The sequence below is a fragment of the Pseudoalteromonas sp. S327 genome (genome assembly GCF_005886415.1).
GTDB lineage: Bacteria > Pseudomonadota > Gammaproteobacteria > Enterobacterales > Alteromonadaceae > Pseudoalteromonas > Pseudoalteromonas atlantica.
Map to the genome: position 1 here is coordinate 1 of NZ_PNDP01000007.1, position 50,459 is coordinate 50,459.

Genomic DNA, 50,459 nt, shown 5'->3' on the forward strand with positions numbered 1-50,459 from the left:
CGGTGCCCTGCGGGCTCTGCCTAGGGGCGATAAACTCTTTGTAGCTCGGTTTTTACTTATTCTTACATGGATATAAGCCAGTAGAGTAACGCAGGAGCAGTTACCTAGCCCACTAGGTTACAAATCTCGCGCCGCGATTAAATCGCCCCTAGATTGAACAAACTTTAATCCTGAAAGGTCAACAGGCCCTTAATGTTATGAGCGATTTTATAAACCCTTTAACGGGTGTAGTGAGTAGCCACTTTATTAGTCACAGCCAAGATATTGGGCAACTAGTTTACTGGCATAAATATGCAGGCGATCACATACAGGTTCGCCAATTCGGGCAGCTTCGCTGGCTGCTGATTAACGATACGTTGCAATCGGTGATAGAGCTTAACAATCCACAGCGCTTACTATTTCCACATTTAACCTATTTAGCTAAGCAGTGGCAAACCTTAGCACCACCAAATCATGTGTTAGAACTTGGCCTTGGCGGTGGCGCTATACGTAATTACTTACAATACTCTTACCCGCAGGCACACGTAACATCAGTTGAAAAAAATGCTGATATAATTGCCTGCTATACAGATTTTTTCGCTGTTAAAAACCAAAGTGACGTGCAGTGTGATGACGCGCAAAATGTACTTAGCAAGGCACATAACCATGACTGGATTATTCTTGATTTATTTAGCCAGATAGATGCACCACGATTTTTGTTTGAACGCACTTTTTATCAAAAAATATACGATGCGCTAAACGCAGGTGGCACGTTATTTATTAACTTTTTATCGCAACATGAGTCGCAGTTAATTCAGTTACAGCAATTACTATTTAATGTGTTTGGCGTAAAAGTAAGCCCGCATAAAATTGCGGGCTTTGTGAATCATATTATTATTGTTACTAAAGCTGGTAATTAAACCGATAAGTTAAACGTAACAGGCCCATCGTTACACAAGCTCACTTGCATATCGGCGCCAAACTCTCCCGTGGCAACACTAATACCCTGCGCTTTAGCTTGAGTTACAAAGTACTCGTAAAGCGCGTTAGCTTGGCTAGGTGTGGCTGCTGATGAAAAGCTTGGGCGCATGCCTTTTTTAGTATCAGCCGCTAATGTAAATTGCGACACCACGAGTAACTCACCGCCTATATCTTTTAGGCTTAAGTTCATTTTGTCGTTTTCATCGGTAAATATTCGGTAATTACTTACCTTATGCAATAGTTTGTCGGCGGTTTGCTCATCATCTGGTTTTTCAACACCGAGTAACAATAATATACCTTGGCCAATTTCACCTATAACTTGGTTATCAACTTCTACTTTGGCACTTTTTACACGTTGTATTAAGCCCTGCATTTAACTGCGTTCCTCTGTTTTTAGTTCTTCATCAATGTCTATTTCTGGTGTTTGTGGTACATGATTAGGGCTTATACAGGCGGTAAATTCGGCCCCTAATAACACCACCACCCACGACAAATACACCCACACAAATAAAATAGGAATAGTCGCAACAGCGCCATAAATTACTTCGTACGAAGGAAAGTGGCTAATATAAAGCGCAAAGCCTTTTTTAGTCAGCTCAAATAATACTGCCGCAAAAAGAGCCCCAGGTAGCGCAGCCCTAATAGATACAGGTGTGTTAGGCACTAAAGTGTATAACATTAAAAAGCCAATCATCGAAAAGCCATAAGGCACCAGCTTTAACAAAAAACCACTAAACCCAGGAATGCCCTGATCGGCAAACGACACTAACGAAACAATATACGATGTAACACCAATACTTGCGCCCAGAAGTACGGGGCCTAAGCTCAATACCATCCAATAAACCGCAAAAGAGATCATCATGGGGCGTTTTTTCTTAATACGCCAAATACGATTAAGCGTGGCATCAACATTACGTATAAGCAGCAGTGCAATCGCCGCTAAAAAGCCAATACCCACGGCGGTCATTTGGTTCGCATTGCCAGCAAAGGAGCTTATATGCTCTTTAATCACATCAGATGAGGTAGGTACAAAGTTAGTAAACAAAAAGCTTTCTATGGCTATACGGGTCGATTCAAACCCCGGGAAGGCCGAAAATATTGCCACGCCTACCGCTATCAAAGGCACTAAAGAAAGCAAAGTAACATAGGCAAGGTAGCCTGCATTCACTGTAATTTGATCGTCTATACAGCGGTTAACGTACTGCATCCACCAGCTTGGCTGTTGCCTTAAAAAGGAGATAGCTTGCTGTTTATAAAGGGAGAGCTTATCATTCATACAATTGACTTGTGCTAATCGAATTTTGATTATGATAGCAATCAGCACCATAATTTACAGCACTTACTGGTAAATAGGGATCCAAATGAAAAAACAAACATTACTTAGCGCCTCGGTACTGGCCATTACGCTTACTTTATCGGGCTGTCAGTCGGCCTATTATTCTGCAATGGAAAAAGTAGGTGTACATAAGCGCGACATTCTTATTGACCGCGTAGAAGAAACCAAAGATTCACAAGAAGAGTCTCAAGAAGAATTTCAATCAGCACTTGAGCGCCTAACAACTTTAATTAATTTTGATGGCGGCGAGTTACAAGATGCCTACAATCAACTTAACGATGATTATGAGTCGAGCTTAGCAGCCGCTAATGAAGTGTCGAGCAATATTAATAAAGTTGAAGATGTAGCAGAAGCTTTATTTGACGAGTGGAGCGATGAGCTTGAGCAATACAAAAGCGCGTCGCTTAAACGCGAAAGCAGTAAAAAACTAGCGGCTACACAACGCCAATTTAGCCAGTTACTTCGCTCTATGCGCAGTGCAGAAAGCAAAATGGAACCAGTGCTATCGTCTTTACAAGATAACGTACTGTACCTAAAGCATAACTTAAACGCACAAGCGGTTGCCGCTATTAAAGGCGAATTCACTAATTTAAAGCGTGATATTCAAGTGCTGATGAACGACATGAATAAATCAATTGCCGATTCAAACAAGTTTATAGAGCAAATGAATAGCGCTGGCTAATCAATTAAAATCTGCCTAACAAAGCCTGCATATTGCAGGCTTTTTTGTTGTTACGTTTTGTTACCTTTGAACTATTTGTTAATCTTTTGATGTTGTTATACTTTTATAAAAATAATAATAGATAGCAACAATGAAACTAAAAACCACCAGCCTTGTATTTATTTGTGGATTGCTTAGCGCTTGCGAAACCGCTAATCGCATTGAGGTGATTGCAGGGGAAAGCACGCTTACCCCGCAGCATCAAACAGGCGAGCGAAAAGGACGCTTTTATAACCTCTACCCTGGCAAAAAAACCTACCCCACCACCTGCGAAACCGGCTGCTACACGCCAAGCCCTAAATTACAATGCAAACAAGACGCTGAAGATTGCCAATTTATTGCTGAGCAAAAGCCAATTAATTTAAATACGGGCTTTACCGTGCGCTGGCTAGGACACGCTGGGTTTATGATCCGCACACCTAACGGACAGCACGTGCTATTTGATCCTGTAAAAGAGCAGTTCGACTCACCTGTTGATTTAGCCTTTAGGTTAGCCTCAGGGTTTTACAGGCAACCCGGCGATTGGCTTACACAAACCGAGCTTAAAAACTTAAGTGCGGTGATGTACTCGCATATTCATTACGATCACTTTAATAAAGCCGATATAGAAGAGCTTGGTAATCAACCTCGCTACTTAACGCCATTAGGTATGGCCGACAACTTCCCTACTGGTGGCTATAACATTAGCGAAATGGCCTGGTATGCAAAAACACAGCTTGATGATTTAACGATTCATGCCCTACCAGCGCACCACTTTAGTAGCCGTGTATTGGTACCCTTTATTTACGAAGATAACGATAAAGACCTATGGAATGGCTGGTTGCTTGAGCAAAACGGCATTACCGTGTTTTTTGCAGGCGATACCGGCTACTCAAAACACTTTAAAGACATTCAGCAAAAGTATGGCGATATAGACATATGCCTACTGCCCATAGCCTCGTATTACAGTGAAGACAGCCCTACTTGGTATCGTTATGTACACACCACACCAGAGGATGCTGTAAATGCAGCTAGCGATCTTAACTGTAAAGTAATGATACCGTGGGGCTATGGTAACTCAAGCTGGAAAATGGGCGACCGGACAAGCCATTCAGCACTGTTAAGGTTGCTTTATATGCACAATAAAATGGCTTCAACCACACCTTTATATATTTTAAACGAAGGCGAAAGTATTTCACTGTAACTCATTGCTGAACTGTTTTAGGATGATTGTAATATCTAAATACATATTAACATTGAGAAATTAATGAAAAAACACGCATTAGCTTTAAGCTGTTTATTAAGCGCCCCAGTAATGGCCATTGATGTAGCGCACACATCTACCCCTATTACTATTGATGGCGTATCTGAAAGCGCATGGGATAAAGCAACGTGACATAATATGCCGCATTTAATGGATGGCACCTTGCCCTCATCAGATGCCGACTTTAAAGGCCGCTACCGCCTGCTGTGGGATAAAAACTACCTGTATTTACAAGCTGATATAACTGACGATGTACTTATTGATACGCACCCAGACCCGACCGTAAAATATTGGGATGACGATGCGCTGGAAATTTTTATCGATAGCGACGCCTCAGGTGGTATTCACCAGTTTAACCATACCGCGTTGGCATACCATATTGGCCTTGATAACCAAGCCGCCGATTACGGCCCCGATAAAAAAGCCCATTTATACACCGACCACTTAACAAGTAACTGGAAGCGTAATACCCAAGCCCCTTATAACATCACCTGGGAAGTTGCTATAAAGCTCTACCCTAACGATTACCAAGAAGGCGCTGTAAACACGCCCATTACGCTTAATGAAAAACAAGTCATTGGTTTTATGCTCGCGTATTGCGATAACGATGGCAGCAAAGTACGCGAACACTTTATGGGTTCGCACGAAGTACAGCCAGTCAATGGCGACAGAAACCGTGGTTTTATAGACGCAAATGTCTTTGGCAAAATCACCCTGCTACCAAAAAGTAAGTAACTACCAATAAAATAATTGAAAACGTTGGGTTGAGCGTAGCGAAACCCAACGAAAAAATACCCTACCAACAATGACAGATGCTTTGCATTATCGATTGATTAAGCTTTGACTCTTTTACTTCTCATTCCCTTCTCCTTGTGCAAATATTTTTTTAGTGAATTATTCACAAAGAGAATAAGAGGCGCTGCGCTTTTAGAGATAAACACATTGTGGCAATTTCACTATAGAACGAACTATAAACACTGACGTATTTGGAAAAATCACACTACTTCCAAAGAGTAACTACTAATAAATAGTTGAGAAGTAGGTTGGGTTGAGCGTAGCGAAACCCAACGAAAAAGCACCCTACCAACACGCACTACCACTATGCATTGTTGCAGATTTATATAGCCTACTGACTTTCAGCTTAAACCAGCCTATTTAGCTGCGCCGTTCTAAACTGACCGCTGATAACTTATAGCTGACAACTCTTGTTTTAACCCACAAAAAAGCCGCTGTATTTTGCAATACAGCGGCTTTTAAACCATTACTCTAAATTAATAGATTATGATTTTGGAGCACGACCCGCACGCTTACGCTCACTTTCAGTTAAGTGACGCTTACGAATACGAATGTTCTCAGGTGTTACTTCTACTAACTCGTCATCATCGATGAACTCAAGCGCTTGCTCTAGTGTGTAGTTCAATGGTGGCGTCAATGTTTGTGCTTCATCTGTACCAGATGCACGAACGTTAGTAAGTTGCTTACCTTTAAGTGCGTTAACTGTAAGGTCGTTATCGCGGCTATGAATACCGATAACCATACCTTCGTAAACTTCAACACCGTGACCGATGAATAATTTACCACGCTCTTGTAAGTTGAATAATGCGTTAGTAAGTGCTTTACCTGTAGCATTTGCAATCATTACGCCGTTCTTACGAACACCTAGCTCGCCACCTTTGTGCGGACCGTAGTGATCGAATGTATGGTAAAGTAAACCAGAACCTGAAGTTAACGTCATGAACTCAGTTTGGAAACCGATTAAGCCACGGCTTGGGATCATAAAGTCTAAACGCATACGGCCCTTACCATCTGGTGCCATATCAGTAAGTTCACCTTTACGAAGACCAATTTGCTCCATGATAGAACCTTGATGCTCTTCTTCACAGTCAATTGTTAGTGTTTCATACGGTTCTTCTAATACGCCATCAACAGTACGCAAGATTACTTCTGGACGAGATACAGCTAGCTCATAACCTTCACGACGCATGTTTTCAATTAAGATACCAAGGTGTAATTCACCACGGCCCGATACGCGGAAGCTATCTGGGTTGTCAGTATCTGCAACACGAAGTGCAACGTTATGTACTAATTCTTTGTCTAAACGCTCACGAATATTACGTGATGTTACAAACTTACCTTCTTTACCACAGAAAGGAGAGTTATTTACAGAGAACGTCATTGTTACTGTTGGCTCATCAACACTTAGTGGTGGTAATGCTTCAACGTTGTTAGGACAACAAACAGTATCTGAAATCTTAAGCTCGCCAAGACCTGTTACCGTTACAATGTTACCAGCGTAAGCTTTATCTGTTTCGATACGCTCAAGACCTAGGTAGCTTTGTACTGAACCAATTTTGCCGTTACGCGTAGAGCCATCAGCACTAACAATCGTTACTTGCTGGTTAGGCACAACAGAACCACGTTTGATACGGCCGATACCGATTACACCTTTATAAGAGTTGTAATCAAGCTGAGAAATCTGCATTTGGAAGTCACCTTCAGGATCTGCATCCGGTGGTGATACTTCGTCAACGATCATTTGGAACATAGGTTCCATGTTGTCAGACGGCTCGTCTAAATCTAGTGTAGCCCAACCGTTGATTGCTGAAGCGTAGATTACTTTAAAGTCTAGCTGTTCGTCAGTTGCACCAAGGTTGTCGAATAAATCAAAGATTTGATCCATAACCCAATCAGGACGTGCACCTGGCTTGTCGATTTTGTTGATAACAACAATTGGCTTTAAGCCTTGCGCGAATGCTTTTTGCGTTACGAAACGCGTTTGCGGCATTGGACCTTCTTGAGCATCAACAAGTAATAATACTGAGTCAGCCATCGAAAGTACGCGTTCAACTTCACCACCAAAATCGGCGTGTCCCGGGGTATCTACGATATTGATATGGTAGTCTTTCCAAGAAATGGCTGTGTTTTTAGCCAAAATGGTAATACCACGTTCTTTCTCAATGTCGTTTGAGTCCATCACACGCTCTTCGTTACCGCCGCGTGTTTCTAATGTACCTGATTGCTCAAGTAGTTTGTCAACCAATGTCGTTTTACCGTGGTCAACGTGCGCGATAATCGCTATATTTCTTAACTGTTCGATGCTCATATTTTTACTCAGAGAAGTTTATTCTCATTGATCCTGCAAGATCTACGCACTCATCTGCGTTTTCACCAGATGTCCCAGCATAGGATTTAAAAGGGCGCATATTATCCCTCATTAATGACATGGATGAAAGTTTATCCAATACAATTTTAAAAACTTTCTTAATACTTTTACTAAGTATCTGTTTTTTATATGACAATTATATGAAATAAATTTCGACAAATTACATAAATTGTCATTTTTTAGCTAATTTGTTGATTGCTTTGGCACTATTTACTATTTAAGTTAAGCTGATTTAGGTGATTAAAATACGTGCAGAATCGAGCGTGAAATTTTTGCACCAATGTGGATATTTTACGCACCACAAAAGTGCAAAGCCCGTGACCACTTTTGTGCAACCATAATTTTTAACTTAATAAACAGCAAGTTAAAATAATGGCATAAAATCGGCTTACTAAAAAGCCAAAGCATTTAATGCAGCAATAATAAAACCCAACAGTTGGAGGACACATGTCACAATCGGTTTTAGATTTTATTAAAGAAAATGACGTTAAGTTCATTGATTTACGCTTTACTGATACTAGAGGTAAAGAACAACATGTTTCTATTCCTCATCACCAAGTAGATGAAGATTTTTTTGAAGACGGCAAAATGTTCGACGGCTCTTCAATTGCAGGTTGGAAAGGCATTAACGAATCAGACATGGTACTTATGCCAGTAGCTGATTCAGTAAAATTAGACCCATTCACAGAAGAAGCTACGCTAATCGTACGTTGTGATGTTGTAGAGCCATCTACACTACAAGGCTACGAGCGTGACCCTCGTTCAGTTGCTAAACGCGCTGAAGAGTACATGAAATCTACCGGTATCGCAGATACAGTTTTATTTGGCCCTGAGCCAGAATTCTTCCTATTTGATGATGTTAAATACAAGTCAGATATGTCAGGTTCTATGTACAAAATTGATGCTGTTGAAGCAGCATGGAACTCTGATAAAGACTACGAAGGTGGTAACACAGGTCATCGCCCAGGTGTTAAAGGTGGTTACTTCCCATGTTCACCAGTTGACTCTTCACAAGATTGGCGTTCAGCTACTTGTTTAGTACTTGAAGAACTAGGCCAAGTAGTAGAAGCGCATCACCACGAAGTTGCAACAGCGGGTCAAAACGAAATCGCAACTCGCTTTAATACAATGGTATTAAAGGCGGATGAAATCCAAGAGATGAAATATGTTATTCATAACATGGCTCACCTTTACGGAAAAACGGCCACATTTATGCCTAAGCCTGTTGTAGGCGATAACGGCTCTGGTATGCACTGTCACCAATCTTTAGCAAAAGACGGTGTTAACCTTTTTGCTGGTGATAAGTACGGTGGTCTTTCTGAAGATGCACTTTACTACATTGGCGGTATTATTAAGCACGCTAAAGCAATCAATGCGTTTGCAAATGCCTCAACTAACTCGTACAAACGTTTAGTACCAGGTTTTGAAGCACCGGTAATGCTTGCATACTCTGCACGTAACCGTTCTGCATCAATCCGTATCCCAGTTGTACCATCTGAAAAAGGTCGTCGTATCGAAGTACGCTTCCCAGATCCAACTGCTAACCCATACCTTGCTTTCTCTGCAATGCTTATGGCTGGCCTTGACGGTATCAAAAACAAGATCCACCCTGGCGATGCTATGGATAAGGATTTATACGACCTACCAGCAGAAGAAGCAGCAGAAATTCCACAAGTTGCATCTTCACTAGATGAAGCGCTAGAAGCACTTAGTGCTGACCGTGAATTCTTAACGCAAGGTGGCGTATTCACTGATGATTTAATCGATGCATACATTGCACTTAAATCTCAAGAAGTTGAAAAACTTAACATGACAACTCACCCAGTTGAGTTTGAAATGTACTACAGCGTTTAATACGCCGTAGACAAAATTATCGATAAGATAATAAATGTGTGTTCTCAAGCCCGCTTAGCGGGCTTTTTTTTATGGTAAATTAGGGTTATCTCCACTAAAGTTATGTAATTACAAAATATGCAGGGTAGCAATGTGAATTACAGGATATTATTACTATTTTTTGCTTTAGGATTAAGCATTTATAGTTATGCAGGCAATAAGAAAATTTATGCTTGGAAAGATAAAAATGGTGTTTTAGTGTTCTCAGATACACCACGTAGTGGCGCGCACGAAATAAAACTAAGCAGCCAAGATCTTACCCTGTCTGAGGCCGATAAACACACCCCTGGTTCACCACAGCCAACACACCCTAACCGTTTTCAAATTATGATATCGTCGCCTACACATAACCAAACCGTACGCGAAAACACCGGCTCGGTGTACGTAACAAGCCGCATAACACCGCGTTTTGAAGCTGGCTTTACCATACAGCTATTTTTAAACGGTAACGCTTATGGGCCCGCAAGCGATTTATCAACGTTTGCTATACGGGATGTAGAAAACGGAGCTCATACTTTGTATCTCAAACTTTATAATAAACAAAATCAAGCCATTGCTATCAGTCAGCCCAGTACCTTTGTGATGCAAAGAAAGGCTGTAAACTAAGTACAATGTCTCATGAAGCAAAATTAGCGCAGCAGTATTTACTGATTAAAACTTGCTTGCAAATATTAACGCACTAAAGTGGTGCAAAGATGTCAAACGAACAAAATTTTAGCCCTGAACTTCTCAATGCCATTTGGCAAAATCAAACTACATCGGTCATGTTACTTGATAAAAGTTTTACCCTTGTTTATGCCAACACCAGCACCAGCGAACTACTCGGCTTGGGTAAAAAGCGCATTATTGGGCAAACCTTTAACAGCTTATTTAATTACCATTCTGTGGATTTAGAGCGCATAGCCCAGTACTCACTTGTGGATGGTGTAGATTGCAGCCAGCACAGAGCTGACGTGGTCTTTATAGATTCTCGCCATGCAAAAATAGCCATTACATCGCGCCAAGTTAAGTTTAAAAACGAACGCTATATTTTACTTGAGTGTCGTAAAACCGATGAAGAAATAAAACACGACAAAGCCTCTAACCAAATGCATCAATATCAAGCGGCACGAAATTTAATTAGAGGGCTTGCTCACGAAATTAAAAATCCTTTAGGGGGAATACGCGGAGCGGCGCAGTTATTGCAGTATGAGGTAGATCAACAAGAAAGGGACGAATGCGCTGAGCTTATAATTGAGCAAGCCGACCGATTACGCGAATTAGTTGATAGGCTACTTGGGCCAAATCAGCTTCCGCAAAAGTCGTATGGCAATATTCACCAAACACTTGAGTCGGTTGTTAAATTAAGCACATTAGATAATTGTAAAAATATTAGTCTAGTTAAAGATTACGACCCAAGTATCCCTGATGTGTTTATTGACCAAGGCAAAGTTCAGCAAGTTGTACTTAATATTGTACGCAATGCTCAACAGGCGTTAGTTGATGGCGGTGAAATAAAAATAAAAACCCGCATTAATCATCAGTATCGCCGCCCCGGAAAAGCCCCTAAAAAAGCCTTGTTGATCCAGGTTTCTGATAATGGACCAGGCATAGACCCTAGCGTTCGCGAAACATTGTTTTACCCGATGATCACCAACAAAGAAGGTGGCTCAGGGCTAGGGCTTTCAATCGCACAAACGCTCATAGATCAGCACGACGGTTATATAGACTGCGATAGCTGGCCTGGCCATACTGAATTTAATATCTATCTGCCTTTTGCAGATTAATGTTTTGGAGTTGGCATGAAAACAGTTTGGCTTGTAGATGATGACGCATCAATTCGCTTTGTATTAGAAAAAGCGCTGACACGCGCAGGGTTTGAAGCAGAAAGCTTTGCAAATGCGCAAGACGTGTTAAGCGCGCTAAAATTTAGCCAGCCAACCGTGTTGGTATCTGACGTACGGATGCCAGGCATGGACGGCATGGCATTGCTTGAACTCATAGCAGAGCAAAACCCAGGGCTGCCGGTTATTATAATGACCGCCCACTCAGATTTAGACTCAGCAGTTAACGCATTTCAAAAAGGCGCGTTTGAGTACTTAGCCAAGCCATTTGATTTAAACGAAGCCGTGGCATTAATCGAAAGTGCCTGTAGAGCAAACTCAACTAAAAAAACTAAGCGTAAACAAGTTCCACCTAAAAGCGCGCACATTATTGGCGAAGCCCCTGCGATGCAGGAAGTGTTTAGAGCGATAGGTAAACTGTCGGCTTCAAGTATGAGCGTACTAATTAATGGTGAGTCAGGCACAGGTAAAGAGCTTGTAGCCAGTGCCTTACATAACCACAGCCCACGTAAAGAAAACCAGTTTATTGCATTAAACATGGCCGCTATTCCAAAAGAGCTTGTAGAGTCTGAGCTATTTGGCCACGAAAAAGGCGCATTTACTGGTGCCGATAGCGTTCGTAAAGGCCGCTTTGAACAAGCCAATGGCGGCACACTGTTTTTAGATGAAATTGGCGATATGCCACTGGATGTGCAAACACGTTTATTACGTGTACTCGCCGATGGTGAGTTTTACCGCGTGGGCGGGCACCAAAGTATTAAAGTTGATGTACGCATTATTGCTGCAACGCATCAAAATTTAGAAGATTTAGTAAAACAGGGTAAATTTAGGGACGATTTATTTCATCGTTTAAACGTCGTGCGCCTTCGTTTACCGGCTCTTAGAGAAAGAACTGAAGACATTGAGCGCCTAGCGCAGCACTTTTTACACAAAAGCGCAAAAGACCTACAAGTAGAAAGTAAAGTACTAAGCCCAAAAGCCACAGAGCAGCTTAGGCTATTTAGCTGGCCTGGTAATGTGCGCCAACTCGAAAACACCTGTCGCTGGTTGACCGTTATGGCCCCTGGTGAATTAGTAAGTGAGCAAGACCTACCACCAGAGATCATTGATGCGGCGCCTGTTCAACAAGAAGGTGATTGGCTCGATGCGTTTCAGCAATGGCTCAATCAAGAGCTTAAGCAAGGTAAAGAAAACATTTGGCCCGATATTCAAGCTCAGCTTGAAACTCGCCTTATAAAAACAGCACTGGCTAATTGCTCTGGCCATAAACAAGATGCAGCCATAAAAATTGGCTGGGGGCGCAACACGTTGACCCGCAAATTAAAAGAGCGCAATATTAGCTAGTTTCTAACCGTTACTCGTTGGCCCTAGGATGAAATTAATAGAACACATTCCATTATTTAAACAAATGGAAATAGTGAATAGATTGCACTTTTTTAAAGACTTCACCCTTGCTGAACGCCAAGTGCTATTAGAGTCGTTTGGGTTATTGTATTTAGTTAACCAGCATCAGTTTTTATTTAAACAATACGATAACGACAAACGCTTATACATTATATTAAGTGGTGCGTTACTTGTTTTTAAACATAACCACTTGCTGAAGCTTGGCACTATAGAGCCCGGTGAGTTTATCGGTGAAGGCGCATTTATTAATAACCGCGAGCGCAGTACGAGCGCTCGCGCTAAAACCGACACCATAGTACTTGCCATTACCCCAGAGGCACTGACCCGCTTACCTAATGTGATACGCGAAAAAATTAAAGATAGGATCATAGAAGGTATGAGCCTGCGTATTGCAAAGCTGAGTGAGCACATAGAAACCCACGGTTAGCTCTATCCCTCAGTCCATATAGGCAATTTGTAGTGAGCAATCAAGCCAGCTGGGGTGATTAACATGCGCCGTAAATGTATACGTATCGGATGGCTTGGCGCCAAAGGGCGTTGCTACAAGCGGCTGTGAGTGGCTATATGTTTGCGAGTAGGTTTTATAATAAATAACAACATAACCATATAAAAACTCCCAACCTAACCTTACAACAGCGCCACTGGGTAAGGTAAAGTCAGCATATTTATCTGTAAATGTGACGAGTAAATCATTGTACTTGTCTTCGCTGCAATGGGTTGTTCTTAGCCGAGACGGCATAGTAAAAGCGTCTTCTCCATCAGTGCTCTTTAAATAAAAGCCTATATTGCCATCACCATAAAAATGATTTGATCGTGTCGTGTAGTTAATTTCGGGCTGATAACCTAACTCTTGCATAATAATAGCTAACTGCTCAGTCTCTTTTGGGTAAATTTTATCGCTTGATAAGAGTAATGTAGCCTCACCAAAGGTAGATGGGATTTCTAGCTCAACATATTCATAAGGGAGATTTTGTGCTTTTAGCGCAGCATCGAGCTGCTTGCGCTGCTCATCTTGCAAGTTTTCACTAAAAACATAAACGGTAGGTTGTTGGCACGCAGTTAATAAAAGTACCCACATACAGATTAAAATGCCATTTTTCATAGTTTCCTCCAATGATTACAATTGTTGTCTATTGGAGGAAACTATCTACAGCAACTTAATACTCATGTGCTTAATTAAGTATTATTGTACGTTGGTATAATTTGTTTGGCTGTCTAACCAGGCATCTACACTTTGGCGCGTATATAAAACTTCATTAAATAAGCGATGACGTTCAAATTCCAGTTTTGATTTTTTAAGTGGATCACCACTAATTAGCCGACTGTGCGTATCGTTAAACTTAGAAATAACCGAAAAGCCGCGTTCATCTTGCTCTTTTTGTGTTTTTACCAAGTTAGCTAAGTGAGCTCTTACATCATCTGCTGTCAGCATATCTGAATTATCTAAGCCCATTAGCTCTTTTTTCATTGCTAATCTTATGCCCATTTACTGCTCCAATTATATGCAGACCTAAACAATTAAAACGGTGAAATAATTACCATGTTTTAGGTACGATTTTTTATTTGCCAAAGCAATAGCAAATAGCACACCAAATTTTTGCTAGAGCATACGCATCAAATGCTGCAGTTTTTTTAAAGTTGAAAAAAGTTTTATATTTATCACTCTTTTTTATCCCACTCGGGCGAGCTTGCTAGGTGCAAAAAACAGTGCAAGCCTTTATACTTGCTGCTTATGCGCCACCAACAGAGATAACCATGTCAGAAGAATACATTGAAATTGAACTTGAAGAAGAACCTATAGAGCTTTGTAAATTACTAAAAGTACTCGATTTAGTAGAAGGTGGCGGCCAAGCTAAAAACCTAATAGCGCAAGGTTATGTTGGGGTTAACCATGAAATATGTACAATAAAACGGAAAAAATTATACAGTGGCGATGTACTAGAATTTGATGGCGAGCTTTTTCAACTCACTTTAAGTGAAGATGCGACTCCTGTAGAGCGCCCAGTGGCAACAACCCAGCCACAGCCAGAAAAAACACCTAATGAAACATCTCAAAAGCCGGCAAAAAATAAAAGAAAGCGCACTAAAAAGCCAAAGGTTGATGAAAATACAGGGCGCCGCCCTATCTCATTTGGCTAGCCCTTAGCGCTTTGTGCCGTTTTTATTATGTGTATAGGCTAGCTTGAACAGTTAGCCTTTTTGCTCTTTAATTACCTCGTAAAGTACAATAAAAACAAGGTAATAATATGACAACCTCAGCTACACCCAATTGGTTTAAACCCGCCCTGTGGGCAGCACTTATCTGGAATTTATTAGGTGTGTTTGCATTTATAATGCACCTTATGATGACCCCCGAGATGATAAGTAAACTTCCGTTAGATCAACAAGCTGCATATTCAAACGTGCCTTTATGGTCTACCATTGCATTTGCTGTAGCGGTATTTGGTGGCACCCTTGGCTGCATACTACTATTGGTCAAAAATGCATTTGCAACGCCTACCTTTGCGCTATCGTTGGTAGCGATATTTATTCAGCAATTTTATAATTTCATTGTGATAAATAGCATTAAAATGCTGGGGGTAAGCGCGGTGTTTATGCCTATTTTAGTGATTGTTATTGCGTTTTTGCTTTTATATTTAAGTATAAAAAGCAAACAACAAGGTTGGTTGAACTAACTTCCCCCCCTTTTGTAAACTCATTATTTTGCTACTTGAAAAAACAATTTTAGGTAGCACTTCTATACTTAGTACTGTCTAAAAAACATGCATTGCGCTACCTGCTTTTTAGCCTGATTTGTCATATTTATTATCTCTGGTATGCACTTTGCAAACTATTGGCAAATAAACACGTTATTTTATCAAGGACATAATCCTAACTATCAAAGGGGCAAAAAATGAATAGTTTCGACACCCAACAACAATTAACGATTAATGGCGAGCAATACCATATTCACTCACTTAAAGGATTAGGCGATAAAGCAAAGCGATTGCCCTTTTCTCTCAAAGTATTACTAGAAAACCTATTACGCAATGAAGATGGCGTAAATATTAAAGAACAAGACATTCAAGCCCTTCTTGACTGGGACCCTAAAGCAAAGCCCTCAGCTGAGGTGGCCTTTACGCCGGCACGTGTTGTAATGCAAGACTTTACAGGTGTTCCCGCCATTGTTGATTTAGCTGCCATGCGTGATGCAATGGAAAAGCTAGGTGGCGATCCTGCAAAAATAAACCCGCTTTCTCCTGCTGAACTTGTAATTGACCACTCAGTACAAGTAGATGGCTACGGTGACGACGGTGCGTTTGATTTAAATGCCAAGCTAGAATACGAACGAAATAAAGAACGCTACGAATTTTTACGCTGGGGGCAAACTGCTTTTGATAATTTAAAAGTAGTGCCACCAGCTACAGGTATTGTGCACCAAGTAAACTTAGAGTTTTTAGCGCGTGTTGTTTTTAACGACAGTGAAAACGGAAAATCAATAGCCTACCCAGACACCCTTGTAGGGACTGATTCGCACACCACCATGATTAATGGTTTAGGTGTGTTAGGCTGGGGCGTAGGTGGTATTGAAGCCGAAGCAGCCATGCTTGGGCAACCAATTAGCTTGCTTATTCCTCAGGTAGTGGGCTTTAAATTAAATGGCCGATTACCCGAGGGCACCACAGCTACCGATTTAGTGCTCACCGTTACCGAAATGCTACGTAACCACGGAGTAGTGGGTAAATTTGTTGAGTTTTATGGTGACGGCCTAGCTGATTTACCGCTCGCCGATAGAGCAACCATTGCCAACATGGCGCCAGAGTACGGTGCAACATGTGGTATTTTCCCCATTGATGATGAAACAATTAACTACCTGCGTTTAACGAACCGCGATGAAGATCACCTCAAACTGATTGAAGACTACGCTAAACACCAAGGCTTATGGCGCCATGAAGGCGACGAAGCGCATTACACAGACACCCTTGAGCTTAAATTAGACGACGTAGTACCTAGCCTTGCAGGCCCTAAACGCCCACAAGACAGAATTACACTTGATAAAGCCGGTGATGTGATAGGCCAGCACCTAAAAGGCTTCCAAGATGAGCGTATGGCTCGTCGTGATAAAAGCGATATTGAAGAAGCGCGCATTGAAAGTGAAGGCCCAACAACCAACCCTGATGAACCGGTAGACGAAGCGCAGTTTATGGGTGCAGCCAAAGTGAAGTTTAAAGGCCAAGAATTTGAACTAAACGATGGCGCCTGTGTTATTGCCGCTATTACAAGCTGTACAAATACCTCTAACCCCAGTGTTATTTTAGCAGCAGGCTTAGTGGCTCAAAAAGCTAAACAGCTGGGTATTAATGTAAAACCGTGGGTTAAAACATCGCTTGCACCCGGTTCGCAAGTGGTAACCGACTACCTTGAAAAAGCAGGCCTAATGGATGACCTAGAAAGCTTAGGCTTTAACTTGGTCGGTTATGGTTGTACCACGTGTATAGGTAACTCAGGCCCGCTTGCAGATGAAATTAGCGAAGCTATTCAAAAGCACAAGCTAGTTGTAAGCTCTATTTTATCGGGTAACCGTAATTTTGAAGGGCGTATACACCAAGACGTTAAAATGAACTTTTTAGCCTCGCCTCCACTTGTGGTAGCCTATGCCATTGCAGGGCGTACAGACATAGATGTATACAACGAGCCATTAGCGCAAGATGAAAACGGTAACGATATTTACCTGAAAAACATTTGGCCAAGCGTGAGCGAAGTCAGCGAACTAGTACAAAAAACGGTAACCAGAGAAATGTTCGAAAAAAGCTATGCCAACGTATACGAAGGCGACAGCCGTTGGCAAAAAATCCAAATTCCTGATGGTAAGCTCTATGATTGGGATGATGGCTCAACTTACATTAAAAAAGCACCATTCTTTGAGGGCATGAGCGTTGAACCACCAGGCGTGCCAACAATTGAAGGGGCGCGTTGTTTAGCTAAACTTGGCGACTCAGTAACCACTGACCATATTTCTCCTGCGGGGGCCATTAAAGCTGAAGCGCCAGCCGGTATTTACTTACAGGAAAAAGGCGTAGAAAAAGCGCAGTTTAACTCGTACGGTTCACGCCGTGGTAACCACGAAGTGATGATGCGAGGCACATTTGCGAACGTTAGGCTTAAAAACTTACTCGCACCAGGTACAGAAGGTGGCGTTACTCGCACCCAACCTGATGACAAGCTTGCCAGCATTTACGATGCCGCAATGGAATATGAAAAGAGTAACACACCATTAATTGTGTTAGCTGGTAAAGAGTACGGTACCGGTTCATCACGCGACTGGGCAGCAAAAGGCTCGCTTTTATTAGGTGTAAAAGCGGTGGTTGCACAAAGTTATGAGCGTATTCATCGCTCTAACCTCATTGGTATGGGTGTACTGCCTTTACAGTTTAAAGAGGGTGAGAGCCACGAATCATTAAATTTAACTGGCCAAGAGCAGTTTGATATTGAAGGTTTGTACGACAAAACGAATGAAGTGAGCATTATTGCCACTAATGCTGAGGGCAAAAAAGTCAGCTTTAGCGCCGATGTACGTATAGATACCCCTAAAGAGTGGGATTACTACAAGCACGGCGGTATACTACAATACGTTTTACGTAACATGCTTGACTAATCATATACTTAAAACTAAAAAGCCTAGCAGTCGCTAGGCTTTTTTATGCGCTAAATAATTAACGAGTATTGCAACTTGGTATTGCTTTTAACTGGCTGTGAGCCCTTAGCGTAACGAAGGCGCTGTAACTCAGCTCACAAATTACAAACCCCGCACGATTAAACCCCCCTCATAATGAGTAAGCTTTAATGTTAAGCGCACAATAAAATTTAGTACCCACCTATACTTTGCATCTCTTTACTACGCTGCTCTAATTTTTGCTTTGCCTTTTCGGCATCTTCAAACAGTTTTTGAATAGATTCAGCGTTGTAAACGGTAGGTGTAGGTGGTTGAATACTCTTTTTTGAGGTGCTTGCACTGCTACTCAAAATTGAGGTGTCTTCTGCGGCTACAACAGTGACATCACGGGCATCAAGTTTTACCTCAATACTTTTGCCATCTGCATTAGGCGTATCTGAAAAATGCCATTGGCCGTTTTTATCTTGCCACTTATAAATTTTGCTACCGGGTTTAATTGTCGCCGCATCATTGTTTACACTCTGCGCAATTTTATCGCCTGCTTGCTTTGCGCCTTGCACTGCCTGATTAAGCGTATTGCTAGATAACGCGACCATTTTTTCTTTAATTTTGTGAGATTCAGCACTAATAGATGAACTAGAAAGCCATGTTTGGCCATCTGGCTTTTTTAGGTAAAACAAAGAGATAACAGCAATGATCATGACTGATATTGCCAAGTAGGTGAAGTATTTCATAGCGTTCCTGCTTAAAAATGAATCCTTGAAAGGCAAGTCTAATAAAAAATACTTAATCAGGCAATTTTTTTGCAATAAAAAACGCAACCTAAGTTGCGTTTAAATAGTTGTTTAGCATTCGCTTTTTTTAAATACCATCGCCGTCAATATGCAGCCCGCACTCGCGGTTTAAACCAAAAAAGCGCGTTTCTTCTTCGCTCATACCTGGCTCAAGTTTACGCGTAGTATGCACATCACCCATCGACACATAACCTTGCTCCCATAATGGGTGGTAAGGTAAATCATGCTTGGTAAGGTATTGATATACATCGCGGTTTGACCATTCAATAATCGGGTACACTTTTACCGTACCTCGGCTTATCTCAACAAACTGTTTATCTGCACGGGTCGACGATTGGTCACGGCGCAAGCCACTAAACCAAGTACCGGCACCAATTTCTTTTAATGCGCGGGTCATGGGCTCTACTTTATTAAGCTGATTATATTGCTTAATACCGTCCTCGCCTTGTTCCCATAATTTACCGTATTTAGCTTCTTGCCATGCAGGGCTTAGCTCAGCTTTATACACCTGTAAATTAAGTGATAGGCGCGCTGTCATTTGCTCAATAAACTGATACGTTTCTGGAAATAAATAACCCGTATCGGTTAATACCACAGGAATATCAGGACGCTGAGATGTTACTAAATGCAGCATGACCGCCGCTTGAATACCAAAGCTTGATGATAAAAAAGCTGTATCGGGTAAGTTCTCTAGTGCCCATGCAACACGCTGCTCCGCACTCATTGGTGCAAGTATGCCGTTTGCATCTGCAAGCAATGCCGCTTGGCTTTGCTTATCAAGCTGTAATATGTTTTTAAATTCACTCATGGTCAATTTTAAACCTCACCCACGCTCCGCGTGGGTATTTAATTAAGCGTGAAAATCGGTTACTGATACTTTTACTTCAGCAACAATGCCTTTGCGAATTACAAAGTCACCAAAACATTCACCGTCGTTTCGCTCACTTGCCCACTGGCCAATTAGCTTATCAAACGCGTCTAGGTAAACATCTTCACCTACGTTTTCTAGGTACAGTTTAGGAATGCGTGTACCTTCTAAATTACCACCTAGGTAAACGTTGTATTTACCAGGGCCTTTACCTACTAAACCAGCTTCTGCAAGCATTGCGCGGCCACAACCGTTAGGACAACCTACAACACGCATAATAATGCTGTCATCAGGTATGCCATGCTTAGCAAGTAGTGCTTCGGTTTTTTCAATTAAGCTTGGTAAGTAACGCTCAGCTTCGGCCATAGCAAGCGGACACGTTGGCAATGCTACACACGCCATTGAATTTTTACGTTGCTCAGTGTCTTTGTCATCAATTAGGCCGTGGTTACGGGCAATTTCTTCAATAACTGCTTTTTGATCGGCAGGCACACCAGCAATAATTAAGTTTTGGTTAGCCGTCATGCGCATATCGCCTTGGTGCACTTCTGCAATTTTACGACAACCCGTTTTTAATGGCTTACCTGGGTAGTCTAAAATACGGCCGCTTTGTATAAATAGCGTAAGGTGGTGCTTGCCATCAATGCCTTCTACCCAACCGATACGATCGCCACGGTGAGTAAACTCATAAGGGCGGCTTGGTGCAAAGCTTACACCGGCACGTTTTTCTACTTCTGCTTTAAATACGTCAGACCCAACACGGTCTAGTGTGTATTTAGTTTTTGCATTTTTACGGTTAGAACGGTTACCCCAATCGCGCTGCACTGATACAACGTGCTCAGCAATTTTTAAGGTGTCTTCTAGGGCAATAAAACCAAAGTCGTCAGCTTTACGCGGATACGTAGCCGTATCACCGTGGGTCATAGCTAGACCACCACCTACAAGTACGTTAAAGCCAACAAGCTTGCCATCTTCAGCAATAGCAACAAAGTTTAAGTCATTCGCATGCACATCAACTTCGTTGTTAGGCGGAATGGTAACCGTGGTTTTAAACTTACGCGGTAAGTAGTTAGAACCTAAAATTGGCTCTTCTGTGGTTTCTGCCTTTTCGCCATTTAACCAAATTTCAGCGTATGCTTTCGTTTTTGGAAGTAAATGCTCAGAAATTTTTGCAGCCCACTCATACGCTTCTTGATGTAACTCTGACTCAACAGGGTTAGTCGTACATAGTACGTTACGATTTACATCGCCTGCGGTGGCAATAGAGTCAATGCCAACGCTATTAAGCATTTGGTGCATGCCTTTAATATTTGGCTTTAATACACCATGAAATTGAAACGTTTGACGTGTTGTTAAACGAATACTGCCGTAGCTTGTTTTTTCATCGGCAAATTTATCAATTGCTAGCCATTGCTCAGGCTTGATAATACCGCCAGGCATACGTGCACGTAGCATTACATTGTGCAGCGGCTCTAGCTTTTGCTTTGCGCGCTCAGGGCGTATATCGCGGTCATCTTGCTGGTACATACCGTGAAAACGTATAAGTTGGAAGTTATCGGCTGTAAAACCACCGGTAATTTCATCTTTTAAGTCTTGCTCTATGGTGCCACGTAAAAAGTTACTTTCTCTTTTCAAACGTTCGTTATCAGAAAGTTTTACGTTTTTATCTTGTTCGCTCATTTTAAATCCTAAATTTGTTACAGTGACGGCTGCTAGCTGTTAATAAAATAAGAAACGTGATTAATACACGTCTTTCTGATAGCGGTTAGCGCTACGTAAGTCTTTTAAATATTGCTCTGCGTCTTCGTAGCTTTTACCGGTGTTTTCGCTGATGATATCAACTAAGGCGTTGTGTACATCTTTTGCCATGCGGTTTGCATCACCACACACATAAAAATGCGCTCCTGCTTCTAGCCACTCAAAAATTTCTTTTGAGTTTTTGCGTAGTTTGTCTTGTACGTATACTTTTTCGGCTTGGTCACGGCTAAATGCAACGTCAACTTTGCTTAATAGGCCTGATTTTAAATAACCCTGAATTTCTACTTGGTACAAGAAGTCTTGTGTAAAGTGTGGGTTACCGAAAAACAGCCAATTTTTGCCTTGTGCTTCTCGCGAGTCACGCTCTTGTAAAAATGCACGGAATGGCGCAATACCGGTCCCTGGGCCAACCATAATAATGGGGGTATTATCATCGCTAGGTAAACGGAAGTTGTCGTTGTGCTCACTAAATACTTTAACTTTACACCCTTCTTCAGCACGGCGTGCTAAATAACCAGAGCAGCCACCTAAATGTTCGCTGCCAAAAGCGTCAAACTCAACTAAACCTACCGTTAAGTGCACTTCCTCTTCAACCTCGCTTTGGCTTGAAGCGATTGAGTATAAGCGCGCTTGTAGTTTACGTAGGCAATCGACTAAGGTTTGTGCGTCTATTTTTGCAGGATTTTGTGCCACTACATCAAAAATTTGACGAGGCTCAATGTACTCACGCATCGCGGCTTTATCTTCTACAAGCTTTAGTAGCTCTGGCGTGCCCGTTGCAACTGCGTATTTTTCTACAAAGCCTGGGTATGACTGAGTAAGCTCTAACTTTTCGATTAATGCATCGCGAATAGGCAGTGACTCTTCGCCCACTTTTACAAGTGTGCCTGAATCGATTTGCGTGTGTGTTAGTAGCTCATCTACGCGGGCTTCATCATTTAAGAAGTACACGCCTAATGAATCACCAGGTAAGTAGGTGATGTCTGAGCCTTCAAGCGAAATCTCAACATGGCGTACATCTTTAGTAGAATCGCGCCCTGTAATTTTTTGTACGGTAACAAGCTCTGCCGCAAATGGGTTTTGCTTAGTGTATTGGCTTGCTGCCGCTGTTGGCGCGCCAAATGGCATTGATACAACTTGGCCGCCCGCAGCATCTTGCTGCGCTTTTAAATCAGGTTCGAATGCATCAAGTGCACCGGTGATCCAAGTGGCTGCTTCATCATCGTAATCAACATCTAGGTCGGCACGTTGGAAAATAGTTTCTGCGCCAAGTTTGTTTAAACGCTCTTCAAAGTCTTTTGCTGTTTGGCAGAAAAACTCATAGCTAGAGTCGCCTAAACCCAGTACGGCTACTTTAACGCCATCTAACTTAGGTGCTTTTTTGGTAGTTAAAAATTCATACAGTGTTTCTGCATCTTCAGGTGGCTCACCTTCACCGTAGGTAGATACAACAACGGTTAAAAACTTTTCTTTTTTCAGGGCTGTAGGTTTGTAGTCAGACATGCTCACAAGTTTTACAGCTAAACCGCGCGACTCTGCTTGCTCTTTAAGCTTAGTCGCCACACCTTTTGCATTACCTGTTTGCGAACCATACAAAATAGTAAGTGGCGCAGCATCGCTTGCAGCCGCAGTAGGCGCTTGCCCACCAAGAGCTGCAGAATTAGCATTTGCAGCTAAGTAACCACTTACCCACGCTTGCTGAATCGGATTAAGTTCTGCTACTAAGCCTTGCAGCTTTTGTACTTGCTCTTGCGATAGCGGGCTTGCCGCTGCGTTAAGTTGACCTAACAACATGAATTTGTTCCCCATAACCCTGAAAATTACATACAGCCCACATAATGCGCTGTTCAAAATGAGTTTTACCTCACCCAGAGTAACTCTGCTGAGGTTTTATTAGTGTGCAGGATAGCGGGCTATGCGGTGAGAAAAAAAGAATAGAATCTGCTTTGTTATTCCATTTAGTTATTAATTTATATAAAGACCTTCAAAAACAGCTTAAAGGTTTATTATTGCTATTTTATTAATTTTGTATTTAACAAATTTGTAACCTTGTGCAGATAGTGTATGTTATTTACTCAACTATAAAAAATAGGAACAATCATGTCACACGGGACATACAAACATAAGTTACTTAGCACGGCATTACTGATTGCCGCCACCCCAGCAATGGCCAATGTCGCAAATGGCGGATTTGAGCAGTGGACAGGCAATACGCCTGACGCGTGGACCACAATTGATAGCGGTATTAATGTATCGCGCTCAACCAGTATCGTAAATAACGCAAGCAGCGCGGCGGCTATTAATGTGACCACCGGCTCGCAAAGCAATACCGACTTATTACAACAAGTTAGTGTGGAGGCTGGCAAAACATATGATTTCTCAGTGGATGTATATCACACTGAAGGAAGCATAAGGGCCCGCCTGTATGTAGATGGCTACCAAGGGTACTCTAACCAAGCGCAAACTAACCAGTGGCAAACAATTAACCACAGTTATACGCCTAGCAGTAATAAAACCATTAATGTTGGTTTACGTTTTTACGATATGAGCGGCTTTGATGGCAATGAAACCGTTTATGTAGATAATTTTTTGCCTAATACAGACGGCGGCGCTTCAGGCAGCTGTAACGACCATAGCCTTACTTTAACACTTAATACCGATAACTACGGCAGCGAAACCAGCTGGGTGGTTAACAACAGCCAAGGTAGCAGCGTAGCCAGTGGTAGTGGTTATGCCTCTAACACACAATATAATGAGCAACTCTGTTTAACTGATGGCGCATACACTCTAGTTATAAGTGACAGCTATGGCGACGGTATGTGCTGTAACGTAGGTAATGGTAATTATGCGCTCACTCAAGGCAGCACCACACTTGCCAGTGGCGCAAGTTTTAATAACACAGATAGTACAACTTTTGAATTAGGCGATAGCTCTGGTGGTGATACTGGCGGCGGCACAAACCCAACACCAACAGGTTATTATGTAACAACTCAGGGTTTATCTGGCTATGCATTAAAAACTGAGCTTTATAACATTATCAAAAATCACAGCTCGCAAGGTTACTCGGCTATTTGGAACTTCTACGATTCTTCAGCACGCGATAAATACTTTGAAAACGATAACAGTATTTTAGATATGTATAGTGAAAAGCCAAATGGTAGCGACAGCTATACTTACACCGCGGTAAGCGATCAGTGTGGTACTTATAACAGTGAAGCAGATTGCTATAACCGTGAGCATTCGTTCCCTAAAAGCTGGTTTGGCGGCACAAATGAGCCAATGAATTCAGACGTGCACCACATTTATGCAACCGACGGTTATGTAAACTCAAAACGTAGTAACTACCCTTTTGGTGAAGTGGCTAGCGCATCATTTACATCAACAAACGGTAGTAAAGTCGGTTCAGCAGCAAGCTCTATTAATTACTCAGGTACGGTGTTTGAGCCAATTGATGAGTTTAAAGGTGACTTTGCCCGCGCTTATTTTTACATGGCAACCCGCTACGAGAATGTAATAGGCTCGTGGCAAAATAACACAACTGCCAGTAATGCTGTCCTTAATGGTACAAGCAATCAAGTATTCGAAAACTGGGTGGTAGCTATGCTACTTAACTGGCATAACGCCGACCCTGTTAGCCAAATGGAGCTTGACCGTAACCAAGCAGCTTATGAGTTTCAAGGTAATCGTAACCCGTATATCGATCACCCTGAATTTGTTGAGATGATTTGGTAATAGCTTGGTTATAACTTTTTAGCCCCAGCATTAACTGGGGCTTTTTAATAACTGTACTTTTTGTTTGGCAATAAGTGACGCTACATACTGCTTTTCTAAATCCCACGGATGACGCTTCCAGCCCTTAAAACCAAAACCGATAATATGCACCTGTGCTTGCTGCTTTAAAAAGTGCTCAATGGCTAACATTCCCGAACTGGGTGTTTTAGCTCTAAAAGCAGGTTTGCCAAACGTATATAAGTGTTTTAATAATGCTGTTTTATCGTGCTGGGCGATTCGACTCACGTTTGCATGCGGGCTATATTTGCGTATTATTTCATCGCCATGGTCAATACAGCCCCTACGGTTAATTAGCTTATAAAAAGGTTGAGTAAATAAGTTAGGTTTTGGGTCAGTGATCATGACATTTTTCAGCTGTGTTATATCTATATCTGGAAACGCTGCGCAGAGCATTGCGCCTTGCTTGCCTCGTCCCACTAGCCATAAATCAGTACATTTACGGCCTAAGTATGCAGGCATGTTTGCACACATATTAAAGCGCACCACTCTATCAAAGCTATTTAGAGTTTTACTTACATCCTTTTCGACGGGGCCATTACCTATAATTAACACTGTTTGCTTAGCCATACTACGCTCCTTGTACCTTTATTAGCGCATACTAACGTGCCCGCCACACTTTACCAGCAAACTTATATTAAACTTTTTTTGCAGCCACACACTGTACGGTAAATTAACAGGCGTTACTTTTGATTTAAGGCCTGCTCTGCAAGTTCTATTGATTCGTAACGTTTACCTGTAATTTTTATCAGCCATACTTTATCTGTAAAGGTGCGGCTTAAATACACTGTTTGCCCATTTGGGATTTGCGGCATAAAGGAAGAAATAGATTCCCATTTGCCATCAACCTGCTCTTTTAGCTTCAAGCTAGCGTTAAAGTGCGACCCCTCTGCGTTAGGCTTTACTTCAAGCGCCGTCATTTGCGTATCATCACCAATTTCTATCATTGCACTTTTATTTAATAGCGTGAGTAGCTGAGGTTGATGCGTAGGGCTTAGATTTTTTAAAGCCTGCTCTATTTTACTATCTACGGTGATCTCATTCCGTAATTTATAAATACTGGCCTTAATTGCAAAAACAGGCTCTGCGTAACTGGGGTTTATAAAAAACAGTGAACTGATAAGCACTAAAATAGCGCTAGTAAATTTATTCGGCATATTATATCTCCTTATTAAAATCGAATTGAGCATACCTTATATTTTGTTAAATTGAATATAAGCTATTAATATTCATAATATTCTTTATATTAATAAGCATGAATATACGCTTTTAGACTATTTATAAATACTAATTTTAGCGATAATAAAACACTTAACTAATCAAATAAGAGCAGAGGGTATGCAAGCGTTAGGAATGGAGTTAAAACGCCTTAGAGCAAATAAAAAGTGGACTCAGGCTTATGCAGCGCGTGAAATTGGAATTCAACAGTCGTACCTTTCAAAGCTTGAAAATGGACAGTTTATCCCCTCAACTGAGGTAATTGAAAAGCTTAAACTTTGCTATGGCGAAGGCTGTATTGATAAATGCCTACCTATAAGCTCAGCGATACATAAGCCCTCAAACATCACTTTAATTATGAGCTTGGCTTTATTTATATGTGGGCTGATAGCGTGGTTGTGTGCAACATATGAAATTTTTTATCCACAAACCTACTTTACCTATCAAGCAAAGCTAGGTGACTTTTTAGCATTTAACGTCACTCAGCAATACCAAGGCAAACGCTTTATTGAGGGGGATGTGACCTATCAAATTGTAGGTGAAAGGCAAGTCAGTCGAATCGAGAACCGCTTCTTAGTGGTAGGCTCTGCCGTGTGCATATTAATATCTATTGTTGCAGCTCTACTCTCGCAAAGGCATAGGTTTGGTAAATTATAAAGCTGTTATTTAGTTGTTCTTGGCAATTACTCCAGTATTACTCTACCTTAAACATCTATACAGTCGTACATCAGAAATTTTTATCTGTCGCTATAAATGCCTCATCACTTAACACGATTGGTATTATTTTCGATTAGTATTAGGACTATTACGTATTCGTGGCGTGCTTTTTTCTCAAGTGTTCTAGTCTCAACCCAAGCTACGGCGCTTCACTTCACTGCGAGCAGCTGAGAACTGAAAGCTTCAAACTTACAGCTTTTTTTAAACGCAAACAAAAAGCCCCGGCTAATGCCAGGGCTTTTTTACAAAACTTACTTAATTTGAAATTAAGCTTGTTTTGGACTAGAAACAACGTCTACTAAAGTCCAAGATTTATTCTTAGAAATTGGTGCGCATTCACGGATAGTAACTACGTCACCCGCTTTTGCTGTGTTGTTTTCGTCATGTACGTGTAGCTTAGTAGTACGTTTGATGAATTTCCCATAGATTGGGTGCTTCACGTAACGTGCGATAGCAACAGTGAAAGATTTTTCCATCTTGTCGCTTACTACACGGCCTTGAAGAGTACGAATTTTATCGCTCATTATTGACCTGCCTTCTGGTTAATAATTGTTTTTACACGCGCGATATCGCGACGTACTGTTCTTAGCGTGTGTGTCTGAGCTAACTGACCAGTGCTTGCTTGCATGCGCAGGTTAAACTGCTCACGAAGAAGTCCTAGAAGTTCAGCATTTAGCTCTTCTACGCTTTTGTCTTTTAGTTCGCTTGCTTTCATCACATTACCGTCCGAGTTACGAAAGTTGTTTTGAATGGCAGTTTACGAGCTGCAAGGTCAAACGCTTCACGAGCAAGCTCTTCAGAAACACCTTCCATTTCGTAAAGTACTTTACCAGGCTGAATTTCAGCAACCCAATATTCAACAGAACCTTTACCTTTACCCATACGAACTTCAAGAGGCTTTTCTGTGATCGGCTTGTCAGGGAAGACACGGATCCAGATTTTACCTTGACGTTTCACGTGACGCGTCATAGCACGACGAGCTGCTTCGATTTGACGAGCAGTCATGCGGCCACGACCAGTAGCTTTCAAACCGAAAGTACCGAAGCTTACTTTGTTACCGTTTTGCGCTAAACCGCGGTTGCGGCCTTTGTGCATTTTACGGAATTTTGTACGTTTTGGCTGTAACATTACTCGCTACCTCTACTTAGCACTTTTCTTGGCTTTCTTTGGTGCGCGTTTAGCTGGCTTCTCTTGCTCTTGTACTAGTGGTAAACCACCAATAACTTCGCCTTTGAAGATCCAAACTTTAACACCAATGATACCATAAGTGGTTAAGGCTTCAGAAGTTGCGTAGTCGATATCAGCACGAAGAGTATGTAGAGGTACACGACCTTCACGATACCATTCTGAACGTGCGATTTCTGCGCCGCCAAGACGACCGCTAACTTCAACTTTGATCCCTTTAGAACCGATGCGCATTGCATTTTGTACCGAACGCTTCATAGCGCGACGGAACATAACACGACGCTCTAGCTGAGAGGCAATGCCGTCTGCTACTAGTTGTGCATCTAACTCTGGTTTACGTACTTCAGAAATATTAATCTGAGCAGGTACACCTGCGATCTTAGTTACCGCTTGACGTAGCTTTTCAACGTCTTCGCCTTTTTTACCGATAACAACACCCGGACGAGCCGTGTGAATTGTTACGCGGATCGATTTTGCTGGACGCTCAATAACGATTTTAGACACAGAAGCCGCTTTTAATTCCTTTGTAAGGAAAGTACGTACTTTGTGATCGCCAAAAAGCTGATCAGAGAAATCTTTAGAACTCGCGTACCAGGTAGAAACCCAAGGTTTAGATATACCTAGGCGAATACCAGTAGGATGAACTTTTTGTCCCATTACTTATACTCCTAGCTATCTGAAACCACAACAGTGATGTGGCTTGTACGCTTAAGGATGCGGTCTGCGCGTCCTTTAGCACGTGGCATAATACGTTTCATTGTAGGACCATCGTCCACAAAAATCGTAGTTACACGAAGCTCATCAATGTCAGCACCTTCGTTATGCTCTGCGTTAGCAATAGCAGACTCAAGTACTTTTTTAACTAATACAGCCGCTTTTTTCGGGCTGTACGCCAGGATTTCTAGAGCGCGATCGACAGGTAGTCCGCGGATCTGATCTGCAACTAGACGAGCTTTTTGCGCCGAACCAGAGGCGAATTTATGTTTAGCTAATGCTTGCATTTATCATTCCCCTCTTAGCGTTTCTTCGCTTTCTTATCCGCAGCATGGCCACGGTAAGTGCGAGTTGGTGCAAATTCACCTAGTTTGTGACCGATCATTTCGTCAGAAACGAAAACTGGTACATGCTGGCGACCATTATGGACAGCAATGGTCAATCCGATCATGTTAGGTATGATCATTGAACGACGGCTCCAAGTTTTAATTGGCTTCTTTTCACCGCTTTCCAAAGCTTTCTCTACCTTCTTCAGCAAGTGTAGGTCTATAAAAGGACCCTTCTTGAGAGAGCGTGGCATGGCTATTCCTCAATATTACTTAGTACGACGACGTACTATAAATTTATCCGTACGCTTGTTCTTACGCGTCTTAGCACCTTTAGTAGGCTTACCCCATGGAGACACAGGATGACGACCACCAGATGTACGACCTTCACCACCACCGTGTGGGTGATCAACCGGGTTCATGGCAACACCACGAACTGTCGGACGAATACCACGCCAGCGATTTGCACCTGCTTTACCAAGTGAACGAAGCATATGCTCAGCATTGCCTACTTCACCTAGCGTTGCACGACAATCAGATTGTACTTTACGTACTTCGCCAGAACGAAGACGTAATGTTACGTATTGACCATCACGCGCAAGGATTTGAACGTATGCACCAGCAGAACGTGCGATTTGAGCACCTTTACCTGGTTTTAATTCTACGTTGTGAACAGTCGAACCTACAGGCATGTTACGCATAGGTAATGCATTACCAGGCTTGATTGGTGCATCAACACCAGACTGGATTGCATCGCCAGCTTTTAAGCCTTTAGGTGCGATAATGTAACGACGCTCACCGTCTGCATATAATACAAGAGCGATGTTTGCGCTACGGTTTGGATCATATTCCAAACGCTCAACAGTGGCTGGAATGCCATCTTTAGTACGTTTAAAATCGATTAAACGGTAATGATGCTTATGACCACCACCGATATGACGAACCGTAATACGACCATTGTTATTACGACCACCTGATTTAGAGTTTTTCTCTAATAGTGGTGCGTAAGGTTTACCCTTATGTAAATCTGGGTTAACCACTTTAACTAGGTGACGACGACCCGCAGAAGTTGGTTTACACTTTTGAAGTGCCATAATTCTAACTCCCCTTATTACTCGGCGCCGCCGACAAAGTCTAGCTCGCTACCTTCTTTAAGAGTAACGTAAGCTTTCTTCCAGTCGCTACGACGACCGAAACGCATGCCAGTACGTTTTGTTTTACCCTTAACGTTAAGTGTGCGAACACCCGTTACTTCTACTTCAAAAAGCTTCTCAACTGCTGCTTTAATTTCAGCTTTAGTTGCGTCATTTGTTACTTTAAAAACAATAGTATTGTTTTCTTCAGCAGCAATTGTGCTTTTTTCAGAGATATGTGGAGCAAGGATCACTTTTAAAAGACGTTCTTCACGGATCATGCTAGCGCCTCCTCAAGTTGCTTAACAGCAGCAGCTGTAATAAGTACCTTGTCGAAAGCAATTAAGCTTACAGGATCGATACCAGCTACATCACGCGTGTCAACCTTGTACAGGTTACGTGCCGATAAGAAAAGATTTTCATCTACTTCTTCAGTCACGATAAGAACATCTTTAAGCTCAAGTTCTTTAAGCTTAGAAACTAGTTCTTTAGTCTTTGGTGCTTCAAGACCAAAGCTTTCAACAACGATTAAACGCTCTTGACGAACTAATTCAGATAAGATGCTTTTGATCGCACCGCGGTACATTTTACGGTTTACTTTTTGGCTGTGGTCTTGTGGTTTAGCTGCGAAGCTAACGCCACCTGAACGCCAAATTGGACTACGGATTGTACCAGCACGTGCACGGCCAGTACCTTTTTGAGCCCATGGTTTTTTACCACCACCGCTTACTTCAGAACGTGTCTTCTGAGCACGAGTACCTTGACGAGCACCTGCTGCGTATGCAACAACTACTTGGTGTACTAATGCTTCGTTAAACTCACGTCCAAAAGTAGCTTCAGAAACTTCAAGAGCGCCAGAAGCGTCTTTAATTGCTAATTCCATCACTAAATCTCCAGGACTTATGCTTTAACAGCTGGTTTAACGATAACGTCACCGCCGATAGCGCCAGGTACTGCACCTTTAACTAAAAGCAAGTTACGCTCAGCGTCAACGCGAACTAGTTCTAAGTTTTGAGTCGTTACACGCTCAGCACCCATATGACCGGCCATTTTCTTACCTTTAAACACCTTACCAGGTGATTGGTTTTGACCGATTGAACCAGGAGCACGGTGAGATAGAGAGTTACCGTGAGTAGCGTCTTGCATGCTGAAATTCCAGCGCTTAACACCACCTTGGAAACCTTTACCTTTAGAAGTACCGGTTACGTCAACTTTGTTGATTTCGTTGAATAATTCAACAGTAAGCTCAGCGCCTACTTCAAAATCGCCTTCACCACCATTTAGGCGGAATTCCCACAGACCGCGACCCGCTTCAACACCAGCTTTAGCGAAATGACCCGCTGCTGCTTTGTTTACACGGCTTGCTTTTTTAGTGCCTGCGGTTACTTGAAGCGCGTTATAACCGTCTGTTGCGTCAGATTTGATCTGAGCAATGCGGTTAGGAGTCGCTTCGATAACTGTCACAGGGATAGATACACCATCTTCAGTGAAGATACGTGTCATACCCACTTTACGACCGACTAGACCTAATGCCATTTTCCTATAACCTCTCTAATCTTTCGATTAACCCAGGCTGATTTGAACATCAACACCAGCAGCAAGATCTAAACGCATTAATGCGTCAACAGTCTTGTCAGTTGGTTCTACGATGTCGATCAGACGTTTATGGGTGCGGATCTCGTACTGATCACGCGCATCTTTGTTTACGTGCGGTGAAGTTAGTACAGTAAAACGTTCAAAGCGTGTAGGTAGTGGGATTGGACCACGTACTTGTGCGCCTGTGCGTTTCGCAGTTTCCACGATTTCCGCCGTTGATTGGTCAATCAAACGGTGGTCAAAAGCTTTTAGGCGAATACGAATGCGTTGATTTGACATTCTTAAACCTCAATATAAAGAGCATTTAAAGAGCATAAAAAAACGACCGAAACAATCTTAATAATTAAGATGCCGGTTGTTGATTTATATCTACGATGAGTTCCAAATCGGAACTCCTGTTTATTAGCTTGAAATCCAAGCTTAATTTATCCCTTCAAGTTCCAGAGGAATCTTGAAAGCCTGCGTATTATAGTGATATTGGTGATAAATGCAACAACTAATTGCAAATTAATTACGGGTGTAAGGCTGCCCAAATAACCGCCACTGGTTATTTATAGCTATAATTGAACTGCTCAGCGCCAAATTAGTCTTATGTTTATAATTTAACCGATTACGCAAATTACAGGATTTTATAGATATTATGGTATCCTATGCGCTAATTTTGCTTTTAATACTCTCAATATGGTGAGTCGATGCGTTTATTAAATTATTGTTTGAATTTTCTTACTAGCTGCGTAAGCCGTGTTTTGGTAAAAAGTAAGGTCCTTCCCCAAAGCCCTATAGAGCAATATGACCTTAATCCTGAACACCCTACTTTTTATATAGTACGTTTAAATTCGCGTTTCGATTTAGCCGCGCTTACTAATGTATGTAAAAAGCATGGTTTGCCTAACCCATGCGAATATCAAACATTAGAAAACCAAGAGCTAGCCCGCTTTATTGGTATTAAAAATCCGCCGCCTTTATTTGGCGATACCGCTAAACCGACCGCCGCTTTATCACAGGGTAAGCAAATAGTTGAGCATTTATTAAATAGCGGGCAAAAGAATGTACAAGTGGTGCCGGTAACTATTTTATGGGGGCGCGACCCAGGTAAAGAAAAGCCAGGTATTCGTACCTTAATTACCCACTCTCTTACGCCTAGTTGGTTTAGAAAATTCTTTGTTGTGCTGTTTTCTGGGCGCGATAACTTTATTCGCTTTAGCCAGCCACTCGATTTATCACTTATCGTGAACGAAAAAGCCGACGTAAATGAGCTACCACAAAAACTATTGCGTGTTGCTCGGGTGCACTTTAAACGCCAAAAACTGGCCGCTACGGGCCCTAAAATGCCCTCTCGCGAGCAATTATTTAACTCGCTTTTGGCTTCGCCGACAATAAAAAAAGCGATTCAAGATGAAGCCAAGTCAAAAGGAATAAGCCAAACAGAAGCCCGTCAAAACGCGTTAAAACTACTAGATGAAATTGCTGCTAATTACTCTGAGGCAATGATACGTGTAGGCGACAGAATTTTAACATGGCTGTGGACTAAGCTTTATAACGGTATAGATATAAAATACACCGAGCAAATTCATGAGCTAACAAATAAGGGTCACGAGATAATCTATATGCCGTGTCATCGCAGCCACATGGATTACTTGTTACTTACCTATGCTATATACCATCAAGGTTTGGTGCCGCCGCATATTGCCGCGGGCATTAATCTAAACTTTTTCCCTGCAGGTGGTATTTTTCGCCGCTCAGGGGCGTTTTTTATCCGCCGCTCGTTTGCCGGTAATAAACTTTACTCAGCCGTATTTAAAGAGTATTTAAGCCAGCTATTTATTAAAGGTTACTCAGTTAAGTTTTACACTGAAGGCGGGCGCAGCCGCACTGGCCGATTACTACCGCCAAAAACCGGTATGCTCGCCATGACATTGCAAGCAATGCTACGTGGCATAGACCGCCCGGTTTCTATTGTGCCGGTATACATTGGCTATGAGCATGTAATGGAAATCAATACCTACTTAAAAGAGCTTGCCGGTAAAGATAAAAAAGGCGAGTCCATTTTTGGTATTTTTAAAGCCATTAAAAACCTTAAAAATTATGGCCGTGGTTACTTAAACTTTGGCGACCCTATTTCTATAAACCAATACTTAAACGACAACCAACCTGATTGGCGCGATGCAATACACCCTACCGATGTGCAAAAGCCGCAATGGCTAGGCCCTCAAGTAGCCGCATTGGCCGACCAAGTAATGGTAAAAATTAATAATGCCGCAGCACTTAACGCTGTGAATTTACTGGCTATGATTTTGCTAGTTAACGACAAACACGCGTTAAGTAAGCCTAAGCTATTAGCGCAACTAGATTTTTACTTACGCCTACAACGCGATGCAAGCTATAGCGATAAAGTCACCGCCCCCGATGAAACACCAGAGCAGCTATTAACGCACGCCATTAAGCTTAATAAGTTTGATGTTATTAGCGATGAATTTGGCGAAATTATTGCAATTAACGATAAAGAAAAAACCCTGTTTAACTATTATCGTAATAATATTTTGCACTTATTTGCTGTGCCAAGCCTTATTGCTTTGCACTTATTTAAGCAACACAGTAGTACGGTTGAGCAATGCCAAAAGCTTGTTTCGGCTTTTTACCCTCTGTTTGTAAAAGAATGGTATTTACAACCGCTAGATGAAAACTACATAAGCCGTATTTTGGCTAACTTTAGCGATCAAAACTTAATTGAGCTTGATGGCGATACCATTCATGTTACTAACACGAATGATTCGTTAGCCAAGCTTGAAATGCTAGGAAGGTCGCTTAGCTTTACGTTACAACGTTATGCTATTGTTGTGGGCTTTATTCAAACCAGTAACGGAATTGAAAAAGCCGAACTAGAGCGTGAAAGCCAAGTACTGGCAAACCGTTTAGGCACCTTACACGGCATTAAAACCCCGGAGTTTTTTGATAAAAAAGTACTGGTAAGCTTTATTGATAATTTACGCGGTGAGCTGCTAATTACTGAAGGTGAAAATGGTATTCACGGTAGTACACAACTGTGTGAAATATACATGTACTTAAAAACCTTATTACCTGCGCGTATATGGCAATCGGTTAGCGACATAGTGCAAGATCAATGTAATTAGCGAGTTGCTGTAATTTAAGCTTTAACTAAACACCATTAAAAAAGCCTCAACATTTAACATGTTGAGGCTTTTTTGTACGTTTAGTTATTAAACAGCAACGCTACATAAAGACGCTTACCTCTTGGTAAAACCTTTAGCGAAGCACTGCTAATTTGCGCTTAACAGCCAGTCTAATCAAATTAACGCTGGCGCATCACCCCTTCTTGAATCGTTGATGCGACTAAATTACCTTGGCGGTCAAAAAACTGGCCTCTTACCAAGCCTCGCCCAGAACTAGCACTTGGGCTGTCTATGGTATATAAAATCCAATCGTCCATTCTAAATGGGCGGTGGAACCACATAGCATGGTCAATAGTTGCCACTTGCATATTTGGCTGCATAAACGATACGCCATGGGGCTGTAATGCCGTAGGTAAAAACTCAAAGTCAGAGGCATACGCTAATAAGTAATTATGAATGCGTTGATCGTCGGGCATATCGCCATTGGCTTTAATCCAAATGTGCTTTACGGGCTCAATAACCTCTGGCTTAAACGGGTTATGAAAAGTAACCGGGCGCATTTCAATGGGCATTTCGCGTATAAACTTATTACGGATCACCTCGGGTATGTGGTGGGCGTTTTCTTGATAAAACTCAAGCGACGAGCGAAGCTCCTCTGGTGGCGGTACATTAGGCATGGTTGCTTGATGCGATAAGCCTTCTTCTTCACCCTGAAACGATGCAGTCATATAAAAAATAGGTTTACCGTATTGAATAGCGCTTACTCGGCGGGTGCTAAAGCTTTTACCATCGCGGATGGTTTCTACGTCGTAAACAATCGGTTTTGCGGCGTCGCCGGGGCGTAAAAAGTAAGAGTGTAATGAATGAACAACACGTCCTTTTGGTAGCGTTTCTTTTGCAGCAGACAACGCCTGCCCCATTACTTGACCACCAAATACCGCTCTAAACCCTAGATCTTGGCTTTGCCCACGATATAAACCTTGTTCAATTTCTTCAAGTGACAATAACGATAATAAATCATCTAATACTTGGCTCATTTGCTGTTCTCTCAATCCCCAGATAAGCTAATGATACTATACAATGCAGCTATGTAAATCTAACTAAATGAGTAACGCTATGAATTATTGGCTATTTAAAACTGAGCCCGATGCTTTTTCGATTGATGATTTAAAAACAGCGCCGCAACAAACCACCCTGTGGGAAGGCGTGCGTAATTATCAGGCACGTAACTTTATGCGTGACGATATAAAATTGGGTGACTTAGTATTTATTTACCACTCTAGCTGCAAACAAGTAGGCGTTGTGGGTATAGCCACTGTTACTAAAGAAGCCTACCCCGACCCAACTCAGTTTGATTTAAATAGTGACTATTACGATGCGAAAGCCACGCCCGACAAGCCACGCTGGTTTGTAGTTGAAGTAACCTATAAAAGCCATTTAAACAAACGCGTAAGCTTAAAAGACATTAAAGCAAACGAGGCGATTAACGAATTAGCCCTTAAAAAAGCAGGTCGCCTTTCGGTAATGCCTGTCACACAAAACGACTGGGAGCAAATAATAGCCATGAGCAATTAAGCTCATTAAGCAAATATCAAGCTGTAATAGTAGCTAATCATTAACGGGCTAAAGCTTGGCTATGTTTGACCTCATTTGGCCGTGTTTGATACGATCCCCCGCGAGTTATAATTGGGGGATTAATGAAACTACTGTATTGGTTAGATGAATGGTTAACGCTTTGCCGTGATGAACAACAAACTAAGCTGCCTATGTGTGGCGGCGACCTACTCGGCGATGTGTATGTAAAATACGAATTTGTTGATTTAAATAAGCCCCTGCTTTTTACTTTTTCCCCCGCGGGCACCAACGTTCAAGAACACGACCTAACCGATGATTTTGCCCCTTGGGGCTATCACTTAGCGCAAAAACAAAATGTAAATGTTATTTCGTTCCAACATTTAGGCAAAAGCAATTGGTTTAGAAGCCGTAATTTAATCTTCTTTTTGGAGCAGTTATCAAGCTTACTTACACCGTTTAAGTGCCGCTTAGGCTATGGCCTTAGTCGCGGTGGTTTTGCTGTTGGCGCGTTTGCAAAATTACTTAAATTAGATCAGGTTTTATTTTTTCATCCTGTTAGCACCAAAAACACCGAAACAGTTCCGTGGGACACCCGCTCCAGCACAGAGCTTGCGCAGCAATTTGATTGGCAAAGTGAGTATAACGACCTCGATTTAGGCCATGCTAAGGGGTATATAATTTATGACCCCACCAATAAAATAGACCGCCTACATGCTAAGCGGTACCCACAACTGACTCATTTAAGAGTGTTTGGCATGGGCCACGGTACCCACGCAAGTTACCTCACCAAATTTGGCTTTTACAAACAAGTGGCTGTTGATTTTATACGCCACCAGCAGATTGATATAGCGCAGTTTCGTTTGCAAACCAAAACCTTGCGCTTAAAAGAAGAGTATTATCAAAGCCTAAATAAGGCAAATGCGAGTTCGCCTCATCGCTTGGCATTATTAAGTACAGCACATCAAATTTTAGCAGATGAAAAAGAAGTGCATGTGCAAGAACATCAGGCCAAAATAGATATTCAGCCGTTAATAGATGTCGCACTTAAACATCAAGATGAACACCCAAATGATGCTATTCAATTATTAGAAGTTGCCCAACAAATAGTGCCAGATGACCCGCTGGTTGAGCACAAACTCAAGCAGCTAGAATAGACCTACGACGGTTTATTCTTCTTTCTTTTTTTGTGACCATGCTTGGGCACAATCGTAAAATACATAAAAAGCCCCAGCCACGAAAAAATAATTACGCCTAATAACCAGCCGTTTTTTTCGTGGCCTTGGGTGCGCTTACTATTAACCACTATCACCACGGGTAATATATAAGCGCTTAAAATAATTATTAAAAATACTACTTCATTCATTATTTAACCTAAGCCTTGGTTATTTGGCCAAGCTTTGCCAATCTACTTCATTTGTTAGCACACGCTCAAGGGCAATGTAGTGCAGGATATCGCCCGCATTTACCTTGTAATCGAGTGGCGGATTTAAATCCATATTTTGTGCACTTAAGTTATGCGCCACCCCTAACAAAATAGCATTATAGTCATGCTTAAAATGATGAAATAAAGTGCCAAACTCCATCTCTTCGCATTCACTTGGAATAGCTAGGCTAAACTGCGTGTCGCCGTGCAATGTAGATAATAGCTCTTCTTGTACTCGACTCGAGCCTGGATCTTGCATTGAGCGTACTAAAATCTCAGCCGACTTAGCGCTACTACACTCTACATTTTGGCAGTGCTCAAGCAACATATCGACCTTGGTTTCATCTAAAAAATGCGCGCTAATGTGGCACTCATCTTTAACTAAACGGCTAATACGCAGTGCAGTTGTAAATGTTTGGTCATCATCTTGCCCATCAATAATAACTTTGTCGGCACGGTTAATAGCTACGCGCTCAAGCTCTTCTAAATCGGTAAAACTTGTTAGGCGGGCAAAGTCGACATTTTCGTTAGTTAAAAATGGGTGATCCATTTGCTCAGTCACCGCCAACAAAATACGGCGGTCGGTACGTTTGGTATCGGCCAGGATATAATCAATCATTTTTTTTGTTCGGGTATCGTGCCAACCAAAAATAATAATGTGGTTGTTACTGTGAGCAAAGTTTTTATCACCAGTCATAGCGCGCCTAATTAAGTAAGTCACTGTTTGCCCTGTTTTTCCTAACAGAACGCCAAATAAAGCTAATCCAAACGGAATTTGTATTAAAGCCACAACCCAACGCCCCAGCTCGCTGGTTGGGCTAAAATCGCCGTAACCCACTGTTGAGGTAGTTACTGTGTAGTAGTAAAAAAAGGTCGTAAACGAGGTAAGCGCTTGCTCATTTGCAACAAACAGCAGCCCCCAAGTCACTAACATATGAGCAAGTATTGCAAGCACCACGGCTTGCCAGCTCAGCTGATCGATATGAGCACGAACAAGTAGCGCTAGCCTCTTAAATATTACCGGCATGATACAAAATCTTTGTTAGTAAATTATCTATAAACAGTACGTTACTGTAAGCCATGCTTTTAAGCAACGTTTAAGCCTTTAAGTAAGGCCAGTTACCCTTTTAGGATTAAATTTTGTTCAACCTATAAGATACTCAGGCCCTAAAATATAAGACTAAATGCGGGTTTGCTAATGTGCTAAGAGCATGATTAATTATAATAAGACTAAAAAACACACAGACACATTATGCTTAATAAAATTGCCACACCGTTTACCAAATTAGTAGAGCGCTACTTACCCGATCCCTTTATATTTGTAATATTGCTAAGTATTATTACCTTACTAGGCGCTAGCCTATTTACCCCCTCAACCAGTATTGAAGTTATTAACGCATGGGGGAGTGGTTTTTGGAACCTGCTTAGCTTTGCCATGCAAATGCTGTTGGTGCTGATTACAGGTTACATGCTGGCAAGCACGCCCATTATCAATTCGTTATTAAACAAACTGGCGGCACTTGCTAATTCAGCGCCAAAAGCGATTATTTTAGTCACGCTTATTTCGCTATTAGCCAGCTGGCTTAATTGGGGGTTTGGCTTAGTTATTGGGGCTTTATTTGCCAAAGCAATTGCAAGGCAAACACAGGTCGATTACCGCCTATTAGTTGCCAGTGCTTATTCTGGCTTTGTGGTGTGGCATGGCGGCTTAGCAGGCTCAATTCCGCTTACGATTGCTACCGAAGGGCACTTTTCACAAAATAGCATTGGCATAATTAGTACCGAGCAAACCCTATTTGCTGGTTTTAACATAGCAATATTAATTGGCTTATTTATTATAATGCCGTTGGTTAACCGCTACATGCTACCCAGTGATAAAAACAGCGTGTATGTAGACCCAGCACTTATAAAAGAGCCCCCGCCCGCACATGAAAAAATTACTCGCCCTGCTCAGCATTTAGAACACACAAAGCTGCTTGGCATTTCGATTGGTTTACTTGGCCTTTGCTATTTAGGGTATTACTTTATAGTTGCAGGCGGTAGCCTAAACCTAAACAGCATTATTGCTGTGTTCTTATTTTTAGCCATTACCTTGCACCAAACACCGCATAACTTGCTTAACAGCTTGCAACAAGCAATTCCCAGCGGCGCAGGTATTGTCATTCAATTTCCGTTTTACGCAGGTATTATGGCTGTGATGGTCGACAGCGGTTTAGCGCAGCAAATATCGCGTGGTTTTATAGCTGTTGCTGATGCCGATAGCTTGCCATTTTTTAGCTTTATAAGTGCAGGACTCGTTAATATGTTTGTACCTTCTGGCGGCGGCCAATGGGCAGTACAAGCACCTATAGTTATACCCGCAGCACAAGAGCTGGGCGCCGATATATCACGCGTTGCTATGGCTGTTGCGTGGGGCGATGCGTGGACCAATTTAATTCAACCCTTTTGGGCTTTACCGGTATTAGCCATTGCAGGGTTAAAAGCGAAAGACATTATGGGGTTTTGTGTTGTGCAGTTATTTGTAACGGGGGTATTTATATCGCTAGTGCTTAGCTTTTACTAACCCTTAATAACGCGCAGTATTTAGGTATACTGCGCGTATAGCGATTAGCTTGATAAAATCGTCATCGGCAGGCTCAATATTGGGTTTTCTGAATCTGCAAAGTGCATCATTACTGCCACATGGCCTGCAACTACAATGGCGTACATAGCGGCTGAAAAACCTTGGCCGTATTTATCAAGCGGCAATAAATGCGAGTAATGTCGGCCGCGCCATTCAAATACGATTTCCAGTGCGCCCACAAACAAAAAGAATACCAGTAACATTAAACCAAATGTATAACTAAGCCATAAGCCAAATAACACGCCCAATAAGCACACACTTAAACCGACCCAAGATCGCATTGAAAAACTGATACTTTTTAACACATGTCCGCCATCAAGCGGTAAAATAGGCAAAAGGTTAAACAAATTCAATAAGGCACTGAGTACTGCAACGCCGGCAAATATGTCCATTTCGGTGGCGTAATATAAAACCACACCCAGCACAGAGGTAAACAAACCAAACGCTGGCCCCATGAGGGATATAACTACATCTTGCCAGCGCGTTGTTATTTTATCGTCACTTACAGCCAATCCACCTACAAAGGGGATAAGGTAAATACCCTTGGTCTTTATGCCAAAGTATTTCATGGCTCTAACGTGTCCGTATTCATGTACCACTAAACACGCTATAAGCATTAGTGCAAATTCAATGCTAAATAGCCAAGCATAGCCAGCAACCGATGCACCTGCCAGCGCCACCTTAATTACTTTTGCACTTTTAAATAACTTAAAGCCCAGTGCCGCTAGCCCTAAAAAGCCTTTTTTGGGCTGGCTATTTACCGGCGCAGGCAAAGCTAGTTCAGTAGCAAACACACCATCAACAAATAACGATAAAGACTGCTCATGAACATGTGAGCTATCAATCCCTATTTGCTTATTATCTAAAGTAAATTCGGCGTAATGCTCTTTGGGTGTTGTAAAGCTTATGGCCTGTTGATTATGAAATATTTGTACTATTTTATGCCCAGATACCATTAGCGTTAATGGTTGCTCTGCAAGCATGAGATCGATTTTTATCATGACTAAAACCAGTTAAAACAATGGCGCTAGTATACCGATGAATTTAAAAAACACGAATTGCCTTAAACCATAAGCGCAAAAGCACTTAGAAGATAAAAAATAATATAAAACTAAGCTGACAAAAGGCTGATCAGGCGCTATTTTTACAGTACTAATATATTAAGCAGTTACAAGGATAGAGCATGTCGATTTCGGTACCCAATATTTTAGTTGTGGATGACTCAAAGGCGATTTTAATTGTTATGGAGGCCATTTTAAATGAGCTAGGAGTCTCGAATAAAGTTACAAAATGCCTGAGTGCTCAGCAAGCGCTAACTCACGTAACCGACGATATAAACTTTTACGATATTGTATTTACAGACTTAAACATGCCTGAAATGGATGGTATGGAGTTTATAAGAAAACTAGGCGAGCTTAATTTTACAGGCGCAGTAGTTATAATTTCGGAGATGGATCATAAGGTTATTAACCTAGCTGCCAATTTAGCGCGCCATAGCAATATACATTTAGTTGCAAATTTAGCTAAACCCGTGCAACTTAGCCAAGTAAAAACCGTTTTACAAAAAGCAAAGCACTTAGCAGTACATAACGACCTTTCTCATGCCTCTATTTCAGAAAAAGCATTGCATGAGGCAATCAATTTAAACGAGATAATCCCTTACTATCAGCCAAAAATAAATTCTCAAACCAGTGAAATAGAAAGTATTGAGGTGCTAGCGCGCATCGTTAAAACGCACACTGGCGAAATCATCTCGCCCAATCGGTTTATTTCGTTATCGGAGCAGTCGGGGTTAATTAATCAAATTACTTTTAGCTTATTTGAGCAAGCCACCAGCGATTTAAAAGCTATACGAACAAACATTGCTGCGCACCTAAAACTGGCTTTTAACCTATCTCCCACACAATTAGATGATTTAAGCTGCCCCAACAAGCTGATGCTTATATTGCAGCTCAATGAGCTATCACCTAGTGATATAATTTTAGAGATTACCGAGCAACATGCGCTGTCTAGCCTTTCTCAACTAGAAACCTTAAACAGATTAAGAATGCATGGCTTTGGCATATCATTGGATGACTTTGGTGTTGGCTTTACCAACATGAACCAGATTAAGCGCCTGCCTTTTACTGAAATAAAAATTGACCGTACACTTATTAGTAATATTGAAACAGATCAGTTTTCGCAAGTGGTGGTCAGCTCACTGGTTGATATTGCCAGTCAAGAGCAACTAGCCCTTGTGGCCGAAGGCGTAGAGCGCGCCGAAGAATCGCTCTACTTAAAAAACTACCGCACTAATTTAGCCATGCAAGGATTTTTGTTTACCTGCCCTAAAGCCAAAGACGATTTTATAGAGTGGGCACTAAACTGGGTAAATACGACGGGGGGCACAATTAAACGCTAACCTTCGTCCCCATCGTAATTATTTATTATCTCGGGGCGTGTCGTCATCTTCACTAACTATGTGCTCGCTGCTTGCTAAACGCTGGCGCCAGCGCTGCTTGGCGACCATACGCATATTGGTCGATTGGTCGCGCTCATCAACAATTTCAAGCCCCATAAGGGCTTCTATCATATCCTCTAGGGTTACAATGCCTTGCACATCACCGTATTCATCAACAATTAAACATATGTGAGTACGCTGTTTAAGTAAGGTTTGTAGTAGCGATGACACATTATGCCCTTCGGGTACCGTATGAATAGGCTTAACTAATTTGCTAATTTTATAATCGGTACCTAAGCGGTGATAAGCCAACATAATGTCGTTTTTATGCACAAAGCCAATTATGTCATCGGCGTCTTTATCAAATACTAACACGCGCGAAAATGATGACGAGCCATGCTCGCTCATGTACTGATCGACCGTTAACCCTTTATGCACTTTATACAGCACAGTACGCGGCGTCATTAAGTCGGTTAATTTAGCATGCCTAAAATGTAAAAGGTTGCGGATTATTTCTGACTCACCGGCATGGATTGCCCCAGTTTCGGTGCCTATATCTGCCATGGCTTCTATTTCTTGGCGAATATAAAAAGCCTCATCGTGCTTGGCCCCCATTAAATTAGTAAGCTTTTGAGCAAGCCACACAAATGGTTTTAGCGATATCACTAAAAAGCGTAAAGAATAGGTCACGCTAGGGGTTAAGGCACGCCAATAATTGGCCCCTAAGGTTTTTGGAATAATCTCTGAAAGTACCAATACTAAGAGTGTCATTATGGCAGAGGCAATTCCTACTGCCGCATCTGAAAAAACCACAGCGGCTTGTGCACCCACACCTGCAGCACCGGCAGTATGGGCCACTGTGTTGAGCGTTAGTATTGCAGCAAGCGGTTGATCTACATTATTTTTTAGTTTTTCGAGCTGCTTTGCAAGTTCAGGCTGTTTTTTGCGTAATAGCGCCACATAGCTGGGCGAAATACTTAACAGTACAGCTTCCATTACAGAGCATAAAAAAGAAGTAACGATGGCAGCAACCATGTACACAATCAGTAAAGTCACTTTTTCTCCGATGAGTTGAACATATGGGCATGGTAACAATACATGCTATATTTGGCCAAATAACTATCAATAATAGGCACAAATATGAGAATTAGCTCACCTTGGACCACAAAAAATAAATTACTAAAACAAGCAGCTACCTTTTTTGCTCTTGGCAGCTTGAGCTTAACAGCAATAGCAGCCCCGCTTGATAAATCAAATATCGAGTTTATTGGCCCTTTAGGCGAAAACATGCAAGTTAAGCCATTTCAAACACCACACGGCCAAGTCATTATTAATAACTTATTAGAGCAGTTGCAACGTAATACGCAAAGTGTGTCTGTATTTGGTAAAAAGCATAGCTGGCAGCCGTTTAATAAAGTAAACGCACTTACTTTAGGTGGCCTACAAGCGCTTAAGTTCAATATTGAAACAACCCGCTATAGCCAAGGCACATTAACTATAAAAGGGATAGAGAACGCTCAGTTGTTTATTGATGCCAAGCTTCAAAAAGGCGATAACCACACATACTCTTTATCGTTAACTAATGGCTCTCATAGTGTGATTGTAGTGGCGCAACAAGTGGCTAACTGGAACAACGTTTCTCTCGATTTTGAACCCAAAGCCGACACTGACAACATTACAATTAACACCTCTACAACTAAGCGACTTTCAGCCGAGCAGCTTTTTGATGCCCCCACCATTAGTGGACTTTCTTTAGCGCCCGATGCTAAGCAATACGTTACCAGCACGCGCAGCTATTCAAATAAAACAGCTAACCAAGCAAACGTGGTAACTGAGCTTAAAAATAGCCAAAATCAAACCTTGTATCGTTTTGAAGGCCAGCAACCAAGCAATATGGTATGGAGCCCCAATAATCAATTTTTAGTTTATATGCTAGGGAGTGAGCTAAAACAGCTAAACCGTAAAAACCTCAGCATTAAAACATTGGCCAGAGAACTTGAAGGCGCAAGTAACTTTAATTTTTATGATAATAACAGCCTTATTTTTAGCTGGTCTAAAACCCCCGAAGACAACAACAGCTTAACTAAGCACTACAAAGGCCTTCAAGATAGATGGTCATACGCACGCAACGTAAGTCAGCTCTATATGTTAGACACCCACAGCGGTTTAACCAAAGCGCTTAGCCAAGGCCCTATTTCGCATAGCTTTGAAGATGCAAACACTAATCGTGGCAAAGTATTAATGAGCCGCCAAGTTATGGTTATGCAAGCCACCACCCACCCAGAAACTGAACTGGTGGAACTTGACTTACAATCGAATAAAATAACGTCTTTTGGTAAATTTAAAACCTTTAACCATGCAAAGTACGCCAACAAAGATGTGTACGTTGTTGCTGGCCCAGATTTTAAAAATGGCGCAGGCCGTGCCCTTCCAAAAGGGATGTTAGCTAATAATTACGACGGCCAATTGTACTTACTTAGCGATAACGGTAAGAATGTAAAAGCGCTTAGTAAGCAGTTTGACCCCGCTATAGGTGAATTACATGTACTTGATAATGGCGATGCGCTTATAAAAGTAACCGAGCAAGATACCCAACCTTTGTATTTATATGACTTAAGCAAACAGCGCTTTAAAAAACTTAATACGGGTTTAGATATCGTTGAGCAATTTAGCTACTCGCACGAGAGAAACCCGCAAGTGCTACTAAGCGGTACCACAGCATCCACCCCTCAGCAGCTTAAACGCTTAAATATAAGTAAAAATAAAACAGACCTAATCTGGGACTCTAAGCCGCTTGCCTACGCTAATACACAAATACCGACTCTGGAAGAGTTTAACTTTACAAACAAAGACGGCGTAGAAATTACAGGGCGTGTGTACTTACCTACTAACCTAGATAAAACTAAAAAACACCCTGCACTTGTCTATTACTACGGTGGCACCTCACCGGTTACCCGTGGTTTTACAGGGCGCTACCCATTTAACTTATGGGCAGCAAATGGCTATGTTGTTTATGTATTACAGCCAACAGGGGCAACTGGTTTTGGGCAAACATTTTCTGCTCAGCACGTTAACGCCTGGGGCGATTATACCGCTAGCGATATAATGCAAGGTACGCAGGCCTTTTTAAAAAAATACGATTTTGTTGATAGCAAAAAAGTGGGTAATTTAGGCGCCTCATACGGAGGCTTCATGACCATGCTACTTGCCACCAAAACAGACATGTTTAGTGCATCTATTGCGCATGCGGGTATATCAAACTTAACCTCGTATTGGGGCGAAGGTTGGTGGGGGTATTTATACTCAGGCGAAGCATCAAAAAATAGCTTTCCGTGGAATAACGCTTCACTTTATAGCGATCACAGCCCTGTATTTCATGCCGATAAAGTAACGACCCCTTTACTACTGTTACACGGCGATAGCGATACCAATGTACCTGTTGGCGAAAGCTTAACCATGTATACCGCCTTAAAGCTTTTAAATAAAGACGTAGAACTTATTGAATATAAAGGCGCCGACCATCAAATTTTTGCTCGTGATAAACGCTTTGATTGGTGGAACACCATGCTTGCTTATTTTGATAAACAACTAAAAGGCGAACCACAGTGGTGGGACGCAATGTATTCAGATAATTAACACAGCGCTCAGCACATTTTTAGCTAAATGTGCTGAGCTTACTCACATAAACAGTAACCTTAGGTAAGCCGCCTTTTATATCTGAAACATAAAGTTACCGAAAAGTTACACCGCCCCCTTCTCAGCATTTAACGATTGGTGCTACCATACAGAGCTATAAATATACAAAAATAAGTCCTATGGCAATTAACGTTTTATTGGTTGAAGACGACGAGCTACTCGTTAAGCGCATCCAAAATCACTTTACAGACACCGAATTTTCGATAGAAATAGACCCCACAGGTGCCGATGCCCTAAACATAGTTAGGCAACGCGTAAACCTGCGCAGTGCTATTTCTCTTGCCATTATTGATATTGTATTACCCAAGCGAGATGGGTTGCAGCTTGCCAAAGAGCTCAACACTTTGACCGATATTGGCGTGATTGTTTTATCTAGCCGCGACTCTCAAGCCGATCGTATTGCAGGGCTTGCACAAGGTGCTGATGACTATATTTGTAAGCCTGTTGATTTATTAGAACTTGAGCTGCGCATGCGCGCACTTTATAAACGTATTGCAATTAATCAAGACGATGATGAAAGCGAAGAGTTTATAGAATACGCCGACTTTAAGCTCCACCCCGATAACCGCACATTAATTACCTCATCAGGTATTGAATCGCGCTTAACCGAAGCCGAGCACAAAGTGCTAATTTGTTTAATTAGCAACGCAGGCAAAGCAACCTCGCGAGAAAAAATATCAGAAGAAATAGGCCAACCAGATTGGAGCCCAAATGACCGTACTGTGGATGTTTTAATTGGCCGTTTGCGTAAAAAACTATACGATGAAAAAGACCAAAAACGCATTGTAACCGTGCGCGGCAAAGGTTACATGCTCTCAATTTAGCGCATTAAAATTTTAAACACAGAAAAACGCAGCAAGCACCGAGCTTAGCACCTTAAAATAATTAAACATTATTGCGGTTCAGTATTATTTCCAGCAGCGTTTAGTTTATTTAGTTAACTGCGCTAGTAACCGCTCAAAAGCGCGATAATTTAGCGCCTCTTTTAGCTCTTCTAAACTAATATACTCTGCACCTTTTAAGTCACTAATAGTACGCGCCACTTTAATAACCCTATGGTACGAGCGCGGCGATAACGACAGCTTTTCGCTAGCGCGTGCTAAAAACTGCAACTCAGCCGGAGCTAAAGTGCAATGTATATTCATTTCTTTATTATTTAATCGTGCATTAACCTTACCTTGGCGCTTTAGCTGTGCACTGTAGGCCGCTTCTACTCGGGCTCTTACTTGGGCGCTGGTTTCTTCAGGCTCAGTACTTTGTAGCTCAACACTTGTTAGTCGCGGCAGCTCTATTTGTAAATCGATACGGTCTATAAACGGGCCTGATACGCGCGATAAATAGCGCATCACTTGGTCAGGTGTTGCTCGCTTATCATTATGACACCCGGTAGGGCTTGGGTTTAGTGCGGCTATAAGCTGAAACTGCGCCGGAAACTCCATTTGCCTTGCTGCCCGCGAAATAACCACCGAGCCGGTTTCCATGGGTTCACGCAGCGAATCAAGTACCTTACGTTCAAATTCCGGAAGCTCGTCCAAAAACAACACCCCGTTATGCGCAAGTGAAATTTCACCCGGTTTAGGGTTTGAAGAGCCACCAACTAAAGCGACTGCCGAGCAAGTGTGGTGTGGGTTTCGAAAAGGCCGTTGGCGCCAATTATTTAGATCAATTGATTGGCCAATAATAGAATACAGTGCAGCCGTTGATATTGCCTCATCGTCAGACATGGTTGGCATTATCGTCGCCATACGCTGCGCTAGCATAGATTTACCCGTACCAGGCGGACCTAAAAAAAGTAGGTTATGGCCTCCAGCGGCGGCTATTTCTAGCACTCGCTTAGCACCGGGTTGGCCTTTAACATCACTTAAATCAAGTAAAAAGTCAGGAGACTGGGCGCAATCTGGGTATTCAATATTTAAAGGTAGCGGCTGCTGATTTAATAAATCCCCCCATACTTCTTGTAATGAGTTAACCGCTTTACGCTTAACGCCGTTCACCAAACTTGCGAGGCTATCGTTGGTAAAAGGTAAAAAACAGCAACGGTTTTGCTCTTTTGCAGCAAGTACAGAGGGCAAAATGGCATTAACTCCCCGCACTTCACCATTAAGGGCAAGCTCACCGTAAAATTCATATTTATGTATATCTGGACACACTACCTGCCCCGAGGCCACTAAAATACCTACGGCAATGGCTAAGTCGAAGCGCCCGCCATCTTTAGGTAAATCGGCAGGAGCTAAATTTACGGTAATACGTTGATCAGGAAAACCAAATTGAGAGTTTTCTAGGGCGCTACGCACCCTGTCTTTTGATTCTTTAACTGAGGCCTCTGGCAGCCCAACAATATTAAATGCCGGTAAACCATTACCTAGGTGTACTTCTACAATAACCTCGGGGGCGTTTATACCCACTTGGGCACGAGAATAAATGCGAGCTAGCGACATTCCTTATCCTAATTAATGGTTTAATTAATTAGTTTAGTCAGAATATTTAAAAACGTGTACTGTGATTTGCCATTTAATAGCCGCAATACGAAGCAATAAGGTGGTTAGCATTGCCATTACCATGGCAAGTTCGGTCGCGAACGAAAAATGAATTCCCAGCGTATAAACTACACCGCCAGCAATACAGGTAATAGCGTATAACTCGCCTTTTAGCAGCATAGGAATTTCGCGAGCAAGCACATCACGGAGCATGCCCCCAAAGCAACCGGTAATTACACCCATAATAATCGCGGTCATATTTGGCATACCGGCTAGTAAGGCTTTTTGGGTGCCCATTACCGCAAAAAATGCTAAACCAAATGCATCGGCAATTTGTAATGTATAGTGCGGAATCGACTTTTGCTTGTTAATAAGCCGCGTAGTAATAAATACCGCGGCTAAAATAGCATAAAAAAAACTTTGATCGTGTAACCAAAATACCGGAACATCTAATATGAGATCGCGAACCGTACCGCCCCCAATCGCTGTTACCGCTGCTAATACTACAACACCAAAACCATCCATTTTCTTTTCGTGTGCGACCAAAGTGCCTGTAACAGCAAACACAGCAATGCCGATTAAATCAAACCAGTGATAAAGTTCAGTCATGTGGAACAACCCAAAATTATTTGTGCCGTTTTAACACAAACTATACAAAGTTTTAAGTAATAACGTATTTTTAGAGAAGTTTATAATATTTATAGATATTGCTTGGGGGTATAAATTTAAGAGTGCTTTATAGGGAAAAAAATATAAATTTTAGGCATAAAAAAACACGCCTTAAGCGTGTCGTTTCATTT

49 protein-coding genes and 1 pseudogene are annotated in these 50,459 nt (G+C 41.9%); 21 read left to right on the forward strand and 29 right to left on the reverse strand.

What is annotated here, in order from left to right; all coding sequences use genetic code 11:
• Positions 1-197: 197 nt before the first annotated feature.
• Positions 198-899 carry a spermidine synthase gene (locus tag CWB60_RS03255; protein WP_096040995.1) on the forward strand — a complete coding sequence of 234 codons (702 nt, stop codon included), beginning with the start codon at positions 198-200 and terminating at the stop codon, positions 897-899.
• On the opposite strand, the gene dtd is transcribed toward CWB60_RS03255, so the two are convergent.
• Both dtd and CWB60_RS03265 read right to left on the reverse strand, forming a co-directional pair.
• Positions 896-1,333, reverse strand: a complete 438-nt coding sequence (gene dtd, locus CWB60_RS03260; RefSeq protein ID WP_096040994.1) for a D-aminoacyl-tRNA deacylase — start codon at positions 1,331-1,333, stop codon at positions 896-898. The genes CWB60_RS03255 and dtd overlap by 4 nt on opposite strands.
• Positions 1,334-2,236, reverse strand: a complete 903-nt coding sequence (locus CWB60_RS03265; RefSeq protein ID WP_029773504.1) for a virulence factor BrkB family protein — start codon at positions 2,234-2,236, stop codon at positions 1,334-1,336.
• Positions 2,237-2,321: 85 nt separating this feature from the next.
• On the opposite strand from CWB60_RS03265, the gene CWB60_RS03270 reads away from it, so the two are divergent.
• The 3 genes and pseudogenes from CWB60_RS03270 (at position 2,322) to CWB60_RS03280 (ending at position 4,995) form a co-directional block, all read left to right on the forward strand.
• Positions 2,322-2,978 (forward strand): DUF2959 domain-containing protein, encoded by a 657-nt coding sequence (locus tag CWB60_RS03270; protein ID WP_004588426.1) that lies wholly within the window; start codon positions 2,322-2,324, stop codon positions 2,976-2,978.
• 130 nt (positions 2,979-3,108) lie between these two features.
• Entirely contained in the window at positions 3,109-4,200 is a 1,092-nt protein-coding gene (locus CWB60_RS03275) for an MBL fold metallo-hydrolase (RefSeq protein ID WP_138578055.1), read from the forward strand.
• 63 nt (positions 4,201-4,263) lie between these two features.
• Positions 4,264-4,995: pseudogene (locus CWB60_RS03280) on the forward strand (CBM9 family sugar-binding protein).
• 544 nt (positions 4,996-5,539) lie between these two features.
• Here the strand turns inward: CWB60_RS03280 and typA are convergent.
• On the reverse strand, positions 5,540-7,363 hold the full coding sequence (gene typA / locus CWB60_RS03285; protein ID WP_004589455.1) for a translational GTPase TypA: 1,824 nt from the start codon (positions 7,361-7,363) through the stop codon (positions 5,540-5,542).
• Positions 7,364-7,870: 507 nt separating this feature from the next.
• Between typA and glnA the strand changes: the two genes are divergently transcribed.
• The 5 genes from glnA to CWB60_RS03310 all read left to right on the forward strand — a co-directional run bounded on the left by glnA (position 7,871) and on the right by CWB60_RS03310 (position 12,970).
• Positions 7,871-9,277 (forward strand): glutamate--ammonia ligase, encoded by a 1,407-nt coding sequence (glnA, locus tag CWB60_RS03290; protein WP_024031998.1) that lies wholly within the window; start codon positions 7,871-7,873, stop codon positions 9,275-9,277.
• 132 nt (positions 9,278-9,409) lie between these two features.
• Positions 9,410-9,922 (forward strand): DUF4124 domain-containing protein, encoded by a 513-nt coding sequence (locus tag CWB60_RS03295; RefSeq protein ID WP_138578057.1) that lies wholly within the window; start codon positions 9,410-9,412, stop codon positions 9,920-9,922.
• Between the two features lie 89 nt (positions 9,923-10,011).
• Positions 10,012-11,082 carry a nitrogen regulation protein NR(II) gene (glnL, locus tag CWB60_RS03300; protein ID WP_004589452.1) on the forward strand — a complete coding sequence of 357 codons (1,071 nt, stop codon included), beginning with the start codon at positions 10,012-10,014 and terminating at the stop codon, positions 11,080-11,082.
• A 15-nt stretch (positions 11,083-11,097) separates the two neighbouring features.
• The gene (glnG, locus tag CWB60_RS03305) at positions 11,098-12,483 is read left to right on the forward strand and encodes a nitrogen regulation protein NR(I) (protein ID WP_004589451.1); all 1,386 of its coding nucleotides are present in this window, start codon (positions 11,098-11,100) and stop codon (positions 12,481-12,483) included.
• Between the two features lie 28 nt (positions 12,484-12,511).
• Positions 12,512-12,970, forward strand: coding sequence for a cyclic nucleotide-binding domain-containing protein (locus CWB60_RS03310; RefSeq protein ID WP_138578059.1), 459 nt, complete (start codon positions 12,512-12,514; stop codon positions 12,968-12,970).
• A gap of 9 nt (positions 12,971-12,979) precedes the next feature.
• On the opposite strand, the gene CWB60_RS03315 is transcribed toward CWB60_RS03310, so the two are convergent.
• Together CWB60_RS03315 and CWB60_RS03320 are read right to left on the reverse strand one after the other, a co-directional pair.
• Entirely contained in the window at positions 12,980-13,645 is a 666-nt protein-coding gene (locus CWB60_RS03315) for a hypothetical protein (protein ID WP_138578061.1), read from the reverse strand.
• A gap of 81 nt (positions 13,646-13,726) precedes the next feature.
• Entirely contained in the window at positions 13,727-14,029 is a 303-nt protein-coding gene (locus CWB60_RS03320; protein WP_138578063.1) for a hypothetical protein, read from the reverse strand.
• A 269-nt stretch (positions 14,030-14,298) separates the two neighbouring features.
• On the opposite strand from CWB60_RS03320, the gene CWB60_RS03325 reads away from it, so the two are divergent.
• From CWB60_RS03325 to acnA, 3 genes are all read left to right on the forward strand, one after another.
• Positions 14,299-14,682: an RNA-binding S4 domain-containing protein gene (locus tag CWB60_RS03325; RefSeq protein WP_138578087.1), complete on the forward strand. Its 384-nt coding sequence runs from the start codon at positions 14,299-14,301 to the stop codon at positions 14,680-14,682.
• A 107-nt stretch (positions 14,683-14,789) separates the two neighbouring features.
• A complete protein-coding gene (locus tag CWB60_RS03330; RefSeq protein ID WP_126005522.1) occupies positions 14,790-15,218 on the forward strand; it encodes a hypothetical protein in 429 nt (142 codons plus the stop codon).
• Between the two features lie 218 nt (positions 15,219-15,436).
• On the forward strand, positions 15,437-18,178 hold the full coding sequence (acnA, locus tag CWB60_RS03335; RefSeq protein WP_024031992.1) for an aconitate hydratase AcnA: 2,742 nt from the start codon (positions 15,437-15,439) through the stop codon (positions 18,176-18,178).
• A 209-nt stretch (positions 18,179-18,387) separates the two neighbouring features.
• Here the strand turns inward: acnA and CWB60_RS03340 are convergent, their stop codons facing one another.
• The 4 genes from CWB60_RS03340 to CWB60_RS03355 all read right to left on the reverse strand — a co-directional run bounded on the left by CWB60_RS03340 (position 18,388) and on the right by CWB60_RS03355 (position 23,410).
• Complete coding sequence (locus CWB60_RS03340; protein ID WP_024031991.1) at positions 18,388-18,930, reverse strand: DUF4124 domain-containing protein; 543 nt, start codon at positions 18,928-18,930, stop codon at positions 18,388-18,390.
• 127 nt (positions 18,931-19,057) lie between these two features.
• Positions 19,058-19,798 carry a phosphoadenylyl-sulfate reductase gene (locus tag CWB60_RS03345; RefSeq protein WP_004589442.1) on the reverse strand — a complete coding sequence of 247 codons (741 nt, stop codon included), beginning with the start codon at positions 19,796-19,798 and terminating at the stop codon, positions 19,058-19,060.
• A gap of 42 nt (positions 19,799-19,840) precedes the next feature.
• Positions 19,841-21,538 (reverse strand): assimilatory sulfite reductase (NADPH) hemoprotein subunit, encoded by a 1,698-nt coding sequence (gene cysI, locus CWB60_RS03350; RefSeq protein ID WP_024031990.1) that lies wholly within the window; start codon positions 21,536-21,538, stop codon positions 19,841-19,843.
• Between the two features lie 60 nt (positions 21,539-21,598).
• Positions 21,599-23,410, reverse strand: a complete 1,812-nt coding sequence (locus tag CWB60_RS03355; protein WP_054983363.1) for an assimilatory sulfite reductase (NADPH) flavoprotein subunit — start codon at positions 23,408-23,410, stop codon at positions 21,599-21,601.
• 306 nt (positions 23,411-23,716) lie between these two features.
• Between CWB60_RS03355 and CWB60_RS03360 the strand changes: the two genes are divergently transcribed.
• Positions 23,717-25,348, forward strand: a complete 1,632-nt coding sequence (locus CWB60_RS03360; protein ID WP_138578065.1) for an endonuclease — start codon at positions 23,717-23,719, stop codon at positions 25,346-25,348.
• A 30-nt stretch (positions 25,349-25,378) separates the two neighbouring features.
• On the opposite strand, the gene CWB60_RS03365 is transcribed toward CWB60_RS03360, so the two are convergent.
• Positions 25,379-25,975: a glycosyltransferase family 29 protein gene (locus CWB60_RS03365; RefSeq protein WP_138578067.1), complete on the reverse strand. Its 597-nt coding sequence runs from the start codon at positions 25,973-25,975 to the stop codon at positions 25,379-25,381.
• A gap of 113 nt (positions 25,976-26,088) precedes the next feature.
• A complete protein-coding gene (locus CWB60_RS03370; protein WP_138578069.1) occupies positions 26,089-26,562 on the reverse strand; it encodes a hypothetical protein in 474 nt (157 codons plus the stop codon).
• Positions 26,563-26,743: 181 nt separating this feature from the next.
• On the opposite strand from CWB60_RS03370, the gene CWB60_RS03375 reads away from it, so the two are divergent.
• Positions 26,744-27,280: a helix-turn-helix domain-containing protein gene (locus tag CWB60_RS03375; protein WP_138578071.1), complete on the forward strand. Its 537-nt coding sequence runs from the start codon at positions 26,744-26,746 to the stop codon at positions 27,278-27,280.
• A 326-nt stretch (positions 27,281-27,606) separates the two neighbouring features.
• On the opposite strand, the gene rpsQ is transcribed toward CWB60_RS03375, so the two are convergent.
• Genes rpsQ through rpsJ form a run of 11 tightly spaced genes read right to left on the reverse strand, consistent with a single transcriptional unit; the run spans position 27,607 to position 32,573 of the window.
• Positions 27,607-27,864, reverse strand: a complete 258-nt coding sequence (gene rpsQ / locus CWB60_RS03380; RefSeq protein ID WP_004588693.1) for a 30S ribosomal protein S17 — start codon at positions 27,862-27,864, stop codon at positions 27,607-27,609.
• Positions 27,864-28,055: a 50S ribosomal protein L29 gene (rpmC, locus tag CWB60_RS03385; RefSeq protein ID WP_004588692.1), complete on the reverse strand. Its 192-nt coding sequence runs from the start codon at positions 28,053-28,055 to the stop codon at positions 27,864-27,866. The genes rpsQ and rpmC overlap by 1 nt, the downstream gene beginning before the upstream one ends.
• Positions 28,055-28,468, reverse strand: coding sequence for a 50S ribosomal protein L16 (gene rplP / locus CWB60_RS03390; RefSeq protein ID WP_002957890.1), 414 nt, complete (start codon positions 28,466-28,468; stop codon positions 28,055-28,057). Before rplP ends, rpmC begins: the two co-directional genes overlap by 1 nt.
• Before the next feature lie 12 nt (positions 28,469-28,480).
• Positions 28,481-29,182 (reverse strand): 30S ribosomal protein S3, encoded by a 702-nt coding sequence (gene rpsC, locus CWB60_RS03395; RefSeq protein ID WP_004588691.1) that lies wholly within the window; start codon positions 29,180-29,182, stop codon positions 28,481-28,483.
• 11 nt (positions 29,183-29,193) lie between these two features.
• Positions 29,194-29,526: a 50S ribosomal protein L22 gene (gene rplV, locus CWB60_RS03400; protein WP_004588690.1), complete on the reverse strand. Its 333-nt coding sequence runs from the start codon at positions 29,524-29,526 to the stop codon at positions 29,194-29,196.
• A gap of 14 nt (positions 29,527-29,540) precedes the next feature.
• A complete protein-coding gene (gene rpsS / locus CWB60_RS03405) occupies positions 29,541-29,819 on the reverse strand; it encodes a 30S ribosomal protein S19 (protein ID WP_004588689.1) in 279 nt (92 codons plus the stop codon).
• 15 nt (positions 29,820-29,834) lie between these two features.
• A complete protein-coding gene (gene rplB, locus CWB60_RS03410) occupies positions 29,835-30,659 on the reverse strand; it encodes a 50S ribosomal protein L2 (protein WP_004588688.1) in 825 nt (274 codons plus the stop codon).
• 17 nt (positions 30,660-30,676) lie between these two features.
• Positions 30,677-30,979 (reverse strand): 50S ribosomal protein L23, encoded by a 303-nt coding sequence (rplW, locus tag CWB60_RS03415; protein WP_004588687.1) that lies wholly within the window; start codon positions 30,977-30,979, stop codon positions 30,677-30,679.
• The gene (rplD, locus tag CWB60_RS03420) at positions 30,976-31,581 is read right to left on the reverse strand and encodes a 50S ribosomal protein L4 (RefSeq protein WP_004588686.1); all 606 of its coding nucleotides are present in this window, start codon (positions 31,579-31,581) and stop codon (positions 30,976-30,978) included. Before rplD ends, rplW begins: the two co-directional genes overlap by 4 nt.
• Before the next feature lie 17 nt (positions 31,582-31,598).
• The gene (rplC, locus tag CWB60_RS03425) at positions 31,599-32,234 is read right to left on the reverse strand and encodes a 50S ribosomal protein L3 (RefSeq protein WP_004588685.1); all 636 of its coding nucleotides are present in this window, start codon (positions 32,232-32,234) and stop codon (positions 31,599-31,601) included.
• A gap of 27 nt (positions 32,235-32,261) precedes the next feature.
• On the reverse strand, positions 32,262-32,573 hold the full coding sequence (rpsJ, locus tag CWB60_RS03430; protein ID WP_002957900.1) for a 30S ribosomal protein S10: 312 nt from the start codon (positions 32,571-32,573) through the stop codon (positions 32,262-32,264).
• Between the two features lie 413 nt (positions 32,574-32,986).
• Here rpsJ and plsB point away from each other — a divergent pair, with 413 nt between their 5' ends.
• On the forward strand, positions 32,987-35,425 hold the full coding sequence (gene plsB / locus CWB60_RS03435; RefSeq protein ID WP_138578073.1) for a glycerol-3-phosphate 1-O-acyltransferase PlsB: 2,439 nt from the start codon (positions 32,987-32,989) through the stop codon (positions 35,423-35,425).
• Positions 35,426-35,604: 179 nt separating this feature from the next.
• On the opposite strand, the gene tesB is transcribed toward plsB, so the two are convergent.
• Complete coding sequence (gene tesB, locus CWB60_RS03440) at positions 35,605-36,462, reverse strand: acyl-CoA thioesterase II (protein ID WP_004588683.1); 858 nt, start codon at positions 36,460-36,462, stop codon at positions 35,605-35,607.
• A 79-nt stretch (positions 36,463-36,541) separates the two neighbouring features.
• On the opposite strand from tesB, the gene CWB60_RS03445 reads away from it, so the two are divergent.
• Together CWB60_RS03445 and CWB60_RS03450 are read left to right on the forward strand one after the other, a co-directional pair.
• Positions 36,542-37,000: an EVE domain-containing protein gene (locus tag CWB60_RS03445; RefSeq protein ID WP_138578075.1), complete on the forward strand. Its 459-nt coding sequence runs from the start codon at positions 36,542-36,544 to the stop codon at positions 36,998-37,000.
• A gap of 122 nt (positions 37,001-37,122) precedes the next feature.
• Entirely contained in the window at positions 37,123-38,154 is a 1,032-nt protein-coding gene (locus tag CWB60_RS03450; RefSeq protein ID WP_055255153.1) for a hypothetical protein, read from the forward strand.
• Positions 38,155-38,156: 2 nt separating this feature from the next.
• Here CWB60_RS03450 and CWB60_RS03455 read toward each other — a convergent pair whose 3' ends face one another.
• A complete protein-coding gene (locus CWB60_RS03455) occupies positions 38,157-38,363 on the reverse strand; it encodes a PLDc N-terminal domain-containing protein (RefSeq protein ID WP_004588680.1) in 207 nt (68 codons plus the stop codon).
• A gap of 19 nt (positions 38,364-38,382) precedes the next feature.
• Positions 38,383-39,450: a potassium channel family protein gene (locus tag CWB60_RS03460; RefSeq protein ID WP_138578077.1), complete on the reverse strand. Its 1,068-nt coding sequence runs from the start codon at positions 39,448-39,450 to the stop codon at positions 38,383-38,385.
• Between the two features lie 225 nt (positions 39,451-39,675).
• Between CWB60_RS03460 and CWB60_RS03465 the strand changes: the two genes are divergently transcribed.
• A complete protein-coding gene (locus CWB60_RS03465; RefSeq protein WP_138578079.1) occupies positions 39,676-40,986 on the forward strand; it encodes a short-chain fatty acid transporter in 1,311 nt (436 codons plus the stop codon).
• A 44-nt stretch (positions 40,987-41,030) separates the two neighbouring features.
• On the opposite strand, the gene CWB60_RS03470 is transcribed toward CWB60_RS03465, so the two are convergent.
• Positions 41,031-42,047, reverse strand: a complete 1,017-nt coding sequence (locus CWB60_RS03470) for a metalloprotease (protein WP_126005502.1) — start codon at positions 42,045-42,047, stop codon at positions 41,031-41,033.
• 182 nt (positions 42,048-42,229) lie between these two features.
• Between CWB60_RS03470 and CWB60_RS03475 the strand changes: the two genes are divergently transcribed.
• Entirely contained in the window at positions 42,230-43,447 is a 1,218-nt protein-coding gene (locus tag CWB60_RS03475; RefSeq protein WP_004588676.1) for an EAL domain-containing response regulator, read from the forward strand.
• An 18-nt stretch (positions 43,448-43,465) separates the two neighbouring features.
• Here the strand turns inward: CWB60_RS03475 and CWB60_RS03480 are convergent, their stop codons facing one another.
• The gene (locus CWB60_RS03480) at positions 43,466-44,542 is read right to left on the reverse strand and encodes a CNNM domain-containing protein (protein ID WP_138578081.1); all 1,077 of its coding nucleotides are present in this window, start codon (positions 44,540-44,542) and stop codon (positions 43,466-43,468) included.
• Between the two features lie 84 nt (positions 44,543-44,626).
• On the opposite strand from CWB60_RS03480, the gene CWB60_RS03485 reads away from it, so the two are divergent.
• Both CWB60_RS03485 and CWB60_RS03490 read left to right on the forward strand, forming a co-directional pair.
• The gene (locus CWB60_RS03485) at positions 44,627-47,122 is read left to right on the forward strand and encodes an alpha/beta hydrolase family protein (RefSeq protein ID WP_138578083.1); all 2,496 of its coding nucleotides are present in this window, start codon (positions 44,627-44,629) and stop codon (positions 47,120-47,122) included.
• 179 nt (positions 47,123-47,301) lie between these two features.
• Entirely contained in the window at positions 47,302-48,006 is a 705-nt protein-coding gene (locus CWB60_RS03490; RefSeq protein ID WP_004588673.1) for a response regulator transcription factor, read from the forward strand.
• A gap of 105 nt (positions 48,007-48,111) precedes the next feature.
• On the opposite strand, the gene CWB60_RS03495 is transcribed toward CWB60_RS03490, so the two are convergent.
• Complete coding sequence (locus CWB60_RS03495; protein WP_138578085.1) at positions 48,112-49,620, reverse strand: YifB family Mg chelatase-like AAA ATPase; 1,509 nt, start codon at positions 49,618-49,620, stop codon at positions 48,112-48,114.
• Between the two features lie 33 nt (positions 49,621-49,653).
• Entirely contained in the window at positions 49,654-50,268 is a 615-nt protein-coding gene (locus CWB60_RS03500; protein WP_024031973.1) for a trimeric intracellular cation channel family protein, read from the reverse strand.
• Positions 50,269-50,459 lie beyond the last annotated feature (191 nt).

What these genes read in the sequence shown, in the direction of transcription:
- CWB60_RS03255 (WP_096040995.1), top strand. Translation starts at nt 198, where the DNA reads ATGAGCGATTTTATAAACCCTTTAACGGGTGTAGTGAGTAGCCACTTT.
- dtd (WP_096040994.1), bottom strand. Translation starts at nt 1,333, where the DNA reads ATGCAGGGCTTAATACAACGTGTAAAAAGTGCCAAAGTAGAAGTTGAT.
- CWB60_RS03265 (WP_029773504.1), bottom strand. Translation starts at nt 2,236, where the DNA reads ATGAATGATAAGCTCTCCCTTTATAAACAGCAAGCTATCTCCTTTTTA.
- CWB60_RS03270 (WP_004588426.1), top strand. Translation starts at nt 2,322, where the DNA reads ATGAAAAAACAAACATTACTTAGCGCCTCGGTACTGGCCATTACGCTT.
- CWB60_RS03275 (WP_138578055.1), top strand. Translation starts at nt 3,109, where the DNA reads ATGAAACTAAAAACCACCAGCCTTGTATTTATTTGTGGATTGCTTAGC.
- typA (WP_004589455.1), bottom strand. Translation starts at nt 7,363, where the DNA reads ATGAGCATCGAACAGTTAAGAAATATAGCGATTATCGCGCACGTTGAC.
- glnA (WP_024031998.1), top strand. Translation starts at nt 7,871, where the DNA reads ATGTCACAATCGGTTTTAGATTTTATTAAAGAAAATGACGTTAAGTTC.
- glnL (WP_004589452.1), top strand. Translation starts at nt 10,012, where the DNA reads ATGTCAAACGAACAAAATTTTAGCCCTGAACTTCTCAATGCCATTTGG.
- glnG (WP_004589451.1), top strand. Translation starts at nt 11,098, where the DNA reads ATGAAAACAGTTTGGCTTGTAGATGATGACGCATCAATTCGCTTTGTA.
- CWB60_RS03310 (WP_138578059.1), top strand. Translation starts at nt 12,512, where the DNA reads ATGAAATTAATAGAACACATTCCATTATTTAAACAAATGGAAATAGTG.
- CWB60_RS03315 (WP_138578061.1), bottom strand. Translation starts at nt 13,645, where the DNA reads ATGAAAAATGGCATTTTAATCTGTATGTGGGTACTTTTATTAACTGCG.
- CWB60_RS03320 (WP_138578063.1), bottom strand. Translation starts at nt 14,029, where the DNA reads ATGGGCATAAGATTAGCAATGAAAAAAGAGCTAATGGGCTTAGATAAT.
- CWB60_RS03325 (WP_138578087.1), top strand. Translation starts at nt 14,299, where the DNA reads ATGTCAGAAGAATACATTGAAATTGAACTTGAAGAAGAACCTATAGAG.
- CWB60_RS03330 (WP_126005522.1), top strand. Translation starts at nt 14,790, where the DNA reads ATGACAACCTCAGCTACACCCAATTGGTTTAAACCCGCCCTGTGGGCA.
- acnA (WP_024031992.1), top strand. Translation starts at nt 15,437, where the DNA reads ATGAATAGTTTCGACACCCAACAACAATTAACGATTAATGGCGAGCAA.
- CWB60_RS03340 (WP_024031991.1), bottom strand. Translation starts at nt 18,930, where the DNA reads ATGAAATACTTCACCTACTTGGCAATATCAGTCATGATCATTGCTGTT.
- CWB60_RS03345 (WP_004589442.1), bottom strand. Translation starts at nt 19,798, where the DNA reads ATGAGTGAATTTAAAAACATATTACAGCTTGATAAGCAAAGCCAAGCG.
- cysI (WP_024031990.1), bottom strand. Translation starts at nt 21,538, where the DNA reads ATGAGCGAACAAGATAAAAACGTAAAACTTTCTGATAACGAACGTTTG.
- CWB60_RS03355 (WP_054983363.1), bottom strand. Translation starts at nt 23,410, where the DNA reads ATGTTGTTAGGTCAACTTAACGCAGCGGCAAGCCCGCTATCGCAAGAG.
- CWB60_RS03360 (WP_138578065.1), top strand. Translation starts at nt 23,717, where the DNA reads ATGTCACACGGGACATACAAACATAAGTTACTTAGCACGGCATTACTG.
- CWB60_RS03365 (WP_138578067.1), bottom strand. Translation starts at nt 25,975, where the DNA reads ATGGCTAAGCAAACAGTGTTAATTATAGGTAATGGCCCCGTCGAAAAG.
- CWB60_RS03370 (WP_138578069.1), bottom strand. Translation starts at nt 26,562, where the DNA reads ATGCCGAATAAATTTACTAGCGCTATTTTAGTGCTTATCAGTTCACTG.
- CWB60_RS03375 (WP_138578071.1), top strand. Translation starts at nt 26,744, where the DNA reads ATGCAAGCGTTAGGAATGGAGTTAAAACGCCTTAGAGCAAATAAAAAG.
- rpsQ (WP_004588693.1), bottom strand. Translation starts at nt 27,864, where the DNA reads ATGAGCGATAAAATTCGTACTCTTCAAGGCCGTGTAGTAAGCGACAAG.
- rpmC (WP_004588692.1), bottom strand. Translation starts at nt 28,055, where the DNA reads ATGAAAGCAAGCGAACTAAAAGACAAAAGCGTAGAAGAGCTAAATGCT.
- rplP (WP_002957890.1), bottom strand. Translation starts at nt 28,468, where the DNA reads ATGTTACAGCCAAAACGTACAAAATTCCGTAAAATGCACAAAGGCCGC.
- rpsC (WP_004588691.1), bottom strand. Translation starts at nt 29,182, where the DNA reads ATGGGACAAAAAGTTCATCCTACTGGTATTCGCCTAGGTATATCTAAA.
- rplV (WP_004588690.1), bottom strand. Translation starts at nt 29,526, where the DNA reads ATGCAAGCATTAGCTAAACATAAATTCGCCTCTGGTTCGGCGCAAAAA.
- rpsS (WP_004588689.1), bottom strand. Translation starts at nt 29,819, where the DNA reads ATGCCACGCTCTCTCAAGAAGGGTCCTTTTATAGACCTACACTTGCTG.
- rplB (WP_004588688.1), bottom strand. Translation starts at nt 30,659, where the DNA reads ATGGCACTTCAAAAGTGTAAACCAACTTCTGCGGGTCGTCGTCACCTA.
- rplW (WP_004588687.1), bottom strand. Translation starts at nt 30,979, where the DNA reads ATGATCCGTGAAGAACGTCTTTTAAAAGTGATCCTTGCTCCACATATC.
- rplD (WP_004588686.1), bottom strand. Translation starts at nt 31,581, where the DNA reads ATGGAATTAGCAATTAAAGACGCTTCTGGCGCTCTTGAAGTTTCTGAA.
- rplC (WP_004588685.1), bottom strand. Translation starts at nt 32,234, where the DNA reads ATGGCATTAGGTCTAGTCGGTCGTAAAGTGGGTATGACACGTATCTTC.
- rpsJ (WP_002957900.1), bottom strand. Translation starts at nt 32,573, where the DNA reads ATGTCAAATCAACGCATTCGTATTCGCCTAAAAGCTTTTGACCACCGT.
- plsB (WP_138578073.1), top strand. Translation starts at nt 32,987, where the DNA reads ATGCGTTTATTAAATTATTGTTTGAATTTTCTTACTAGCTGCGTAAGC.
- tesB (WP_004588683.1), bottom strand. Translation starts at nt 36,462, where the DNA reads ATGAGCCAAGTATTAGATGATTTATTATCGTTATTGTCACTTGAAGAA.
- CWB60_RS03445 (WP_138578075.1), top strand. Translation starts at nt 36,542, where the DNA reads ATGAATTATTGGCTATTTAAAACTGAGCCCGATGCTTTTTCGATTGAT.
- CWB60_RS03450 (WP_055255153.1), top strand. Translation starts at nt 37,123, where the DNA reads ATGAAACTACTGTATTGGTTAGATGAATGGTTAACGCTTTGCCGTGAT.
- CWB60_RS03455 (WP_004588680.1), bottom strand. Translation starts at nt 38,363, where the DNA reads ATGAATGAAGTAGTATTTTTAATAATTATTTTAAGCGCTTATATATTA.
- CWB60_RS03460 (WP_138578077.1), bottom strand. Translation starts at nt 39,450, where the DNA reads ATGCCGGTAATATTTAAGAGGCTAGCGCTACTTGTTCGTGCTCATATC.
- CWB60_RS03465 (WP_138578079.1), top strand. Translation starts at nt 39,676, where the DNA reads ATGCTTAATAAAATTGCCACACCGTTTACCAAATTAGTAGAGCGCTAC.
- CWB60_RS03470 (WP_126005502.1), bottom strand. Translation starts at nt 42,047, where the DNA reads ATGATAAAAATCGATCTCATGCTTGCAGAGCAACCATTAACGCTAATG.
- CWB60_RS03475 (WP_004588676.1), top strand. Translation starts at nt 42,230, where the DNA reads ATGTCGATTTCGGTACCCAATATTTTAGTTGTGGATGACTCAAAGGCG.
- CWB60_RS03485 (WP_138578083.1), top strand. Translation starts at nt 44,627, where the DNA reads ATGAGAATTAGCTCACCTTGGACCACAAAAAATAAATTACTAAAACAA.
- CWB60_RS03490 (WP_004588673.1), top strand. Translation starts at nt 47,302, where the DNA reads ATGGCAATTAACGTTTTATTGGTTGAAGACGACGAGCTACTCGTTAAG.
- CWB60_RS03495 (WP_138578085.1), bottom strand. Translation starts at nt 49,620, where the DNA reads ATGTCGCTAGCTCGCATTTATTCTCGTGCCCAAGTGGGTATAAACGCC.
- CWB60_RS03500 (WP_024031973.1), bottom strand. Translation starts at nt 50,268, where the DNA reads ATGACTGAACTTTATCACTGGTTTGATTTAATCGGCATTGCTGTGTTT.